Raw genomic sequence first — 51,147 nt, forward strand, 5'->3', positions numbered from 1 at the left:
CAAGGCGCGCTGGGCCGCCGCCAGCGCCTGCTCGGCTTGCGCCGCGCTGGCTTCCGCATCGCGCAGCGCCTGGCGCGCGGCGGGCGCATCGGCGTCACCTGCAGCCGCCGCCGGCGGCAGCAGCGCCAGCCTGTCGGCCAGCTGCGTGCGCCGTGCCTGAGCCTCATTGCGCTGGGCGCGCAATGCGTCCACGCCCTTGGGCGCGTGGATCGCCAGTGTCTTGCGCATGGCTTCCAGCTCGCGCTGCAAGGCGATGCCGCGCGCATGGCGTTCCTCGGCCTCGGCCGCGTGGGCCACGCCCAGGCGCGACAGCAAGGCGGCGCTGGCCGCCTGCATCTCGGCCAGCTCGCGCTTGAGCGCCGGCAGGTCCTGGCCACCCGGCTCGATGCGCAGGCGGCCCAGTCCGGGCAGTTCCAGTTCGGCCGCGGCGGTCAGCAGCAACTCGCCGCTGCCGGCCAGCGCGGCGCCGTCCAGCCGCGCCTCGCGGCCCGCCTCCAGCGCGTATGACAGGCGCGTGGCGATGGCCTGCTGGCGCAATTGCAAGTCGCCCAATGCGCGTTCGCTCTTGCGCAAGGCCTGGATGTCGGCGTCGGCGATCTCGATGCGCACGGATTCGGCCTTCAAGGTCGAGCCCTGCTCGATCAGGCGGGTGGCTTCCTCGAGCGCGCCATCCAGGCGTTCGATGTCGCGCGCCAACTGCTCGAGCTGGTGTTCGAGGTCGCGGCGGTCGGCCACGGCCTGTACGGCCGCGACCCGCTGGCGCGCCGCTTCGGCGGCGGCGGCGTGCGTGTCGCGCAGCTTGCGGGCACGGGCCAACGGCGCCTGCGCCTCATGGACCGCCGCGCGCGCAGCCCGGGCCTGCGCCGCCAGGGCCTGGAATTCGGCTTCATCCTGCTGGTCGCGGCGCACCTGTTCCTGCAGCACCGCGAGCGTCTGCGCCGCCTGGCGTTGTTCGCGTTGCAGCCCTTCGAACGCCTCGCGTTCCTTGGCCACGGCGGCCAGCCGGGCGCGCGCCTCGGCGGCGCGGGCCTCGAAGTCCTTCCACGGTTGGCCGGCCTCGGCGCGCGCATGCTCGGCGCGCAGCGCCGCCAGCCGGTCGACGTCGGCATCGAGCTGGGCCTTGGCCTGGGCGCAACTGTCACGCTCGGCCTGGGCGGCGGCGAGCGCGTCCTCCGCGTCTTTGTAGATGCCCTTGGGACGGCCATTGCGCGCGTCCAGCAAGGTGGCGCGTTCTGCGGCCACGCGCTCGTACAGCCGGTCGCCGTCGCCGGAGGCCAACTCGCCCGACAATTGCGTCAGGGCTTCGCGCAGATGGCTGCCGGCATGGCCGGCGGCGGTTTGCAGGTTCTGGCCCTCGCCCTGCTGGATCCACAGCAGGCCCGGCACGCCGGCCAGGTCGGGCTTGCTCTGGCCACGCGTGGCCAGTTCGAAACCGAGCAGCGCGGCCAGCGTGTTCTCGGCTTCCTCGCCTTCAAGGCGCTGCGCGCCGCCGTCGACCAGCAGCTCGCAGCGGGCCCGCGACAGGAAGTATTTCTTCAGCTGGTAATCATGGCCGTCATGGCTGAACGCCAGCTCGACGCCGGGCCGCGCGCCGCTCTCGCCCCGTGGGGCCAGGTCGGACACGGTGCGGGTGCTGTAGCGCTCCAGGAACGCGGCGCGGATGGCCGCGGCCACGGTGCTCTTGCCGGCTTCGTTGGGGCCGACGAACAGGTTCAGGCCATCCTGCAGGCCATCCAGCACCAGCGGTTGGCGGAACTTGCGGAACTCTTCCAGGGCGATGCGCGTGAGCTTCATTGCGCGCCTCCCGCGGCCGTGCCTTCGCGCTGGAACCGCAGCAGCAGCCGCAACGCTTCGCCAGCCACCGCCGCCTGATCGGGATCGGCCTGCATGGCCCGCAACTGCGCGGCCACTTCGCCGACATAACCGCTGGCGGCCCCCAGTTGCGCCAGATCGGCCTCGTCGGGTTCGAGCAACAGGCCGGAAAAATCGGCCAGCACGGCCCTGGCCTGCGCGGCAGCCTGAGCGACGGCGCGTTGCAGCGCCTCCCAGGTCGGCACGTTGACGTGGCCCTGCAATTCCAGCCGCAGCACGTCATCGGCCCGCAGCGCCGCCAGGCGTTCGGCCAGCGCCTGGGCGTCGGTCGGCAGGCTCAGGGTTTCGGTCCAGGCCGACCAGCGGTACCTGCCGGTGGCCACGCGTTCGACCTGCGGCGCGGCGCCGGGCGCGGCGATGCGCACGTCCAGCGCATAGCCGGGTTCGTTGCCACGGAAGCGGTCCTGCTCGGGCGTGCCGGCGTACCAGGTGCGTTCGTCGATGGACAGGCAACCGTGCCAGTCGCCCAGCGCCAGGTAGTCGAGCCGCGCGCGGGCGGCGCGGTCGGGCGCGATCGGGTTGGTGGCGTCGATCGTGTCGGGCAGGCGTCCGGCCACGCTGCCGTGGGCCAGGCCGACGCGGACACGGCCGGCCTGGGATTCCATGGCGTCGAAGGCCTGGGTGACGTCGTCGTAGGTATGGCGCTGCGTGAGCGGCGCGGCCAGCACCGCGAGGTTCTGCGGCGCCAGGTCGACCACGCCCGCGCGCAACGGCACTTGCACATTGGGCGGAATGCAGCCCAGTTGCGCGGCGCGGCTCCAGACGCTGTCGGCCAGCGCCGCGTCGTGGTTGCCGGCGATCATGACCCAGGGGCCGGTGTAGCCGGCCAGCGCGGCGAACAGGCGGCGGATGGTGCGGTCGGACACGGCCTGGGTGTCGAACACGTCGCCAGCCACCAGTACCGCGTCGACCTGGCGCTCGGCGGCCAGCGCGGCGATGCGCGTGACGACATCGATGCGGGCCTCGGCCAGCAAGGCGGCGTCATCGGTGTCGAACTGGCCGTACTGACGGCCGATCTGCCAATCGGCGGTATGCAGGAAATGGGTCATGCCGGGATTGTAGAGGCCCAGGCCGGCCGCCAGGGACATCCGCACGCGTGGCGCTGTCGCAGAAACATCCGCCCGGATTCGCACGGAACAACGGCCCGGCGGGCATTGTGTGCCGGCCGGGCCGTCGGGACGCCGGCTTATGGCCGGCGCCGGGGGAAAAATGGATGGGAGGGATCGACCGCGGATCAGGCGCCCTTGCCGCCCAGCACCAACGGCCGTTCAGCCGACGCGTGGCGGTCGTAGCGCGACAGCGCCAGGCCGTCGGTGCGGATCTGCGGACGCTGGCCCAGCACCTGGTCGGCCACCAGCTTGCCCGAGCCGCAGGCCATGGTCCAACCCAGCGTGCCGTGCCCCGTATTCAGGAACAGGTTGCCATAGCGGGTCGGGCCGACCACGGGCGTGCTGTCCGGCGTCATGGGGCGCAGGCCGGTCCAGAACTCGGCGCGGGCCACGTCGCCGCTGCCCGGGAACAGGTCGTCGACCACCAGTTCCAGGGTTTTGCGGCGGGCGTCCTTCAGGCGCAGGTCGAAGCCCGACAACTCGGCCATGCCGCCGACGCGGATACGGTCGTCGAAGCGGGTGACGGCGATCTTGTAGGTCTCGTCCAGGATGGTCGAGACCGGCGCGGCGGCGTCGTCCTTCATGGGGATGGTCAGCGAGTAGCCCTTGACCGGATACACCGGCAGTTCCAGGCCGAGCGGCGCCAGAAAGTCGCGGGTGTAGCTGCCGAAGGCGGCGACGTAGCGGTCGGCCGTCAGGACGTCGTTGCCGACGCGCACGCCAGTGACCTGGCCGCCGGCGGTGTTCAGGCCGCTCACCGACTGGTTGTAGCGGAACTCCACGCCCAGCGCCGCGGCCATTTCGGCCAGGCGGGTGGTGAACAGGCGGCAGTCGCCGGTCTCGTCGTTGGGCAGGCGCAGGCCGCCGGCCAGCTTGTGCAGCGAACGCGCCAAGGCCGGTTCGGCGGTCACCAGGCGGTTGCGGTCCAGCAGTTCGTAGGGCACGCCCACTTCTTCCAGCACCGCGATATCGCGGCGCGCGGCTTCCATCTGCGCCTCGGTGCGGAACAGTTGCAGCGTGCCGCGGGCGCGCTCTTCATAATGGATACCGGTGTCGGCGCGCAGTTCGCGCAGGCAGTCGCGGCTATATTCAGCCAGGCGCAGCATGCGTTCCTTGTTGACCGCGTAGCGCTCGGCCGAACAGTTGGCCAGCATCGCCGCCATCCATTTCAGCTGATACAGGCTGCCATCCAGGCGGATCGCCAACGGCGCGTGCTTCTTGAACAGCCACTTGATGGCCTTGAGCGGAATGCCAGGCGCGGCCCATGGCGTGGAATAGCCCGGCGAGACCTGGCCGGCATTGGCATAGCTGGTCTCCAGGGCGGAGCCGGGCTGGCGCTCCAGCACCGTCACTTTGGCGCCCTGACGGGCCAGGTAATAGGCGGTGGTGGTGCCGATGACGCCGCTGCCGAGGACGATGACGTGCATGATTCTTTCCGAAGTTTGGATTTGGTCGGGAATTTCGGTAGTCTAAGAGCCTGATCGCAGTGAAAAACACTGATTATTTTCATTCGGCAGTGCTTTTTCCCGGACAGACCTCCTTTTTCGACCGCCAAAAGTGAAATGCGCGACCTCGACCGTATCGACCTCAAAATCCTGGATATCCTGCAGCGCGAAGGCCGTATTTCCGTGACGGAACTGGCCGAGCGGGTGAGCCTGTCGGCCACCCCCTGCTCGGACCGCATCAAGCGCATGGAGCGCGAGGGTGTGATCTCCGGTTACCATGCGCGCGTCAATCCGGCGGCGCTCGGCAAGAACCTGCTGGTGTTCCTGGAGATCAAGCTCTCTGCCAAGTCGGGCGACGTGTTCGACAAGGTCAAGAAAGAGCTGCTGTATGTGCCCGAAGTCATGGAATGCCACCTGGTGTCGGGCGATTTCGATTACCTGGTCAAGGCCCGCCTGACCGAGATGAACGAGTACCGCCGTCTTCTGGGCGAGATCCTCAAGCGCCTGCCCGCGTCGGCCGAATCACGCAGCTATGTGGTGATGGAGGAAATCAAGGAGACCCTGTACCTGCCCGTCGACCGGTAGCAATTCCCGCGTCTTGTTACCGGACCTTGCGCCGCCTGCTGCTATGCTGGCGGCCCTTCCGGTTCGCGCGACGCGCCGAGCCCGACCCCGATTTCCTGGCTTTACGACTATGACCCGTCTCTACAAGTACTTTTTCCGTGGACTGATCACCGTCCTGCCGCTGGCGCTGACGATCTACCTGCTGTACATCTTCCTGGCCTGGACCGAGGCAGTGGCGCTGACCTTCCTGCGCCCCTTCATCGGCGGCTTCTACTTCCCGGGCCTGGGATTGCTGCTGGGCATCCTGGGCATCCTGGCGATCGGCTACCTGGTGTCCAAGGAGCGCGTCAAGCGCGTCATGACGCTGCTGGAAATGCCCTTCACCAACCTGCCGGTGGTCAAGAGCATCTATTCGTCGCTCAAGAGCTTCGCCGACTACTTCTCGCCCAGCTCCAAGGCCACCGCCCAGCAGGTGGTGATCCTGCGCATCCCGGGCCAGCAGTTGGAGCTGGTCGGCCTGGTGACGCGCCGCAGCCTGGAAGGCCTGCCGGAAGGTTTCTCCCAGGGCGACCGGGTCGCCGTCTATCTGCCGATGGGCTATATGATCGGGGGGTACACCGTGTTCGTGCCGCAGGAATGGGTGCAGCCGATCCAGATGTCGGTCGAGGAAGCCATGCGCTCGTCGCTGATTGCCTGGATGGCGCGCGCCGAAGCCCCCAATGGCCGTCCGGTGGCGCCGGCCGACGCGCCGCCCGGCCCGCCCGTGCCCCCCCGCCGGCGGCAATGTGCCGGATGGCCAGGGCTGAGCGCCGCCCGCCTTTCTTTCAACAGCCGTTCTTTCCATGCCCATCATCGAATTCACGCTTGCCGAAGGCAGCCCTTTTATTGAAGTCAACCAGCTGCTCAAGGCCACCGGCGTCTGCGACAGCGGCGGCGCCGGCAAGATGCTGGTGGCCGCCGGCCACGTGAGCGTGGGCGGCGTGGTTGAACATCGCAAGACCGCCAAGATCCGGCCCGGCCAGATCGTCACCTGCGGCGACACGCGTATCGTGGTGCGCGCATCATGAAGTTCAAGATGTCGCAGAATTCCATCTTCGCGGTGCTGCTGCGCTCGCCCTGGTGGATGAGCGCCGGCGTGGCGCTGCTGCTGTCGGCGGGCGGTTTCGCCGTCCTGCCGCTGGAGTACGCGGCCATGGGCGTGTTCGCGGCGGTGCCGTTCGCGGTGATCGCCATCATGGCGGCTTACAAGCAACTGCGCGCGCCCTCGGGCGCCCGCGTCGAGGCCGTGGCGCAAGCCGCCGCGGCCATGTCTTGGCAGCAATTCGCCGCCACGGTCGAAGCCGGCTTTCGCCGCGACGGCTGCGAGGTCGAACGGCTGCAAGGACCCGGCGCCGATTTCGCCCTGACCAAGGACGGCCACGTCGCGATGGTCGGCGCCAAGCGCTGGAAGGCCGCGCGCGTCGGCGTCGAGCCCCTGCGCGAACTGCAGACCGCGCGCGAAAAGCGCGGCGCACGCGAAGCCATTTATATCGCCCTGGGCGAGGTATCCGACAACGCACTGCAGTACGCCCGCGCCCAGGGCGTGTCGCTGATGACGGCGCCGGAACTGGCCAAGCTGCTGCGCGACCTGAAACCCTGACCGCCGGCGCCGGGCCGGACGCCCGCGCCGATCCCAGCCGCCGCGAATGCCGCGCCCGCGCGCTTGGCGCCTGAACCCTGGAAACGACATCCCATGAGCTTCCTGAAGAAACAGCCTGGCAAGCAAGCCGCCCCCGCCGCTGACGGCGCCTCGCCCGCGACGGACGCCGCGCCGGTTGCCGGACCGGACGAACAGGCCGGCATGATCCGCGCCTACGACGCCTACGGCCGCGAGATCTTCGTGCCGCGCGACCAATGGCGCGACAACGTGCTGGCCGGCGCCATCGAGCGCCACTGGGATGACGCCGATTCCCTGGCCGGCCTGATCATCCAGTCGCTTGGCGACGGCTTCATCGATGAAATGCTCAAGCCCGCCGACCGTCTGGTCGAACTGCAGCCCGGCGTCGAGCGCGGCGTGGTGCTGCAGGCCATCGTCCACATGAAAACCGGCCGCCTGGACCAGGCCGAGCGTGCCCTGCGCGACTTCATCGGCCAACATGGCGCAACCGGTGTCGTCCTGACCAACCTGGCCAAGATCCAGGACGAGCGCGGCGACGAGGCTGCCGCCCTGGAAACGCTGTGGCGCGCGCTGGAACTGGACCCGAACCAGGACAACGGCCTGGGCTGGTACGAGGCCATCCACCGCGAGCACGGCGGCGATGCGGCCGGCGTGGCCGCCATGCGCAAGGTCGCCGCGCTGCCCGGCAGCTGGCGCGCCCAGCTGTGGCTGGCGCACGGCGAACTGGGCGCGCACAACCTGTCCGGCGCGCTCGCCATGTACCAACAAGCGCTGACGCGCGCCGGCACGCCCGCGCCCGCCGACCTGCTGGCGCAGATGAGCGGCGATCTGGGCAACGCCGGCGCGATCGAGCCGATCGTGCAGCTCGCCGGGCCGCGCTTCGATGCCGCCGTGCACGGCATCCAGGTCGGCAACAACCTGATCCGCGCCTACGTCGAACTGGGCCGGCCCGACCAGGCCCGCGCCATCCTCGACCAGCTCTACGCGCAGCAGCGCCCCGACTGGAAGGACAACCTGGCCTATTGGGACACCGAACTGGCGCGCGCCGCGCTGGGCGACGGCGCGGCCGAACCGGCGCAGATGCGGCTGGCGATGCTGCTGGGTCGCGGCCCGGTGTGGCTGACGCCCGAGTCGCCCGCGGCGGCGCTGTTCACACCGGTGACGCCCGACCGTCCACTGGTGTCGTTCCTGGGCGGCTCGGCCGAGATCGGCGCGGCGCCCGAGCGCGCCGAGCGGCAACTGGCCGACGCCACCGGCCGCCTGAGCCGCGCGCTGCCGCTGTACTTCAACGAGCAGTTGGCGCTGCGCTGCGGCCTGCGCACGCAGACGCTGGTGCCGTGGCTGACCGAACCCCATCCCGGCTTCCTGTTGAGCGGCGCGGCCTGGGACGACACCGATGCCGTCGGCTACGCGCAGCAATGCGAGGCGCAAAGCGATTTCGTAGTGATCTCGCACCTGGTCACCACCGCCGAGCCGTGGCGCGCCGAGGTGCGCATGGTGCGCACCGAAGACGCCGAGTGCGTCGGCGCCCTGTCGGCCGAATTCCCGATGGCCGACCCGACCGCCGCGATTCAGCGCCTGACCGAGGAGCTGGTGGCGCTGGCAGGCCGCGTCACCGCGCGGCCGCCGTTGACGGCCCCGGCCCACTATACGGTCCCGGACGGCGCGGCCTTCCCGTATTACCTGCTGCGCCTGGAGCAGTTGCTGGCGGTGCGCTGCAACGGCGCCAACCCGGACCAGCCCGGGCAGCTCAATGGCGAACGCGAGATCCTGGACGGCAACCTGCGCCAGTGCCTGGATTTTCCGCACAGCGTCAACGCGCGCCTGCTGCTGGCGCAGACGGTGCGCGCCATGAAGACGGTACGGCCCGACGTAGCCGGCGAGTTCGAGGAAAAGATCGCGCGGCTGCAACGCGAGCAGCCACTGGCGGCGCCGGCGCAGGCCGCGGTGCAGGCCCTGCTGGACTGAGACCCGGCGGGCGCGGCGTTCTGCCCTGCCCGCCACGTCCAGCGCGCCGCCGGCGCGGGCGGCCGCCAAACGGCGCCTCCGCTTACAGCGCGCGCGCGATCACCAACCGCTGGATATCGCTGGTGCCTTCGTAGATCTGGCACACGCGCACATCGCGATAGATGCGTTCGACCGGGAAGTCGGCCAGGTAGCCATAGCCGCCCAGCGTCTGGATGGCGGCCGAGCAGACCTTCTCGGCCATTTCTGAAGCGAACAGCTTGGCCATCGAGGCCTCGGTCAGCGCCGGCCGGCCGGCCTCGCGCAACGCGGCCGCGTGCAGCACCATCTGGCGCGCCGCGTGGATCTGCGTGGCCATGTCCGCCAGCCGGAACGACACCGCCTGGTGCTCCATGATCGGTTTGCCGAAAGCCTGGCGGTCGCGCGCATAGTCGCGCGCGCACTCGAACGCCGCGCGCGCCATGCCGACCGATTGGGCGGCGATGCCGATGCGCCCGCCCTCCAGGTTCGACAGCGCGATCCTGTAACCCTCGCCCTCCTCGCCCAGCCGCCACGCGGCGGGAATACGCATGTCCTCGAAGGCGATCTGGCAGGTATCCGACAGATGCTGGCCGAGCTTGTCTTCGACCCGCACCACCTGATAGCCCGGCGTGTCGGTCGGCACGATGAAGGCCGAGATGCCGCGCTTGCCGGCCTGCGGGTCGGTCACCGCGAACACGATCACCAACTGCCCGGTGCGGCCCGAGGTGATGAACTGCTTGGCGCCGTTGAGCACGTAGTGGTCGCCATCGCGCACCGCGCGGGTGCGCAGGCTGCTGGCGTCGGAACCAGCCTGCGGTTCGGTCAGCGCGAAGCCGCCGATGGACGCACCGCTGGCGAGCGGCCGCAGGAACTGGTCTTTCTGCGCGTCGGTGCCGTACTTCAGGATCGGCATGCAGGCGACCGAGTTGTGCACGCTCATGATGGTCGAGCAGGCGCCGTTGCCGGCCGCGATCTCTTCGAGCGCCACGGCGTACGACAGGTAGCCGCTGGCGTTGCCGTCCCATTCCTCCGGCACCAGCATGCCGAAAAAGCCCAGCTCGGCCATTTCGCGGATGGCATCGGCCGGATAGTGGTGTTCGCGGTCCCAGCGCTCCGAATTCGGCGCCAGGCGTTCCTGCGCAAAACGGTGCGCCATGTCCTGGACGCTGAGTTGTTCTTCGGTCAAAAGCATGTCGATGTCTCCTGGTCGGGCAGTGCCGGACTGGCGCGGGTGAGCGCCGTCCATGTTCTCTTGCGCGGGCCGGCGGCCCGGGATGCGGGCGCGGCACGCTTGCGAGGATACACCGGCGGCGGGCGCCCTAGCGTTCGCCGCAGTGCGGATGCCGCTTGAGCCGTCGATGGAAGTCCTGCGCCAGCTGGTCCATGCGGATCGTCGCGAAGCGTTCCAGCAGCAGGCGGCGAGATTCGGCCATCGCGCCCTCGAGCCCGGCGTTGACGGCCTGCTCCACCAGGCATTTCGGTTCGCTCTGGTCCAGCCCGAGCGCGAAGATCGGCGGCTCGCCCAGCGCCTGGTAGACATCCAGCAAGGTCAGCCCGGACAACGGGCGCGTCAGCACCCAGCCGCCCCCGTGGCCCTTCTCCGATTGCACGTAACCGCGGTCGCGCAGGCCGGACATCATGCGCCGCACCACCACGGGATTGGTGTTGAGCATCTTGCCGATGGTCTCGGAGGTCAGCGGCGCATCCTGCTCCGCCATGTGCAGCAGCACATGCAGCATGCGGGACAGACGGTTATCGCTGCGCATGGAAAGACTCCTGATTCATGGTTTGAAACATTATAAGTTGCATGACTGTCGCCGCCCGCCGTATCATGCAACTTTTAAAGTATCGAGAAAGTCATGTCGCCCGCAAAACCGCCCCTCTGCTACGACGCCATCATCATCGGCGGCAGCTTCGCCGGCCTGTCGGCCGCCATGCAACTGGCCCGTGCCCGACGCCGCATCGCACTGGTTGACGCCGGCCAGCCGCGCAACCGATTCGCGGCCCATTCGCATGGTTTCCTGGGCCAGGACGGCAATACGCCGGCCGGGATCGTGGCCGTGGGCCGCGCCCAGTTGGCCGCCTACCGCACGGTGGATTGCATCGACGGCACCGCCGCCAGCGCCAGCGGCGAATCGGGACGCTTCCGCATCACCCTGGAAGACGGCCGCGAACTGCGCGGCGCCCGCCTGATCCTGGCCATCGGCGTGCGCGACGAACTGCCCGCCCTGCCCGGCCTCGCCGAACGCTGGGGCCGTTCGGTGCTGCATTGCCCCTATTGCCACGGCTATGAAGTGGCCGACCAGCCGCTCGGCGTGCTGGCCGCCCATCCCATGTCTTCGCACCAGGCGGCGTTGCTGCCCGATTGGGGGCCGACCACCTATTTCACGCAGGGGCAGTTCGAGCCGGATGCCGAACAGGCCGCGCTACTGGCCGCCCGCGGCGTGCGCATCGAGCGCACCCCGGTGACACAGTTGCTGGGCCCGGCGCCACGCATCGACGCGGTGCAACTGGCCGATGGCCGCCGCCTGCTGGTCAATGCGCTGTTCGTCGCCAGCCGCGTGCACATGGCCAGCCCGCTGGCCATGCAACTGGGCTGCGCCTTCGACGAGGGACCGCTGGGGCCCTACCTGCGGGTGGATGATTTCAAGCAGACCACGGTGCCCGGCGTCCATGCGGCGGGCGATGCGAGCATGGCGATGGGCAATGCCACGCTGGCCAGCGCCTCGGGGGTGATGGCCGGCTTCGGCGTGCATCAATCGCTGGTGCGCGAAGGCCCGGTCAAGTGCTGGCCTGCACCGCCCAGCCGGCCGGCATGAGAAAACGCGCGTCCGGCTAGCGCGGGTCTGTCATGGCAGCGCCTTGCGGCCCGCGCTGGCGAATTTCTTCCAATCCTCGTTCTCGACCAGGGTCGAACGGAACACACGCAGCTTTTCGCAGCCCTTGATCGACTTGAGCACCTTCTTGACCTGATCGCACACCGTGGCCGGCAGCCACGGGCTGAGCGTGACGCGCTTGATGGTCGCCGGCGCCACCGGGATGCGCAGCACCGGGGTATCGCGGGTCCTGCGGCAGACGAACAGGCGGAACTCCTTTTCGTCGCGGAAGGCATGACGCTTGAGGAACGGCAGGTCGGCCTCAGCCGGCGGCTGCTCGCGCAGCGACTTGATGGTGCGGTACTGCACCGTCTCGGCCCGCAGGTCGGGCACGCCGCGCACCTGCGCCACCAGCTTTTCCTTGTCGAACTCGACGCAGACCCCGCCGCTGCCGTGCGAGAACACGCGCCAGTGGTGATAGGTCTCGGAGGCCTCGGCCATGCACAGCGCATAAATGCCCTGCAGGCGCTTGGCGCGCGCGTATTCCTCGATGTAGAACGAGTCGTTGCGGTCGTCCCACGCCTTCGGGTTGAGCAGCGCCAGTTCGCCCGTCTGCAGGTAGTCGATCAGGTAGGGAAGCTCGGTGTATCTGCGCAACGAGGCGGCCAAGGCGGTGCTCCGGTGTCTATCCAGTTGCCAGTCTACCCGCAACGCCGCCGCCACGACGTTACACTGGCCGCTTGCCACAAGGAGACCCCATGCAGCAGCACAATGGTGAAGAAAGACCGGCGCCACGGCGCCACGCGCCCACCAGCCGGCGGTTCTGGTTCATCGTCCTGGCAGGCACGCTGGCCGCCCTCGGTTATGACCTCTTGCCGCTCCTGCAGGGCGACCTGTCGGCCTTGAAGAAACTGCTGATCCCCGGGGCGCTGCTGGCCTGGCTCTATCGCGGCAGCAGCAGCGCCCGCTGGTTGCTGATGGCCTTGTTGCTGGGCTTTGGCGCGTGGAATATGTACATGGCGTCCTCGCTGATCGGCTACTCCGCCAGTCTCTGGGCGCACGTCTATGTGTTCAGCGGCTTCATGGTCGCCACGGGGCTGTATCTGGCCCTGGCGGGAAAAGACTTCGAGCACTACTGCAACTACGTTCACCTGCGCGATGCGCCCAAAGCGGCCGCCAGGCGGCGGGCCGCCGGACAGGTGGGTCGCTAGCGCCGCGCACGCCGGCAGGCGCGGCGGCCTGCCTTGAAGGCCGCGCCCCAGGCGGTCGGTCAGCGCAACGCCGTCTTGAAAAACGCGGCCACCGCCGCGTTGAAATCACGGTGCCATGCCGCCCGGTCGAAACCGGGCGCATCCTGGCAGATCGCCGGCACGGCCTCGGCCTGCGCGGCGGAACACGGCGCCAGGAAGGCGAAATGCCCGGCGCCGGCGACCCGATGGAACTCGGCGGATGCCAGGCCCTGGCGCAGCGCGTCGACACGGGCCGGCGTCACGCCATCGCCGCCTTGCGCCGAGGCCCACAACTGCACCGGCATCGACACCGCCTTGAGCGCGTCCGCGCTGAACACGTTGAGCGGGTCGGCGATGACCAGCGCCTTGATACGCGCATCCTTCACATAGGGTTGCGCCGGCACCTTGCCGTCGCGGATGTCACGGCACATCGGCAGCGTGGGCTGATCGGCGCAGATGTCCAGTCCCAGCCTGAAGTCCGGCGCCGCGCCCGCCAGCACCAGCCCCGTATAACCGCCGCGCGAGAAGCCGAACAAACCCACCGCGCCATCCAGTTGCGCCCGTTGCGGCCACACACCGGTCAGGTAGTCGATCAGCCGCCGGATCTCGCGCGGCCGGGTCGAGAAGATCGACAGATAGCCCTGCCGCGAACGGTCCAGCGCGTTGTCGCCGACGTGATTGATCGCCGCCACCACGAAGCCCGCATCCGCCAGCGCCGCAGCGGTGTCATGGTGGCTCAGGTACGACCCGGCCGAGCCATGCGAAATGACGATGAGCGCCTTGGGGCCTGCGGTCATCGGGCAGTCCGGCGTCGCCGCCAGGGTGACGCGGCCGATGGCCACCTCGCGCGCCGGCGCGGCGCACGGATACCAGACGCCGCCCTGCAACGCCGGGCCGTTCATGTCCATGGGCAGGCTCAAGCGCTGGAACCCGGCCGCGTGCGCAGCGCCGGCGATGAGGCATGACAGGGCGAAGCAGGAACGCAAGAAGGGCTTGAACATGGCATCGAAGAAAAGTTGGGCCAGCCCCGGCGGCCGATGCTGGAAAAAGCGCCAGCATACCGTACGGTCTGGAGCGTCCCCGCACGATTGTGCTATCATCGAAGCCCGCAGCCCGCCCACGAATCGCCATGACGCCGCGCGGCTCTGGGCACGCACCAGGATATCCATGACTAACCACTTCGAAAGCCCCTTCAAGGGCAAGCTGCTGTCCGAGGACGTCACCAACAAGAACATCAAGGTGGGCCGCTACAGCTACTACTCCGGCTATTACCATGGCCATTGCTTCGACGACTGCGCCCGCTACCTGATGCCGGACCGCGACGACGTCGACCAGCTGATCATCGGCAGCTTCTGCTCCATCGGCTCCGGCGCCGCCTTCATCATGGCGGGCAACCAGGGCCATCGGTACGACTGGGTATCGTCGTTCCCGTTCTTCTACATGAGCGAAGCGCCGGCCTTCGCGCAAGCGCGCGATGCCTACCAGAAGGCCGGCGACACCGTCGTCGGCAACGACGTCTGGATCGGCTCCGAAGCCATGATCATGCCGGGCGTCACCATCGGACACGGCGCCGTGATCGGCAGCCGCGCGCTCATCACCAAGGACGTGGAGCCCTATACGATCATGGGCGGCAATCCCGCCAAGCCGATCAGGAAGCGCTTTGCCGATGACGACATCGCGCTGCTGCTGGAGATGCAGTGGTGGGACTGGCCGGACGACAGGCTGGCCGGCGCCATGCCCTTGCTGTGCTCGGGCGATATCAAGCAACTGTACCGATATTGGCGCGACAGCCAGGCCGCGGCGCCGCGCCCCGCCTGAGGCCATCCCGCGACGGTCCCGTCCAACCTTGCGAGGCGCCCGCATCGCGGCGCCCAGAAAAAAAGCGCCACGGCAACCGTGGCGCTTCGAGGCCCTAGCGCGATCGCGCGGCTTACCTCACCTTCCCTTCCTTCCAGGCTTCCAGCAGCTTCTCATAAGCCACCGTCTGGCCCTTGGGCTTTTCATTGGCCAGCTTCTTCCACGGCGCGTGCTGATCCGACAGCCACTTGTTCGGATCGCTCTTGGCGTTCAGCTTGGGCGCGCATTGCGCCATGCCGGCGCGTTGCAGCCGCGCCATGACCTGGTCCATTTCATTGGCCAGGTTGTCCATCGCGGCCTGCGGCGTCTTTTCGCCAGTGACGGCGGTGGCGACGTTCTTCCACCACAACTGCGCCAGCTTGGGGTAGTCCGGCACGTTGTTGCCGGTCGGCGTCCAGGCCACGCGCGCCGGGCTGCGGTAGAACTCGATCAGGCCGCCGTAGTTGGCCGCGTTCTTGCTGAAGTAGTCACTGTGGATGTCGCTGTCGCGGATGAAGGTCAGGCCGGTGATCGACTTCTTCAACGACACCGTCTTGGCCGTGACGAACTGGGCGTAGAGCCAGGCGGCCGCCATCTTGTCGGGGTTGGTGGACTTGAAGAAGGTCCACGAGCCCACGTCCTGGTAGCCGTTCTGCATGCCGTCCTTCCAGTACGGGCCGTAGGGCGACGGCGCCATGCGCCACTTCGGCGTGCCGTCCTCGTTGACCACCGGCAGGCCCTTCTTGGTCATGTCGGCGGTGAAGGCCGTGTACCAGAAGATCTGCTGGGCGATCTGGCCCTGCGCCGGCACCGGGCCGGATTCCGAGAAGGTCATGCCCATGGCCTGCTGCGGCGCGTACTTCTTCATCCAGTCGATGTACTTGGTCAGGGCGTAGACCGCGGCCGGGCTGTTGGTGGCGCCGCCGCGCGCCACCGAGGCGCCCACCGGCGTGCACTTGTCGTCGGCCACGCGGATGCCCCACTCGTCCACCGGCATGCCGTTGGGCAGGCCCTTGTCGGCGGCGCCGGCCATCGACAGCCACGCGTCGGTGAAGCGCCAGCCCAGCGACGGGTCCTTCTTGCCATAGTCCATGTGGCCATAGACCTTCTTGCCATCGATTTCCTTGACGTCGTTGGTGAAGAAGTCGGCGATGTCCTCGTAGGCCGACCAGTTGGTCGGCACGCCCAGCTCGTAGCCATACTTGGCCTTGAACTTGTCCTTCAGGTCCTGGCGCGCGAACCAGTCGGCGCGGAACCAGTAGACGTTGGCGAATTGCTGGTCGGGCAGCTGGTAGAGCTTGCCGTCCGGCGCGGTGGTGAACTTGGTGCCGATGAAGTCCTTCAGGTCCAGGCCGGGGTTGGTCCATTCCTTGCCGGCGCCGGCCATGTAGTCGGACAACGGCAGGATGGCGCCGTAACGGTAATGGGTGCCGATCAAGTCGGAATCGGAGATCCAGCCGTCGTAGATCGACTTGCCCGACTGCATCGAGGTCTGCAGCTTCTCGACCACGTCGCCTTCCTGGATCAGATCGTGGTTGACCTTGATGCCGGTGATCTCGGTGAAGGCCTTGGCCAGCACCTTGGATTCGTACTCGTGGGTCGTAATGGTTTCCGACACCACGTTGATTTCATCGACGCCCTTGGCCTTGAGCTTGGCGGCGGTCTCGATGAACCACTTCATCTCGGCCATCTGCTGGTCCTTGGACAGCGTCGACGGCTGGAACTCCGAATCGACCCACTTCTTCGCTTCCGGCTCGCCGGCCCAGGCGCCCGACGTACCGATCAGGGCGATGGCGGCCGCCATGGCGTGCATGCGCAATTTCATGACCTGTCTCCTCGATAAGTCCTCCCCATGGGTGCTGCGGACTTCTGGCCGGGGAAGACACTGGCCGATCGTCCTTCCATACCGCTGATATCGCGCGGGGTCTGCGCCCCTTCAGCCTTTTCTCATGATGAAGGCCAGCAACAGCATGGACAGCACGAAGCTGATCCACACCGATGGCGGCTCGTCCAGCGAAAACCATTCCATCGCCTTCTGCCCCAACCCCAGGAACGCCAGGTTGAGCCAGGCCGCGGCCATCAGGCCGATGAAAAGGCGGTCGCCCCGGGTGGTGCGCAGCGGCAGCAAGCCCTTGCGCTCGACCGTGGGCGATTTCAGTTCCCAGATCGTCATGCCCACCAGCATCAGCACGATGCAGGAGAAGAACACGGCGACGGGCGTGGTCCATACCATCCAGCTGAACATGCGCAGCCCCCCTCAGACCCGGCCCATCGCGAAGCCCTTCGCGATGTAGTGCCGCACGAACCAGATGACAATGCCGCCGGGCACGATGGTCAGCACCCCGGCAGCGGCCAAGACGCCCCAGTCCATGCCCGAGGCCGACACCGTGCGCGTCATGGTGGCGACGATGGGCTTGGCGTTGACCGAAGTCAGCGTGCGCGCCAGCAGCAGCTCGACCCAACTGAACATGAAGCAGAAGAACGCCGCCACGCCCACGCCCGATTTGATCAGCGGCAGGAAGATCGTCAGGAAGAAACGCGGGAACGAATAGCCGTCCACATACGCGGTCTCGTCGATCTCGCGCGGCACGCCGGACATGAAGCCTTCCAGGATCCACACCGCCAACGGCACGTTGAACACCAGGTGGGCCAGCGCCACCGCCAGGTGCGTGTCCATCAGCCCGAACGAGCTGTACAACTGGAAGAACGGCAGCAGGAACACCGCCGGCGGCGTCATGCGGTTGGTCAGCAGCCAGAAGAACACGTGCTTGTCGCCGATGAAGCGGTAGCGCGAGAACGCGTAGGCCGCCGGCAGCGCCACCGCCAGCGAGATGACCGTGTTGATGATCACGTAGATCAGCGAGTTGATGTAGCCCGAATACCAGGCCGGATCGGTGAAGATGGTGCGGTAGTGCTCCAGCGTGAAATCGCGCGGCCACAGCGTCAAGGTGCTGACGATCTCGGTATTGGTCTTGAACGACATATTCAGCATCCAGTACAGCGGCAGGATGGCGAACACCAGGTACAGCGCCAGAAAGGCGCCGCGCCACCAGGTCGATTGCTCACGCATTGGCGCGCTCCTCGTCGAAACCGCCGGTAGTGCCGGCGCGCTGCATCCAGTTGTACAGAATGAAGCAGAGCAGCAGGATGATCAGGAAATAAATGATCGAGAACGCCGCCGCCGGTCCCAGGTCGAACTGCCCCACCGCCTTCTGCGTCAGGTACTGCGACAGGAAGGTGGTGGCGTTGCCGGGACCGCCGCCGGTCAGCACGAACGGTTCGGTGTAGATCATGAAGCTGTCCATGAAGCGCAGCAGCACCGCGATCATCAGCACGCCGCGCATCTTGGGCAGCTGGATGTAGCGGAACACCGCCAGGCGCGAGGCGCCGTCGATGCGCGCGGCCTGGTAGTAGGCGTCGGGAATGGCGCGCAGGCCGGCATAGCACAGCAGCGCCACCAGCGGCGTCCAGTGCCAGACGTCCATCACCAGCACCGTGACCCAGGCGTCGAGGTCGTTGCCGGTATAGTTGTAGTCCACCCCCAGCCACGACAGCGCCGCGCCCAGCAGGCCGATGTCGGTGCGGCCGAACACCTGCCAGATGGTGCCCACCACGTTCCACGGGATCAGCAGCGACAGCGCGATGACGACCAGCACCGCCGAGGCGCGCCAGCCGCTGGCCGGCATCGACAGCGCCAGCAGGATGCCCAGCGGGATCTCGATGGCCAGCACCGCCAGCGAGAAGCCGATCTGGCGCAGCAGCGCGCCGTGCAGTTCCTCGTCCTGCAGCACGGCGGCGAACCATTCGGTGCCGACGAATACGCGGCGATCGGGCGCGATGATGTCCTGCACCGAATAATTGACGATGGTCATCAGCGGCAGGATGGCCGAGAACGCCACGCACAGCACCACGGGCAGGACCAGGAACCAGGCCCGGTGATCTATCGGTTTCATCGGATCAGTTCCTCGTCGCGGTAAAAGCAGGTGTGCGGATTGAGCACCGACAGCCACACCGTGGCGCCGGGCGCGATGGCCGCGGCATCGGTGCCGAGCCGCGCGCGCAGCGGCGTGCCCTCGAAGTCGGCCAGCAACAGGGTGTAGGTGCCCACGTCCTGCACCCGTTGGACGACGGCCGGGACGGCGCCGGGCGTCCCGGCATCGGCCAGGCGCAGGTACTCCGGCCGCACCCCCAGCTTGACGGGACCGGCGTCGGCCAGCCTGGCGGCCATCGCAGCGGGTGCGCCGTCGACGCGCCGCTGCCCCACCATCAGGCCGCCGTCGCGCCATTGCGCCGGCAGGAAGTTCATGCCGGGCGAGCCGATGAAGTGGCCCACGAAGGTGTGCGCCGGCCGCTCGAACAAGTCGTCGGCGCCGCCCACCTGCACCGCGCGGCCGCGCGCCATCACCATCACCTGATCGGCAAACGTCAGCGCCTCGGTCTGGTCGTGGGTGACGTAGATCAGCGTCAGCTTGAATTCGTGGTGGATTTCCTTGAGCTTGCGGCGCAATTCCCACTTGAGCTGCGGGTCGATCACGGTCAGCGGCTCATCGAACAGCACCGCCGACACATCGCTGCGCACCAGGCCGCGCCCCAGCGAGATCTTCTGCTTGGCGTCGGCAGTCAGGCCGCTGGCGCGCCGGTCCAGCACCTGCGACATCTCCAGCATCTCGGCGATGCGGCCGACCCGGTCGCGGATCTGCCGGGCGGGTACGCCGCGGTTGCGCAGCGGGAACGCCAGGTTCTCGGCCACCGTCATGGTGTCGTACACCACCGGGAACTGGAACACCTGGGCGATGTTGCGGGCCTGCGGCGACTTGCCGGTGACGTCCTGGCCGTCGAACAGGATGCGGCCATGCGACGGCCGCAGCAGGCCCGAGACGCAATTGAGCAAGGTGGTCTTGCCGCAGCCCGACGGCCCCAGCAAGGCATAGGCGCCGCCGTCTTGGAAGGTGAATTTGAGCGGCAGCAACGCGTAGTCCTCGTCGGCCTGGGGATGGGCGACGTAAGAATGGGACAGGTCCAGCTCGATCTGTGCCATCAGGCCATCCCCCCGGCGGTCGTGGAACGCACAGGCGCGGCCAGCAAGGCGCCGTCGGCGGCGAAAGCATAGGTCTGGGCCGGATCGAAGTACAGCGTCAGGCGCTGCTCCAACGTGTAGCGGTGCACGCCCGGCAATTGCGCCACCACGTCGCCGGCGGCCGTTGCCGCGTGCACGAAGGTGTCGGACCCGGAAATCTCGGCCAGCTTGACCACGCCGTCCAGGCCGATGTGGCCGGGGCGCGGCGCCACATCCAGCGCGCCGGCGCGCAGACCGGCGGTGAGCGCGGCGCCGCCGTCCGGAGGCAGTTGCCGCGCCACCTCGATGCCGCCCTGCAGCGTGAAGCCGCGGGCGCCGCGCTGCGCCGCGAACAGATTCATGGGCGGATCGCTGAAAGCGCGCGCCACGCGGATCGAATTGGGGTGGTGGAAGACCTTGGCGGTCGGGCCGTATTGCAGCAGTTCGCCGGCATCCAGCACCGCGGTGTGGCCGCCCAGCAACAGCGCCTCGCCCGGCTCGGTGGTGGCATAGACCACGGTCGAACGCCCCTCGGCGAACAAGGCCGACAGCTCGTCGCGCAGTTCCTCGCGCAGCTTGTAGTCCAGGTTGACCAGCGGCTCGTCCAGCAGGATCAGCGGCGCCTCCTTGACCAGCGCGCGCGCCAGCGCCACCCGCTGCTGCTGGCCGCCCGACAGTTCCGACGGATGGCGGCCCAGCAGGTGGTCGATGTGCAGGCGCGCGGCCATGGCCGCCACCTTGTCGGCGATGCCTGGCACCCCGCGCAGCTTGAGCGGCGAGGCGATATTGTCGAACACCGTCATCGACGGATAGTTGATGAATTGCTGGTACACCATGGCGACGTTGCGCTGGCGCACCGGCACCCCGGTCACATCGGCGCCGTCTACCCGCACCTGGCCTTCGGTGGGCCGGTCAAGGCCGGCCATGATGCGCATCAGCGAAGTCTTGCCCGCCAGGGTCGCCCCCAGCAACACGGTCATGGCGCCCGGCACCGGGGCCAGGCTCATCGGATACAGGTGCGTCTGCGAGCCGGCTCGCAAACCTATCCTGTCCAGGGTCAGCTGCATCTGGTCTCCTCTACCTCTAATACGTCCCCAGTTCTTTGACCGGGCGTCGGTACATCGGTACAGCGGCCCTTGCCACGCGCGGGAACGCGCCGGTTCGGGTTCTTCTTTCAGATAGCTTTCGTTTTTTGTGCGTTTTACCGAAGAAGCGAACAAAAAACAATCTTGCACTGCGTCATTATTTTTCGCTTTTGTTGTTTTATGATGCGAACGTGACACTCACTTTGCCAACATGACACTCAATCCCAGACAAAGCGCCTTGATCGAAATGGTCCGAGCCCAGGGCTCGGCCACGATCGAAGAGCTGGCCAAGCGTTTCGACGTCACGCTGCAGACCGTGCGGCGCGACGTCAATATTCTTTCCGAAGCCGGGCTGCTGTCGCGCTTCCATGGCGGCGTGCGCATCGAAGCCTCCACCATCGAGAACATCGCCTACCGCAAGCGCCAGGGGCTGCACGCGGCCGGCAAGCAACGCATTGCCGAGGCCGTGGCCCGCGCCGTGCCCGACGGCTGCTCGCTGATCCTGAACATCGGCACCACCACCGAGGCCATCGCCCGCGCCCTGCTGCGCCACCGCGGCCTGCGCGTCATCACCAACAACCTGCATGTGGCCGACATCCTCTCCGACAACCCGGATTGCGAGGTCATCGTCGCCGGCGGCGTGGTGCGCTCGCGCGACCGCGGCATCGTCGGCGAAGCCACCATGGACTTCATCCGCCAGTTCAAGGTCGACATCGGCCTGATCGGCATTTCCGGCATCGAGGCCGACGGCACGCTGCGCGACTACGACTTCCGCGAAGTGCGCGTGGCCCGCACCATCATCGAACAATCGCGTGAAGTGTGGCTGGCCGCCGACAGCAGCAAATTCAAGCGCCAGGCCATGGTGGAACTGGCGCACATCTCGCAGATCGACCGCTTCTTCACCGACGCGCATCCGCAGGAACCGCTGGCGCAAGTGCTGCTGGACGCCGGCGTGCGCTGCGAAGTGGCCGCCGCGCCGAACGCGGCCAAGGCTCCCGCTTGACCCGGCCGCGGGCACGGCGCTTGCGTCCCGCCCGGCCGGCACGAAACGAAACGAACCACCGCACCGAACCCTAGCGGCCCCGCCGCCCCATGCATATGAACCAACCGCTCGCCACCGTCACCCCGCCCGACCGCAACCGCCTGCTGGCGCAACTGGACAACACGCCCGCCTGGGACGTGATCGTCATCGGCGGCGGCGCGACCGGCCTGGGCACCGCCGTCGACGCCGCCAGCCGCGGCTACCGCACCTTGTTGATCGAAGCCGCCGACTTCGCCAAGGGCACCTCCAGCAAGGCGACCAAACTGGTGCACGGCGGCGTGCGCTACCTGGCGCAGGGCAACATCAGCCTGGTGCGCGAGGCGCTGCACGAACGCGGCCTGCTCAACCGCAACGCGCCGCACCTGGTGTGGCCGCTGGGCTTCGTGGTGCCGGCCTACAACCTGCTGGACCAGCCCTTCTACGGCATCGGCCTGAAGATGTACGACATGCTGGCCGGCAAGCTCAACCTGTCGCCCAGCCGCTGGCTGTCGCGCCGCGAGACGTTGGCCAACGCGCCCACGCTGGCCGAAAGCGTCAACGGCCGCGGCCTGAAGGGCGGCGTGCTGTACTACGACGGCCAGTTCGACGACGCGCGCCTGGCGCTGAGCCTGATGCGCACCCTGTTCGACCTGGGCGGCACGGCGGTCAACTACGTGCGCGCCACCGGCCTGACCATGACCGGCGGCAAGGTCGACGGCGTCACCGCGCAGGACGCGCTGGGCGGCGCCAGTTTCACGCTGCGGGCGCGCTGCGTCGTCAACGCCACCGGCGTCTGGGTCGACAGCGTGCGCCGCATGGAAGACAAGAACGCGCCGACCATGGTCGCGCCCAGCCAGGGCGTGCACCTGACGCTGCCGCACGACTTCCTGCCCGGCAAGCGCGCCATCCTGATTCCCAAGACCGACGACGGCCGCGTGCTGTTCGTGGTGCCATGGAACGGCCACACCATCGTCGGCACCACCGACTCGCCCCGCAACGATCTGCCGCTGGACCCGGAAGCCGGCGCCCAGGACGTCGACTTCATCCTCGGCACGGCCGCGCGCTACCTCAGCCGCAAGCCCACGCGCGACGACGTCACCAGTGTCTGGGCCGGCCTGCGGCCGCTGGTCAAGGCCACCGGCGATGCCTCCACCAAATCGTTGTCGCGCGAGCACACCATCCTGGTGTCGCAGGCTGGCCTGGTGACGGTCACGGGCGGCAAGTGGACCACCTATCGGCGCATGGCGCAGGACGTGGTCGACACCGCCATCCAGCACCAGTTGCTGACGCAGGCCAGTTGCCGCACCGAGTCGCTGGCGCTGCACGGCGCCAACGGCCTGGCGCCGTCGCAGGAACATGCCGGCACGCCGGACAGCTACTACGGCAGCGATCTGCCCACGCTCAAGGCCCTGCCCGGCGCCGACCGCATGCTGGTCAAGAGCAGCGGCCTGTCGGAGGCGCACGTGCGCTTCGCCGCGCGCTTCGAACTGGCGCGCAGCGCCGAGGACGTGCTGGCGCGCCGTAACCGCGCGCTGTTCCTGGATGCCGAGGCGGCCATGCTGGCCGCGCCCGAAGTGGCGCGCATCCTGGCCGAGGAACTGGGCCACGACGCCGCCTGGCAGCAGCGCACCCTGCAGGAACTGGCCACGGTGGCGGCGCATTACCGCCTGAAGTGATTCGCTGAAGCGGCGCGCTACGGCACACGCAGCGCGCTGGCCTGGATCATCGTCTCGAATACGCGCAGCAGGTCGGGATCGCACTTGGACCCCGCCTCCAGGTTGAGGATGCGCATGATCTCGGCGTGTGTGCGCGCCGGATGGTAGGGCCGCGCATCGCCCAGCGCGTCATAGGAATCGGCCAGCGAAATGATGCGCGCAGGCAGCGGGATGTCATGCGCCGCCAGTCCGTCGGGGTAACCCGAGCCATCGAAATGCTCATGGTGGTGGCGCACCGCCAGCGCGATCCGCTCGCGCTGGGGGATGTCGCTTTGCAGAATGATGTCGGCGCCCACGGTGGCGTGCGACTTCATGATTTCCCAGTCGTCTTTTTCAAGCCGCTTGGGCGAGAACAGCACGCGGTCCGGCGTGCCGACCTTGCCTACATCGTGCAGCCGGGCGGCCACCGCCACGGCCTGTTGTTCGTCTTCGTTCAGGCCGCAGGCCCGCGCCAGCGCCACGCTCAGGGCGACGACGCGGTGGCAATGGCGGCCGGTGGCGGCGTCGCGGGCCTGCATGGCGGCGAACAGCGCCGCTTCGCAGGAGCCGGGTGCGGGCGCGCTGGACGCGCTGGGGGGAACATCTGGAGGCATGGTCTTGGCGCGCGCGGTTGCAACGGAACCGCGCGCTTGTGTCAGAAAGTGTCAATTCTGACACAAGCGCGTAGCGTTTCGACGCGCCGCCGGCCGGTCCAACGGCCCGCGCAGCCTCGCGCTCAGGCCTTCAGGCGCGCGAGCAACGCTTCTGCCACGCCGACCGACGACGCCGGATTCTGGCCCGTAATCAGCAGGCCGTCGGCGACCACGTGCGGTTGCCAGTCGGCGCCCTTGCTGTAAAGGCCGCCCGCCGCCACCAGTTCGTCTTCGACCAGGAACGGCACCACCGCGCTCAATTGCACCGCCGCCTCTTCGGCGTTGGAAAAACCGGTGACCTGGCGGCCCTGCACCAACGGCTTGCCGTCGGCGGTCTTGGCGTGGCGCAGCACGCCCGGCGCGTGGCACACGGCGGCCACCGGCTTGCCGGCGGCCAGCATGGTCTCGATCAGCGCGACGGACTTGGGGTCCTCGGCCAGATCCCACAGCGGGCCATGGCCGCCGGGATAGAACACCGCGTCGTAATCGGTGGCCTGCACCTCGGCCAGCCGGCGCGTGTGCGCCAGGCGCCGCTGCGCCTCGGCGTCCTGGCGGAAACGGCGCGTGGCGTCGGTCTGCGCGTCGGGATCGTCGCTCTTGGGATCGAGCGGCGGTTGCCCGCCCTGCGGCGAGGCCAGCGTCAGCGTGGCGCCCGCGTCCAGGAAAGCGTAGTACGGCGCGGCAAACTCCTCCAGCCAGAAGCCGGTCTTGCGGCCCGTGTCGCCAAGTGTGTCGTGGGAAGTCAGCACGATCAGGATATTCATGTTGCGCTCCTATGCATCCGGGCCGACGCGCACGATGCGCTTGCCCGCGTTCTCGCCCTTGAGCAGGCCCATCAGGCCGCGCGGCGCGTTTTCCAGGCCCTCGACCACATCTTCGCGGTATTTGATGCGGCCGCCGCGCAACAGCTCCTGCATGGCGGCGCGGAACTCACCGAAGCGCGGCGCGTATTCGTTGAAGATGATGAAGCCCTGCATCTTGATGCGCTTGGTCAGGATGGTGCGCATCAATAGCGGCAGGCGGTCCGGGCCGTCCGGCAGGCTGGTGGCGTTGTAGGCCGAGATCAGGCCGCAGACCGGCACCCGCGCGCGTGCGTTGAGCAGCGGCAGCACCGCGTCGAACACCGCGCCGCCGACGTTCTCGAAGTACACGTCGATGCCCTGCGGCACGGCCTTCGCGAGCAGGTCGGCCATGGCCGGATCGCGGTGGTCGATGCAGGCGTCAAAGCCCAGTTCCTCGACCACATAGCGGCACTTGTCGGGGCCGCCGGCGATGCCGACCGCCCTGCAGCCATGGATCTTGGCCAGTTGGCCCACCACCGCGCCCACCGCGCCGCTGGCGGCGGCCACCACCACGGTTTCGCCGGCCTGGGGCTGGCCGATGTCCAGCAAGCCCATGTAGCCGGTGAAACCGGGCATGCCCAGCACGCCCAGCGAATACGAAGGGTGTTCGGGCGCCGGCCCCAGCTTGAGCAGGCCGCTGCCATCGGAAACGGCATAGTCCTGCCAGCCGGACTGCGCCAGCACCCACTCGCCCACCGGGTAGTCGGGGTGGCGCGAGGCCGCCACCCGCGCCACGGTGCCGCCCACCATGGGCTGGCCGACCTGCACCGGCTCGGCATACGAAGGCGCGTCGCTCATGCGGCCGCGCATGTAGGGGTCGAGGGAAAGGTAGACCGTGCGCAGCAGAAGCTGGCCGGGGCCGGGTTCGGGCACCGCGCCGGTTTCCAGGCGGAAATCGCTGTCGGCGGGCTCGCCCCGCGGCCGGGCCGCCAGGACGATACGGCGATTGAGGGAGGACGATTGCGGCATGGCGTGCTGACTCCTTCTATTCCGGTTCTGGCATTACACCACTGATGGCTGGGCGGCCGCCGGCAGACCCTTGTGGTGGCGCCACTTTTAATTAATTAAATATTTAATTAGAATCTGCGCCATGCCTGCCAAGACTTCCCCCGCACGCCGCCCGGGCCGCCCGGCGCGGCCCGACAGCGCCGCCGTCCGCGACCAACTGCTGGACATCGCCACTGACCTGTTCGCCACCCAGGGGGTGGCCGCTACCCGCATCGCCCATATCGCCGCGCGCGCCGGGGTGACGCCGGCGATGCTGCACTACTACTTCAAAAGCCGCGACCAGTTGCTCGATGCCGTCGTGCACGAGCGCGTGGTGCCGGTCATTGCCTTCGTCTGGAGCCCGGTGCCGCAGACAGCCCGGCGGCTCGACGGATCGGTCGACCATGCGCGCGCGGTCATTGGCGAGATCGTGGCGCGACTGGTGCGTTGCGCCACCGACCGGCCCTGGCTGCCGGCGCTGTGGATGCACGAGGTCGTCAACGAGGGCGGCCAGTTGCGCGAGCGAGTATTGCGCCATCTGCCAACGCAGCGGCTGCAGGTGTTCGCCGGCCTGATCGCCGACAGCCAGCGGGCCGGCGCCATCACGCCGGGCGTAGAGCCGCGGCTGGTGTTCCTGTCGATCCTCGGCCTGACACTGCTGCCGCTGGCCACCTCGAGCCTGTGGCGCCGCATCTGGCAGGCCGACCCGCGGGTCGGCGCCATCGACCACGAAGCCATCGCCGCCCATGCCACCGCCATGTTGACCGGCGGCTTGTTTTCACCCCAGGCTGGGGTGCCGCCGGCTCCGCCTCCAGCCCGCCCACGCCGCCGCGCCGGCGCGGGCGTCGCCTCCGCGAAAACCGATCCGCCCGCCACAGGACGCTGACCATGCGCACCGATTCCCTTACGCGTTTCGCGCGCCCCGCCGCCGCCCTCGGCCTGCTGCTACTGGCCGCCTGCGGCCGGCAGGACGACGCTGTCTACCAGGGCTACGTCGAAGGCGAGTATCTCTACATCGCCTCGCCCGAGGCCGGGCGGCTCGATACGCTGACGGTGCGGCGCGGCCAGCAGGTCGCGGCCGCCGCGCCCCTGTTCGCGCTGGAGTCGGCGCGCGAGAACGCCGCGCGCGAGCAGGCCGCGGCGCAACTGGCCGCGGCCACCGCCCAGCTGGAGGACAGCGCCACCGGCAAGCGCGCGCCCGAGGTCGATGTCAGCCGCGCCCAATTGGCCCAGGCCGAAGCCGCCAGCCGGCGCTCGGCGGCGCAACTGGCGCGCGATACCGCGCAGTTCCGCGCCGGCGGCGTGGCCCGCGCGCAGCTGGACGACAGCCGCGAACAGGCCCGGTCGGACGCCGCCCGCGTACGCGAGTTGCGCGCCCAGGTGGAAGTGGCCAACCTGCCCGGCCGCCAGGAACAGCGCCGCGCCCAGGCCGCCCAGGTCGAGGCGGCGCGCGCCGCGCTGGCGCAGGCCGACTGGACCCTGGCGCAGAAACGCCTGGCCGCGCCCACCGCCGCCCTGGTGTTCGACACGCTGTACCGCGTAGGCGAATGGGTGCCGGCCGGCAGTCCGGTGGTCAGCCTGCTGCCGCCCGGCAACATCAAGGTGCGCTTCTTCGTGCCGGAAACCGTGGCCGGCGCGCTCAAGCCCGGACAGCAGGCCACGGTGCGCTGCGACGGCTGTGGCGAGCCGGTGCCGGTGCGCATCGACTACATCTCGCCGCAGGCCGAGTACACGCCGCCGGTGATCTACAGCCGCGAGACCCGTGGCAAGCTGGTCTATATGGTCGAGGCGCGGCCGGCGCCGGATGCGGCCACGCGGCTGCATCCCGGCCAGCCGGTCGAGGCGGCGCTGCAATGAATGGCGCCGTCTCCCGCCCCAACGCCGAGGCCGGTTACGTCATCGACGTACACGGCCTGAACAAGCATTTCGGCGACAAGCACGTGGTCAACGACGTCTCGCTGCAGGTGCGCGAAGGCGAGATCTTCGGCTTTCTCGGCCCCAACGGCAGCGGCAAGACCACCAGCATCCGCCTGATGTGCGGGCTGCTCACGCCCGACTCGGGCAGCGGCACCTGCCTGGGCTACGACATCCTCAAGGACAGCGCCCAGATCAAGCGCCACGTCGGCTACATGACGCAGAAATTCTCGTACTGGGACGACCTGACCATCCGCGAGAACCTGGACTTCGTGGCCCGCATGTACGGCATGCCGGACCGCCGCGAGACCGTCGACCGCGCGCTCGAGGACCTGGGGCTGCAGACCCGCGCCAAGCAGCTCACCGGCGCCCTGTCGGGCGGCTGGAAGCAACGCCTGGCGCTGGCCGCCTGCCTGCTGCACCAGCCGCGCCTGCTGTTGCTGGACGAACCCACCGCCGGCGTCGACCCGACCGCCCGGCGCGACTTCTGGGAGCAACTGCACGAACTGGCGGCGCGCGGCATCTCGGTGCTGGTCAGCACCCACTACATGGACGAGGCCGAACGCTGCCACAAGCTGGCCTACATCTCTTATGGCAAGCTGCTGGTCCAGGGCACCGCCGACGAAGTCATCGCGCAGCAACGCCTGAGCACCTGGGCCATTCACGGCCATAACCTGGTACCGCTGGCGCAGCGGCTGCGCGGCGCGCCAGGGGTGGACCAGACCGTGGCCTTCGGCACCGCGCTGCACATCAGCGGCCGCGACGCCGCCGTGCTCGAACACACGCTGCGCCAGGTGGTGGCCGGCCAGGACCTGCGCCTGGAACGCATCGACACCAGCCTGGAAGACGTCTTCATCTACCTGATGAATCGCTCCGACGACAACTACGCGAGTCCGGCATGAGGCGCTACCTGGAGGGTTTCTCGTGGTCGCGCTGGTGGAGCATGGTGCTCAAGGAGTTCCTGCAACTGCGCCGCGACCGCATCACCTTCGGCATGATCGTCGGCATTCCGATCATGCAGCTGGCATTGTTCGGCTACGCCATCAACACCAACCCCAAGCAGTTGCCGACCGCCGTGATCGTGGCCGACCACAGCCCGTTCACGCGCAGTTTCCTGGCGGCGATGACCGCGTCCGACTACTTCGACATCGTCGAGACCCTGCCCGACGAAGAGGCGGGCCGCGCCGCGCTGGCGCAGGGCCGGGTGCTGTTCGTGCTGACGATACCGCCGGATTTCTCGCGCCGGCTGCTGCGCGGCGAACGCCCGGCCCTGCTGATCGAGGCCGACGCCACCGACCCGATGGCGACCGGCCTGGCGATCGGCTCGGCCACGCAGTTGGCGCAGGCGGTGGCACGCAAGGATCTGACCGGTCCGCTGGCGCACCTGGCCGGCGGCCAGCCGCCCTTCGATGTGCGCGTGCACCAGCTCTACAACGAAGAACAGATCTCGCAATACAACACCGTGCCGGGGCTGATGGGCGTGATCCTGACCATGACGCTGGTGATGATGACCGGCCTGGCGATGACGCGCGAACGCGAACGCGGCACCATGGAGAACCTGCTGGCCATGCCGGTGCGGCCGCTGGAGGTGATGACCGGCAAGATCGTGCCCTACATCGCCATCGGCCTGATCCAGTCCACCATCATCCTGCTGGCGGCGTATTTCGTATTCCATGTGCCGTTCCTGGGCAGCCTGGTGACGGTGTACCTGGGCGCGCTGATCTTCGTGGCCGCCAACCTGACCGTCGGCATCACGCTGTCATCGCTGGCGCAGAACCAGTTGCAGGCGATGCAGCTGACGATGTTCTATTTCCTGCCCAACATGCTGCTGTCCGGCTTCATGTTCCCGTTCCTGGGCATGCCCAAGTGGGCCCAGTACCTGGGCAACCTGTTGCCGCTGACCCATTTCAACCGTCTGATCCGCGGCATCCTGCTCAAGGGCAACGGCTGGTGGGACCTGTGGCCCACCATCTGGCCCATGCTGCTGTTCACCGTGGTTGTGATGGCCGCCGCCGTGAAGTTCTACCGCCGTACCCTGGATTGAAGGCCCACCCATGCCCCTTCCGCCCGTTCGCCCTCGCCTAGTCCGCCGCAGCGCCTGGCTGGCCGCCTGCGCCCTGTTGCCGGGTTGCGCCGTCGGCCCTGACTTCAGCCGGCCGGCCGCGCCGCCCGTCGCCGCCTACGCCACGCCGCAGGCGGCCAACGCCAGCCCCTCACAGCCGCGCCTGACCGCCGCCGACATTCCGGCGCAATGGTGGCATCTGTTCCGCTCCGATGCGCTGGACGCGTTGGTGCGCCAGGCGCTGGAGGCCAGCCCGACGCTGGAACAGGCCCGCGCGCGCCTGCGCCAGGCCAGCGAAGACCTGAACGCGGAGACCGGCGGCCGCCTGCTGCCGGCAGTCGACGCCCAGTTGTCGGCCGCGCGCCAGAAAGTCGACCCGTCCGCCTTTGGCGTGCCGGTGGCCGAGCAGCCGCCGCCGTTCACGCTCTACAACGCCTCGATCGACGTGTCCTACACACTGGATGTGTTCGGCGGCGAACGCCGCGCGCTGGAAGGGTTGGCGGCCCAGGTGGACTACCAGTCGCACGAGTTGCAGGCCGCGCGCATGACGCTGGCCGCCAACGTGGTCACCACCGCCATCCGCCAGGCCGACCTGGCCGCCCGCCTGGCCGACACCCGCGAGCTGTTGCGCGCGCAACGACGCCAGCGCGACATCATGGCGCAACGCCTGCAGGCCGGCGGCATCGCCGAGGCCGATCTGCGCAACCAGGAACTGCTGCTGGCGCAGACCGAGGCCGGCGTGCCGCCGCTGCAATACCAACTGGCTCAGGCCAGCCACCAGTTGGCCACCTACCTGGGCCTGCCGCCGGCCGCCTGGCAGACGCCGCCGCTGCGCCTGGCAGACCTGACGCTGCCGGCCGAAATTCCCACCGGCGTGCCCTCGGCGCTGACGCGCCAGCGGCCCGACATCCTGGCCGCCGAAGCCCTGCTGCACCAGGCCTCCGCCCAGGTCGGGGTAGCCACCGCCAATCAGTACCCGCGGTTCACCCTGACCGCCAGCTTCGGGTCGCAACGCACCCGGGCCGGCGATATCACCGATGGCGTGAATGTCTGGAACCTCGGGCTGGGGCTGGTGCAACCGCTGTTCCGTGGCGGCGAGCTGCGCGCCCGCACGCGCTCGGCCCAAGCCGCCTACGAGGCCGCCGCCGCAGCCTACCGCCAGACCGTGCTCGACGGTTTCCGTCAGGTTGCCGACGCCCTGCGCGCGCTGCAGACCGATGCCCAGGCCTACGATGCGTATGACACCGCCTGGCGCCGCGCCGACGACGCCGCGCGCATCGCCAGCGCCCGCTACCAGGCCGGCGGCATCAGCCACCTGGAGATGCTGGACAGCCAGCGCCAGTTGCTGCAGACGCGCATTGCCCGCGGCGCGGCCGATGCCGCCCGTTATGCCGACACCGCCGCCCTGCTGCAGGCGCTCGGAGGCGGGTGGTGGAACACCCCGGCGCCAGACCCGACACGCGGCGCGCCATAGCCCGCGAGGCCGCGCCAGGGCAAGCGATCCCGCATCATGTCCGAGAATTCGGGTCAGAAAATGGTGTTGTGCGACGTTTAGGAATCCGTTGTATCCGATGCATCATGCATGCGCTCAAGCTGCACTGATCTCGACAACGATTCATGAATGACCTACTAGACCTGATCGTCTTCTCACCCGACTCCCGCCAACGCGCGCTGCGCAGCGACGCGCTGGCGGGCATGGGGTTCTCGCCGCGCGCTTGCGAGGACTCCAATGGCCTGTTCCGCCTGTTCCAGGCTCGCCGCACACCGCTACTGGTAATGGAAGCCGAACTGACCGACCTGTGCATGGCCGTCGCCGGCCTGCGCGCCATGGACACCACCGCCGGCATCGTCGCGGTGTCCACCTTCGACTCCCCCGAAAACCGCATCCTCGGCCTGCATTGCGGCGCCGACGCCTGCTTTCCGCCCGACGTGGCCAGCGCCGAGATCGCCGCGGCATTGCAGGCGCTGGTGCGGCGCGTGCCGCTGAGCGGCCGGCGGCCGGCCGAGGCCGACTCCCGCGCCAGCGTCGCCCCGCCTGCCGAACCCAACGGCAAATGGCAGTTCCAGGACGCCGCCTGGACCCTGGTCAGCCCGCGCGGCAAGCGCCTGGCCCTGACCCAGGCCGAACGCGATTTCCTGCTCAAGCTGACCGCCAGTCCCGACAAGCGCATGCCGCGCGGCGACGTGCTGGCCGGCGATCCGCAAACCGGCCGCGAATCGCTGCGGCGCACCGATGTGGTGGTCAGCCGCTTGCGGCGCAAGGCCCAGGAAACCAATATGGAATTGCCGATCCGCACCGTCTGGGGATGGGGCTACGCCTTCACCGGCGACATTTGACCAACGCATCGCGCGCACGCAATGGCGGGCGCCCCCCGCCGCGCCATCGCGGATGGCTGCCGGCCGACGTATCATGCGGCATGGCCGGCGTGCCTGCCGGCCCCCCGCCACGACCCTTTGCCCTCATCATGCACGTCTACGACCGCCTGCAAGCCCTGTTGAACGAGCACCGGGCCCGCTACCGCCTCATTTCCCATCCCGCCGCCGGCCGCTCGGTGGAAGTCGCCGCCGTGCGCGGCACCGCCGTCAGCCAGGGCGCCAAGGCGCTGGTCTGCCGCGTCAAGATCTCATCCAACCAGCGCAGAAACGTGCTGGCGGTGTTTCCCGCCGACCAACAGGCCGACCTGGACGCCATCGCCCGCGCCGCCGGTGGCAAGAAAGCATCGCTGGCCTCGCAGGATCTGGCCCGCGAACTCACCGGCTGCGAGATCGGCGCGATTCCGCCCTTCAGCTTCAATCCCGATCTGCATTTGCTGGTGGATCCGAGCCTGCGCCTGCGGCACGATGAAATCGTGTTCAACGCCGGCCGGCTGGACGCCTCCATCCTGATGGCCACCGCCGATTACTTCCGCCTGGCCGCGCCACAGGAAGCACCATTGATCAAGCGCCAGGACGGCGCGCGTGCGAGCCAGCCGGCACAGGAAGGCGCCTCGCATGAGCTCCCCAATGAACGCCCCAGTGAGTGACCAAGGCGCCCGGTAGTATCAACAGGCTCCCGCTTTCCGTCAGCGAGGTTCCCTTGCCCGATCTCCCCGCCGCCCGCCGCGCCCGCAGCACCAATATGCGCTGGCTGATGAGCCTGGCGCACATGGAGCCGTCGCCGGTCAGCCGCTGGGTGGCCCTGCGCGCCGCGCTGGCGCTCGGCCTGCCGACCGCCGCCGGCCTGCTGCTGGACCAGAGCGCGGCGGCGGCACTGGTGGCGCTGGGCGCCCTGCCGGCCATCACGGGCGACAACGGCGGCCCTTACCGCAACCGCGCGCTGTCGATCGGCAGCACGGTGTTCGGCGGCGCGTTCGGCTACTTCCTGGGCACGCTCCTGGCCGGCCACGGCCTGCTCGGCAGTGTCGGCATGACCGTGTTGGTGCTGATCGCCAGCCTGCTCGGCACTTTCAACAACATCGCCGCCGTGGCCACCCTGCAATTCGCCACCTACGTGATCGTGGGCGCCAGCCTGAGCTCGCCGCTGCCCGCCTGGGTGCCACCCGCCCTGGTGGGCGCGGGCGGCCTGTTCGGACTGGCGCTGACGCTGCTGGGATGGCTGGTCAATCCCACCGCGCCGGAGCGGGCCGCGGTGGCGCTGGCCTACCGCAAGCTGGCGGCCATGTACGCGGCCATCGGCACCTCGCGCATCATGACGGCGCGGCGCGACATGGAAGCGGCCATGGCCACGGCCTACGGCACGCTGCTGGCGGCCCGCCGCCGCGCCGCCGGCTCCTCGCCCCGGCTGGCGCGATTGGCCTCGCAATTGCAGGCCTGCACCCCGCTGTCGGACGCCGCATTGGCGCTGGCGCGCGCCGGCCGGGTGCTGCCGCGGGACTGCGCGCGGGTCATCAACCGGCTGGCCGATCACGTCGAGAACGACATCCCGCAAACGCCCGCCCGGGACATCGAGGCGCTGCGCCAGGCCGGCGCCACGACCCTGGCCGACGCGCTGGCCCAGGCCCGCCCCCTGCTCGAAGGCAGCGGCCCGGTCCGGCCCGACACGGTTCCCGCCCTGGCGCCGGCGCGCCCCCGCACGCCATGGCGCGTGCTGGCGCGCACCTACCGGCCCGGCCCCGCCGCCGTGCGCTACCTGCTGCGGCTGGGCCTGTGCCTGATCGTCGCCGAGACCGTCGCGCACGCCGTGGCGTTGCCGCGTTCGTACTGGGTGCCGCTGATCGTGGTGGTGGTGTTCAAGCCCAATTTCGGTTCGGTCTTTGCCCGCGCGCTGCAAAGCTGCGCCGGCAGCGTGGTGGGCGTGGCGATCAGCGCCACGGTGCTGGCGCTGGACCGCAACGGCATCGCCAGCGTGCTGACGGTGACCACGCTGGCGGCCCTGCTGCCGTGGTCGATCCGGCGCAACTACGGTTTGTTCTCCGCCATCCTGCTGCCGATCCTGATGTTGCTGATCGGCGCGCTGCAGCCGGGCAGTTGGCCGATCGCGCTGGCGCGGCTGGAAGACGTGGCGGTGGCCGCCGCCATCGTGCTGGCGGTGGGCTACCTGCCCTGGATGCGGATCGAGCGCCACAACCTGGACCAAGCCGTCGCCACCGCCATCGACACCCTGGCCGCCTACCTGAACGCCGTGTTCCAGGCCGACGCCGCCACGCGGCACGACTTGCGCACGCAAGCCTACGCCCGCCTGTCCGACTTGCGCATCGCCTTGCAGCGCGGCCTCTCCGAACCCCGGCTGGTAAGCCGCCGCGCGCTGGCCTGGTGGCCGGTCGAGGTGGCCCTGGAACGCATCGCCAACGCCATCTCCGACAGCGCCTGGGCGCTGCCTGCCGGCCAGCCGCCCCCCGAACCGGTCGCGGTGGCGCGGCTGTCCGACACCCTGCACGCCATGGCCCAGGCAGTGGTCCAGGGCCTGGACGTCGGCGCCGCCCCGGTGACCACAGGCAACGCCGCGCTGCGCGATGCCGCCGATGCCATCGAAGCCCTGCGCGCCACCCTGGCCGGCCCCGGCTTCGCCACCGCGCCCGGGCGCGCCCGGCCTCAATCCCCACCCCTCTCTCCGGACTGAACCATGTGCCTTGCCGTTCTCGCCCTGCATACCGTGCCGGGCATTCCCGTCCTGATCGCCGCCAACCGCGATGAATTCCACGCGCGCCCCACGCTGCCGGCGGCGCAATGGCCCGACGCCGCCCAGGTATACGGCGGACGCGACGCGCTGGCCGGCGGCACCTGGATGGGCGCGACCCGCGGTGGCCGCTATGCGCTGGTCACCAATTTCCGCGAACCCGGTCGCGTGATCGCCGACGCCCCCTCGCGCGGCGCGCTGGTCGAGGACTTCCTGCGCGGCAACGCCCGCCCGGCCGACTACATCGCCGCCGCCCATGCCGCCGGCCAGGCATACAACGGCTTCAATCTGATCGTCGGCGATGCCGCTGGCGCCTGGTACGCCAGCAACCGCGACGGCGCGCCCCGGCCGTTGGCGGCCGGCGTCTATGCCCTGTCCAACCATCTGCTGGACACGCCCTGGCCCAAGCTGGCGCGCACCAAGGCCGCCTTCGAACGGGTGCTGGCACACGCTCCGCAACCCGACCTGCCCGCGCTGTTCGAGGCCCTGGCCGACCGCAGCCCGGCCGACGACGCCGACCTGCCCGCCACCGGCCTGGCGCCGGATCGTGAAAAGCTATTGAGCAGCCCCTTCATCGTCAGTCCGAGCTATGGCACCCGCAGCTCCACTGTGCTGGCGCTGCGCGGCGACGGTACCGGCCTGTTGAGCGAAAAGCGTTTCGCCCCTGATGGCGAAGCCAATGGCGAAAGCGTCCTGGCATTCGACTGGCACGCACGGGAGGCGAGCGATCCACCCGGATCGTCCGCGCCCTGAGAAAACCCTCGACCGGTGGCGAACTCGCCGCCGCCATGCCGGTCGAAGTTCTTGCGTGATCATCGCTTCAAGGAGAATTGCATGAACAAGCGCATCGAACGTTGCACCATGGCCGCCGCCATGGCCCTGGGCACCCTGGCTTTCGCGGGTTGCCTGACCACCGCCCAGGCCGCCATGCCGGCCGTGCAGCACCAGGGCAGCGTGCAATATGTCAGTGGCGGCATCGGCCTGGACGAATCCGAGTCCATGAAGGCCGCCGCCAAGGACTACCCGCTGGCGCTGACCTTCGCCGCCCAGCGCGACGGCAAGGCCGACTACGTCGCCGACGTCGCCGTGACCATCACGGATAGCCACGGCAAGCAGGTGCTGCGGGCCGAGTCGCAAGGCCCCTATCTGCTGGTCAAGCTGCCCCCCGGCAGCTACAAGGTTTCCGCCACCTACAACGGCAAGGCGCAGGAACGCGCGGTCAACGTGCAGAACAGCGGCACGGCGCGCGCCGTGTTCGAGTGGAAGTGAACCAGGAATAACGGCCATGCGGCCTGGTCAGGCGCGCGGGGCGCCCCAGGCCAGGCACGGACCGTGGCCGCGGCCTACACGCCCGCGAACAGGATGGCAATGACAAAGCCCACGCTGATCGCCCAGACCAGCGAGCGCAGCGCGCCCCAGCCCGCCAGATACATCGCCAGATAACCCAGGCGCACGCCCAGCCAGCACGCCATCAGCGTGGCCACGTGCAGGGGCGCCGCCTGGTTGTACAGCGCGAACAGCACCGCCGCGTAGAAGAACGGCAGCGCCTCGAAGGTGTTGGCCTGGGCGGCATTGGCACGCGCGCGCCAGCCTTCCTGGCGCGCCAGCCAGGCGCGCGGGTCGTTGTTGTCGAACTTCTTGCCGCCGGCCTTGGCGACGATCGTGCACACAAACGGCAGGATCGCCGCCGCCAACATCAACCATGCGATCAGTTTCATTGCTGCTCCTTGCGCGGCCTCTGCCTTTCCCGCCACCAGGCGGGAAGCGCCGCTGCGGCATGGTCGCCCGAAAGCGCGGAAATGAAAAGCGGCCGGTGACCAACGGCGCGCGCAAACGCCGCCATGGGCACAGGCAGCGCGCGCAGCCTCCCGGCGCTTACACTTGCGGGTCCGGACGCCGCGCGCCCCCGTGAACGCCCTGCCGGCGACGCGCCGCCCGCCCTTTCGCAGGAAGAACCATGCCCCTCGCATCCCCGGGATCCCTGATGTTCCTGGCCGCCGCCATGCTGTGGCCGCCAGCCACGCGCCGCTGGGCGCTGCTGCCCCTGGCGCTGGCCTATGGCTGGTCCTGGACGCAGGGCGGCATCGAACCCTTGGCGCTGGCCTGGCCCGCGCTGCTGGCACTGGCCGCGCTGCTGGCGCGCCCATCGCGGGCGCCGGCCGCCGGCCACGCGCTGTTCCTGGTCCTGGCGGCGCTGCTGTTCCTGCATTGGCTGCCCGGATTCCATAACCCGCAGGTCATCGCGCGCGCGGCGCTGACGCCCGATGCCGTGCCCTTCGGCATGTACCTGAACCTGGACAAGCCGCTGGTGGCCTTCTGGGTGGTGCTGGCCGCCACGCCCGCCATGGCCGGCGCGGGCCCGCGCGCCACGCTCATGGCGGCGCTGGCCGCCTGCACGGGCGCCATCGTGCTCTGCCTGGGATTGGCGCTGGCGCTGGGCGTGGTGGGTTGGGCGCCCAAATGGCCGGCATCGGGCTGGCTCTGGCTGCTCAACAACGCTTTGCTGGTGACCCTGGCCGAGGAAGCCCTGTTCCGCGGCTACGTGCAGGAACGGCTGGCGCGCTGCTGGCGCGACCGCGCCTGGGGCGCCACCGCCGCCCTGCTGGTCGCGGCGCTGCTGTTCGGGCTGGCGCATTACGCCGGCGGCTGGCAATGGATGCTGCTGGCCGGCATCGCCGGCGCGGCCTACGGCCTGGCCTACCGCCATGGCGGCCTGGCGGCGGCGGTGCTGGCGCACCTGGGGCTGAACGCGGCGCACTACGGCTTGTTCACCTACCCGATGCGCGCCGCGCTGCACTGATACACCAACACCGTTGCCGCCCCGTCGCGGCGGGCAACGGCGCCGCGCCTCAGACCGTCGCCAGCGCCGGATAGTCGGTGTAGCCGGACGCGCCCGAGGCGTAGAAGGTGGACGTATCCGGCGTATTCAACGGCGCGTTCAGGGCGAAACGCCGCACCAGGTCCGGATTGGCGATGTACGGCACGCCGAAAGCCACCGCGTCGGCGCGGCCCGCGGCAATCGCCGCCTCGGCCGATTCGCGCGTGAAACCTTCGTTGGCGATATACACGCCGCCATACGATTCCTTGAGCTGCGGCCCCAGGCTGTCGGCGCCCTCGTGCTCACGCGCGCAGATGAAAGCCAGCCCACGCCGGCGCGCCGCCCGCGCCACATAGTTGAAGGTCGTGGCCGGATCCGAATCGCCCATCGTGTGCGCGTCGCCGCGCGGCGACAAGTGCAGGCCGACGCGGCCGCCGCCCCAGATCCCGACGCAGGCGTCCACCACCTCCAGCATCAGGCGCGCCCGCGCTTCGAGCGAGCCGCCGTAGCCATCGGTGCGATGGTTGGTGCTGTCCTGCAGGAACTGGTCCAGCAGATAACCGTTGGCGCCGTGCACTTCGACGCCGTCGAAGCCGGCCTCCTGCGCCAACTGCGCGCCACGGCGATAGGCCTCGACGATGCCCGGGATCTCATCGGTCTCGAGCGCGCGCGGCACCACATAGGCGCGCTTGGGCCGCACATGGCTGACATGGCCGCCCGCCGCGATCGCGCTCGGCGCCACCGGCAGCTCGCCATTCAGGAAGATCGGATCGGAAATCCGGCCCACATGCCACAACTGCGCGAAGATACGGCCGCCGGCCTCATGCACCGCCGACGTCACCTTGCGCCAGCCCTTGACCTGTTCCTGCGACCACAGCCCCGGCGTATTCGCATAACCCACGCCCTGCGGCGTCACCGAGGTAGCCTCGGTCAGGATCAGCCCGGCGGTTGCGCGCTGCACGTAATACTCGACCATCAGGTCGCTCGGCACACGGCCTTCGGCGGCGCGTTGGCGCGTCAACGGGGCCATGATGATACGGTTGGGCAGGGTCAACTCCCCTACTTGCAAGGGTTCGAACAGCAGGCTCATAACAATCCTCTTGCCCGGCGGGCGGGCTTGGGTAGCGGCGGCAGGCTACATGTCTTGGTTCAATTGCCGCAGGAACGCGGCAATCACGGTTTCATTGCGACGAAAGAACACCCACTGCCCCACCTTGGTGGCCGAAATCAGCCCCGCGCGCTGCAGCACCGCAAGATGCGAAGACACGGTGGACTGCGACAGCCCGCAACGCCCGTCGATATGGCCCGCGCATACCCCGTGTTCAAAGGTATGGCCCGGACGTTCCTGGAAGTGCGCCTGCGGCTCCTTCAACCACCCCAGGATCTCGCGGCGCACGGGATTGGCCAACGCCTTGAGAATGGCGTCGACATCGATCTGCGTGGAGGCCTCGGCGGCGGTGGAAGCAGTGGTCGTCATATTGAAATATCGCAATTTATCGAATCTTATATCGAGATATCCCGATATAACGTCATACCCCTGCCGGCCGAGGGGCTTTCCCGGCGCCCTGGCGAACCCTCACTCGCCCTGCACCCTTCCCCGCAGCCGCTTGACTTCGCCATGCAGCACCTTGCGCTGCACCCGCCGCCGCTGCGACGCCCGCGTCGGCTTGGTCGCCCGGCGCGGCTTGTCCACCTTCGCCGCCGCCCGCACCATATTCACCAGCCGCTCGATCGCCTCGGCCCGGTTTTTGTCCTGGCTGCGGAACGACTGCGACTTGATGACGATCACCCCCTCCTTGGAAATGCGATGGTCGCTCATCGCGCACAACGCCTCCTTGATCTCGGGCGGCAACGACGATGCCCGCACATCGAACCGCAGATGCACCGCGCTCGACACCTTATTGACGTTCTGCCCGCCCGCGCCCTGCGCCCGGATCATCGAGAACTCAATCTCGCGCTCGTCGATATAGAGAGAATCTTGAACATGAAACATAGCGCGAGAGTATATAAGCCCCACGCCCAGGGCGACCTGCGAAGCGCCCTGCCCTCGGCCTGCGGATTCCCCAAAAAGCGAAAAAGCCCACGACATCAAGGACATCCCAGACCCGCGCCCCCAAGAACGACTAAAATAATGCGCTTTTGCCCCCCTCCTGGGCGCTCGCCCCGAGCGCCATCCCCCATGACCTACACCGCCAAAGAAATCTTCAAAACCCTGCAAGGCGAAGGCGCCCACGCAGGCCGCGCGGCGGTCTTCTGCCGGTTCGCGGGCTGTAATCTCTGGACCGGCCGCGAAAGCGACCGCGCCAGCGCCGCCTGCACCTTCTGCGACACCGACTTCATCGGCACCGACGGCGAAGGCGGCGGTAAATTCGCCACCCCCGACCTGCTCGCCGACGCCATCGAAGCCGCCTGGGGCCCCGACACCGCCAACCGCTACATCGTCTTCACCGGCGGCGAACCCCTGCTGCAACTGGACGCCCCCCTGCTGGCCGCCGTCCACGCCCGCGGCTTCACCGTCGCCATCGAAACCAACGGCACCGTCCAGCCGCCGCCCGGCATCGACTGGATCTGCGTCAGCCCCAAAGGCACCGCCCCCGTCGTCATCGAGCGCGGCAACGAACTCAAGCTGGTCTACCCCCAGCCCAACGCCCTGCCTCCGCGTTTCGAACACCTGGACTTCGAGCACTTCTTCCTGCAACCCATGGACGGCCCCGCCCGCCAGGCCAACACCGAACAAGCCGTCCAGTACTGCATGCAGCACCCGCAATGGCGCCTGAGCCTGCAGACCCATAAATACATAGGCATTCCATGATTTCCGTGACCCGCAGGCTTGAATTCGACGCCGGCCACCGCATCCCCGACCATCGCAGCCAGTGCCGCAACCTGCACGGCCACCGCTACGTGCTCGAAATCACCCTGACCGGCGACGTCGTCCAGGCTCCTGGCGAATCCGACAACGGCATGCTGATGGACTTCGCCGACATCAAGCGCATCGCCAAGACGCACATCGTCGACGTCTGGGACCACGCCTTCCTGGTCTTCGAGGGCGACACCGCCGTGCGCGGCTTCCTGGATTCGATGCCCGACCACAAGACCGTGGTGCTGGACCGCATCCCCACCGCCGAAAACCTGGCCGCCATCATCTTCGAGATCCTGGCGCCGCACTATCATGGCCACTACGGCGCCGACCTGCGCCTGACCCGTGTGCGCCTGTACGAAACGCCCAACTGCTGGGCCGACTGCAACGCCTGATGCCCCCGCGCGCGGCGGCAAAACCGCCCGCCCGCGCTGCCGCGACATCTCCGCCCCCGGGCGTCCCGCCCCGCCACACCAGGATCGCCGGGCGCCGCGGCCTGGCTTGGCCCGCCCGGCTTTCCATCCACGGAACACCCGCCCCTGATTTTTCCGATTGAAAGAATCAATGGAGATCTTCACTATTTTCAATTAATAGTAAGCTAATAGATAGGATACAATCGATTTCCATGAAGACCCCCACCGACTCCCAGCTCATGGCCACCACCGCCAACCTGATGGTGCTGTCGCGCGCCTATCGCGGCGCCGCCGACAAGGCCCTGGCCGACTACGGCCTGTCGCAAGCCACCGCCTGGCCCGTGATCCTGGCCGGCCGGCTCGGCGACGGCGTGCGCCAGGGCGCGCTGGCCGAGGCCCTGGGAGTCGAAGGTCCGTCCCTGGTGCGCGTGCTCGACCAACTGGTCGCCGCCGGCCTGATGGAACGGCGCGAAGACCCGCACGACCGCCGCGCCAAGACCCTGCACCTGACCGAGGCCGGCCATGCGCTGCGCAAGCAGGTCGAGGACGTGCTGGTGGAACTGCGCCGGCGCCTGTTCGGCGGCATCAGCGAAGCCGACCTGCAGGCCTGCCTGCGCGTGTTCGAGACGCTCAAGACCGCCCTGGGGCGCAGTGCCGCCGGCGCCCAGGAGGACCCGCGGCCATGAAACTGCCCAACGTCCGCGAGACTATCTTCTCCCTCAAGAGTTACCTGAGCGCCATCATGGCGCTCTATCTTTCGTACAGCATCGGCCTGCCGCGCCCGTTCTGGGCCATGACCACGGCTTACATCGTGGCCCAGCCCTGGTCCGGCGCGGTGCGCTCCAAGGCGCTGTACCGCCTGGTCGGCACCTTCTGCGGCTCGGCCATGACCGTCTACATGGTGCCGCGCCTGTCCAATTCGCCGGTGGTCATGACCGCCGCCATGGTGGCCTGGGTCGGCTTCTGCCTGTACCTGTCGGTGCTGGACCGTACCCCGCGCTCGTACCTGTTCATGCTGGCCGGCTACACCGCCGCCATGATCGGCTTTCCCAGCGTCACCGACCCGTCGCTGGTGTTCGACACGGCGCTGGCGCGGGTCGAGGAAATCAGCCTGGGCATCGTCTGCGCCACGCTGATTCACAGCATCGTGCTGCCGCGCGGCCTGGCGCCGGCCCTGACGCTGCAGCTGGACAAGGCGGTGCGCGACGCCAAGCTCTGGATCCACGACACCCTGAGCGGCCAGACCGCCGAACAGAAAGACCGCGACCGCCGCGTACTGGCCAACGACATCACCCAACTGCGCCTGCTGTCGACCCACGTGCCGTTCGACACCGGCAACCTGCGCTGGACCGCCGGCGCGGTGCGCGCCATGCAGGACCAGATCGCCGCGCTCACCCCCGCCGTCTCGGCCGTCGAAGACCGCATGCGCGCCCTGCAGGCCGACGGCCAGGCCCTGCCCGAGCCCGTCTCGCAGGTGCTGGCCGACATCTCCGAATGGATCAACGCCGGCGCTCAGGCAAGCCACGAAACCGCGGTGCAATTGCGCGCCGCCGTCTCGCGCCTGACGCCCGCCATCGACAGCCGCTCGGGCTGGCGCGATGCGCTGCTGGCCAGCCTGATGACGCGGCTGCGCGAACTGATCGACACCTATGACGAATGCCTGGCGCTGCGCCGTGAGATCCGCGCCGGACTGGCCGGCGCCCCGCTGCGCGCGCCGCGCGCCGCCGGCGGCGCCAGCGCCACCAACCGCACGCTGCACCGCGACCGCGGCATGGCCTTGCTGTCGGCCGCCGCCGCCGGCGTGGCCATTTCGGTCGTCTGCCTGTTCTGGATCGGCACGGCCTGGAGCAACGGCGCCACCGCTGCCTTGATGGCCGCCATCTTCAGCAGCTTCTTCGCCTCGCAGGACAATCCGGTGCCGGGCATCATGCAATTCCTGACCTACACGGTGTATTCGATCCCGTTGTCGGCGCTGTACCTGCTGGGCATCATGCCCGCCATCCACTCGTTCGAAATGCTGGCGCTGGCGATGCTGCCCACCGCTTTCGTGCTGGGCATCTTCATCGCGCGGCCGGCCTCCACCGGCAAGGCCATGGCGATGCTGTTCGGCTTCCTGGGCACCATGGCGTTGCAGGACACCCACACGGCCGACCTGGTGTCGTTCATCGACGCGCAACTGGCCCAGTGCCTGGGCGTGGCCACCGCCGCGATCATCGCCGCCATCTTCCGCACCGTCAGCGCCGACTGGAGCGCGCGCCGCATCCAGGCCGCCAACTGGAACGAACTGGCCGCGCTGGCCAGCTCGCCACGCGCGCCGGCCCGCCACACCTACGCCGCCCGCATGCTCGACCGCATCGGCCTGCTGCAACCGCGCCTGGCACTGGCCAAGCGCGCCGACGACCTGATCGCGGCCGACGCGCTCAAAGACCTGCGCGTAGGCCGCGACATCGCCGAACTGCAACGCGCCCGCCGCCACCTGCCCATGGCGGACGCCAGCATCGCGCCGGTGCTCGACAGCCTGGCCCGCTTCTTCCGCGAACGCTCGACCCGGCGCGGTGGCGGCAAGACCGCCGAGATGCTGGCGCAGATCGACCGGGCCCTGGCCAGCGTCAGCGCCACGCCCGGCACCATCGCCGCCCGCGACCGCGCGATGGTGGCCCTGGTGGGCCTGCGCCGCGCCTTCTTCCCGGAGGCGGCCGACTATCAACCCGCCCATCCCACGCTGGAAACATCATGATCGGCGAATTCAACCTCTATGGCATCTACTTCCCCTGGCTGCTGGTGCTGGGCGTGATCACCCTGGGCGTGGCCTGGGCGGTGCGCCGCGTGCTGGCGCGCGCCGGGCTGTATCGCCTGGTGTGGCACCCGGCGCTGTTCGATCTGGCGCTGTTCATCGTGCTGCTGTATGGCGTCTCCCTCATTTCCCCTTATTTTGTGCAGAGATAGGTATGAAACTCCCCAACGCCCTGCGCCCCGCCGCCCTCGGCAAGTTCGCGCTGACCGCCGCCGTGGTCGCGGCCGCCGTCTACGCCGGCTGGCAACTGTGGGTGCACTATGAAGTCGAACCCTGGACCCGCGATGGCCGCGTCAAGGCCTACGTGGTGCAGGTGGCCCCGGACGTGTCCGGCCTGGTGACCGCCGTGCCGGTGCACGACAACCAGGACGTCAAGGCCGGCGACGTGCTGTTCGAGATCGACCGCGCGCGCTTCCAGCTGGCCTATGACCAGGCCGAAGCCTCGGTGCGCTCGCAACAGGTGGCGCGCGACCAGGCGCTGCGCGACGCCAGGCGCAACCGTGCGCTGGGCCAGTTGGTGGCCGCCGAAACGCGGGAACAGAGCCAGGCCAAGCTGCAACAGACCGAAGCCGCGCTGGCCCAGGCCAAGGTGCAGCTGGACACCGCGCGCCTGAACCTGGAACGCAGCCGCGTGCTAGCCGCAACCGACGGCCGCGTCACCAACCTGGACCTGCGCGCCGGCTCGTACGCCAGCGCCGGCCATGGCGTGATGGCGCTGGTCGACGCCAGCTCGTTCTACGTCGAAGGCTATTTCGAAGAAACCAAGCTGCCCGGCATCCACACGGGCGACCCCGTCACCGTCACGCTGATGGGCGACAACCGCCAGATACGCGGCCACGTCGAAAGCATCGCGCTGGGCATCGCCGACCGCGACCGCAGCACCGGCGCCAACCTGCTGCCGAACGTGAACCCGACCTTCAACTGGGTGCGCCTGGCGCAACGCATCCCGGTGCGCGTGAAGATCGACGACGTGCCCGCGGGCGTGCGCCTGGTCGCCGGCCAGACCGCCACCGTCGTGGTCAACGCCGCCCCGTCCGCGCAAACCGGCGCGCGCCAGCCCTCGTGAGCGCCGCGCTCGCGCAACCCCGCAACCTTTCAGACAACGCCAAGCCGTAACCGCCATGAACACCCGATTCCTCCTGCCGCTGATGCTGTCCGCCGCGCTGGCCGGATGCGCCGCCGTGGGCCCTGACTACCAGGTGCCCGCCGACGCGGCCGCCACCCGGCCCGACGCGCAGGCACCGTTCGCCGAGGCGCGGGAAGGCGTGTTCCTGCGCGACCCGGTGCCCGGACGCTGGTGGCGCCTGTACAACGACCGGGTGCTCGACGGCCTGGTGGAAAAGGCCCTGGCCGCCAACACCGACCTGCGCGTGGCCAGCGCCAACCTCGAACGCGCCCAGGCCGCCGTGCGCGAAACCCAGGCCCAACAACACCCCAGCCTGGGCATGAACGCCTCGCCCAGCTTCGGCCATGTGTCCGGCATCCAGGAACTGGCGCCGGGCATCGACCCGCCCAACCGCTGGTCATACTCGGCCGGCGCCAGCATGTCGTACCAGGTGGACCTGGTCGGCCAGATCCGGCGCGCGGTGGAAGCGGCCGGCGCCGATGCGCAGGCGGCGCAGGCCGCCTACGACGCCACCCGCGTCACGGTCGCGGCCGAAACCGCGCGCGCCTACGCCAACCTGTGTTCGGCCGGCATGCAACTGGCCTCGGCCGAACACTCGGTCAAGGTGCAGCAGGAATCGCTGGACGCCGTCAGCCGTCTGCAACGCGCCGGCCGTGGCACCGCGCTGGACGTCACCCGCGCGCGCAGCCAACTGGAGCAATTGCGCGCCAGCCTGCCGCCGTTCCAGGCGCAGCAGCGCACCGCGCTGTACCGGCTGGCGGCGCTCACCGGCCAGACGCCGGCCGAGATTCCGACCGCGTTGCTGCAATGCGCCGCCGCGCCGCAGTTGCGCGAAACCATTCCGGTGGGTGACGGCGCCGCGCTGCTGCGCCGCCGTCCCGACATCCGCCAGGCCGAGCGCGCGCTGGCCGCCGCCACCGCGCGCATCGGCGTGGCCACGGCCGACCTCTACCCCAAGATCACGCTGGGCCTGTCGGGCGCCTCGGGCGGCCCGGCCGCCATGTTCGGCGACCGCGGCACCTTCAGCTGGAGCGTGGGTCCGCTGATCTCCTGGACGCTGCCGAATACCGGCGCGGTGCAGGCGCGCATCGCCGAGGCCGAGGCCAACACCAAGGCCGCCGTGGCGCGCTTTGACGCCTCGGTGCTGAACGCGCTGCGCGAAACCGAGAGCGCGCTGGTGGTGTATGCGCGCCAACTCGACCGCCAGGCCGCGCTGCGCGCCGCGCGCGACCAGGCGGCGCAGGCCGCCGCGCAGGCGCGTCAGTTGTTCCAGTATGGCAAGACCGACTACCTGACGGTGCTGGACGCCGAACGCACCCTGGCCAGCAATGAAAGCGCGCTGGCCGCCGGCCAGGCCGAACTCAGCAACGACCAGATCGCCGTGTTCCTGGCGCTGGGCGGCGGCTGGGAGCAGTAACCGGCAAGCCCCAGCGCACGCTCCGCGCCGATCATGGCGCCCGCCGGGCCCGGCCCTGGCGGCATCCCCTTGGCCCGTCCGCTCGGGCCACGCTCCCTCTCCTTTCTCTCCACCGGCCATTGCGCCCGAGCCGTGGCTGACGCGCGGCGGCGGATTTGGCGAGGCTCACCGGCGCGCCGTCAATGCACCGTGGTGCCGTCGGGCGGCGACTGGTTCAGGCCCAGCGCCGCTTCCCAACTGCGCAGCGGCACGCAGGTCTGCAGGCGCACGATGGCGCGCTGGATCAGAGCCGGATGCAGTTCGTGGCCGACGTGCGTGGCCACGTCGATGGTGGAATCGCCATGCAGCTCGTCCAGCCGCGCCTGCGCCGCCTGAATCAGGGCCACCGGCATGACCGGATCGTTGGCGCCATGCAGCAAGTGCAGCGTGGTGTACTGCGGCGCGGCCTTGGGCAGTTGCGCATAACGGCCCGAAAACGCGATCACGCGGCCGGCCATGCCATCGTGCGCCTGCACCAGTTCCAGCGCCATGATGGCGCCTTGCGAGAAGCCGGCCAGCGCGGTGTCGGACTGCAACAGGCCAAAGCGGGCCTGGGCCGCTTTCACGTAGGCTTCCAGCGGCGGCAGGGCCTGGGCCACGCGCTCGGGCCGGTTGTCGTCGGACACGCCGCGCACCGAGAACCACTGGCGGCCGGCGGCGCCGCCGTCGAAGGGTTCGAAGCCCTCGGGAATCAGCACCGCCGCGCTGGGAAAGGCGGCGCGCACGGCCTCGGCCAGCGGCACCAGGTTGTCCGGCGTGCCGCCGACCCCGTGCAACAGGATGAACAGTTGGCGCACGTCGGTGCCGGGGTTGGGCAGGAACGCGATTTCGCGGGGGGATGGAGAGGAAGAAGTGGCCATGCTACGGCTCCGGACAGGCACTGGGTGGCCCCATTGTAAAATGCCGGTCACACGCAATCCTAGGCAAGGCGCCCACCGGGCCGGCTACTGCCCCCGGTGCCCACCAGGCGCTGACGGGCGATCGTGGCCGGCGCAGCGTTTTGCATCAACCAGTGCATTCCATGAAAACACCGACGACAGACTCGGGAACCCCGCCGGCCGGCAAGAACCAGTTGCACCGCGTGCTCAAGGCGCGCCACCTGACCATGATCGCCCTGGGCGGCGCCATCGGCACCGGCCTGTTCATCGCCTCGGGCGCGGCCATCGCCCAGGCTGGCCCGGGCGGCGCGCTCACGGTCTACCTGCTGATCGGCCTGATGGTCTATTTCATCATGACCAGCCTGGGCGAACTGGCCACCTTCATGCCCGTGTCGGGCTCCTTCTGCACCTATGCCTCGCGCTATGTGGATGGCGGCTTCGGCTTCGCGCTGGGCTGGAATTTCTGGCTCAGCTGGGCCACGGTGGTGGCGGTGGACGTGGTGGCCGCACAGTTGGTGATGGCGTACTGGTTCCCCGATACCCCGGGGTGGATCTGGAGCGTGACCTTTCTGGCGCTGACCTTCGGCCTGAACGCCTTCTCGGCGCGCAGTTTCGGCGAAGCCGAATACTGGTTCGCCATCATCAAGGTGGTGGCGGTGCTGTGCTTCATCGTACTGGGCCTGGCCATGCTGGTCGGCATCATCCACAGCGACGCGCCGGTCGGCCTGCGCAACTGGAGCGTGGGCGAGGCGCCGTTCGTGGGCAACGCCGCCACCTGGGTCGGGGTGGCCATGGTGGTGGCCTATTCGTTCCAGGGCACCGAGCTGGTCGGCGTGGCCGCGGGCGAATCCGAGAACCCGCGCCGCAACGTGCCGCGCGCCATCAACCACGTGTTCTGGCGCATCCTGCTGTTCTACGTGCTGGCGATCCTGATCATCGGCCTGCTGATTCCCTATACCGACCCGCAGCTGCTGCGCAACGAGGTCGAGGACATCGCTGTCAGCCCGTTCACGCTGGTGTTCCAGCACGCCGGGCTGCTGTCGGCGGCCACCATCATGAACGCGGTGATCCTGACCTCGGTGCTGTCCGCTGGCAACTCGGGCATGTACGCCGCCACCCGGATGCTGTTCAATATGGCGGCCGAGGGCCAGGCGCCGAAGCTGTTCCAGCGCGTGACGGGCAACGGCGTGCCGCTGTACGCGCTGCTGGCCACCACCGCGCTGGCCTGCCTGTGCATGTTCAGCGTGGTCTACAGCCCCAAGGCGGTCTACATCTGGCTGCTGAATTTCGCCGGCATGACCGAGTTCATCGTGTGGCTGAGCATCGCGGTCAGCCACTACCGCTTCCGCCAGGGCTACGTGAAGCACGGCTACGACACCGCCGACCTGCCCTACAAGGCCGGCCTGTTCCCTTTCGGCCCGCTGCTGGCCTTCGTGCTGTGCCTGTTGGTCACGCTGGGCCAGAACTACCAGGCCTTCCTGGACGAGCGCATCGACTGGATCGGGGTGGTCTCGACCTACCTGGCGATCCCGCTGTTCCTGGCGTTCTGGATCGGCCACCGGCTGGTGAAGAAGTCGCGCTGGATCCGCTACGAAGACATGCGGTTCTACGGTTTCGAGGCCGACCGCGCCGCCGGCGTCGGCCAGGACGCGCCGGTGGCCGCCGGCCAGCCGGCGCGGTCCTGAACCCGCGCCAGCGCTATTCGAAAGCGTTGCGCGGGCGCTGCGCGATGACGCCGTACCAGCCCAGGCCGGCATAGGTTTCATAACCCGGCGTCAACGCGAACCCCACCAGGCCGCGGTCGGCGTTTTCGTAGTAGCCGCGGGGCTGCTCGTCGTGGCGCAGCACGTAGCGCTCTTGCAGCGATGCCGCGCCATCCGAGGCGGCGATGACGCGCTGGCGGCTGTCGACCAGCAGGCAGCGGGTGCGTCCCCATTCCTCTTCCGACAGGCCCACCGACTTGACGATGCTGTCGGCCTGCTGGGTCCAGTCGAAGAACACCCCCAGCACGCCCAGCGGCTCGCCCTGCTTGTCGGCATCACGTCGGATCGCGGTGGCGTAGGTGGCGACGTGGGCGCCGTCCAGCAGCCGCGCGCGGTCGATGTCCATGGCCACGTATTCGCCGCCGTCAGCCGTGGCCATCCCGCGCCGGAACCATTCGCTCTGGCTGACGTTGGCGCCGCGCGCCTGCGGATAGCGGTCCGGACGGCCATTGGCCACCACCCGCCCCTGCGCGTCGGCCACCCACAAGTCCAGGTAGACCGTGTAGCTGTCCAGGATCACGCCCAGCCGGCCGCTGGCGTGGCGCGCGCTGTCGGCGCCGGGTTCCTGCAAGGCCCGCACCACCGCGGAATCCGTGGCCCACCAGCGCACGTCGCAGGACCGCTCGTACAGGTTGCGGTCCATGGTCTCGATCATGTTCAGCGCCAGGTCGCTCAGGCGGCGGCCCTCGTAGCCACGGATCTCGTGCAGGGTGTGCTCGCCGATGCGGATCAGGTCGGCGATGGAGCCAGCCAACTCTTCCTTGAGCGCGTCGGCAATGCCGGTGATCTGCTCGGACACGTACTGCACCTGATTGGCCACCACCGCGAATCCGCGCCCCGCCTCGCCCGAGCGCGCGGCCTCGATACGCGCATTCAGCGACAGGTACTTGGCCTGCTGGTTGATGTCGACGATGCTCTCGATCTTCTCGTTCGAAATCCGCTCGACGCGGCGCGACAGTTCGACGATGCGTTCGGGTTGATGGGCCATGTTCAGCACTCCTTTTGTTGGACGTTGTTGCGAGAGGAGACGGTGACATGGGGACACAAGCAGGAAGCGTGCCAAGCCGTGCACGGGTTAATGAGTCGCCCCATCCAAGGGCACGGCGGGCATGGCTGCGGGTCGGCGCGCCTCGAAGCGGGTCGCGCGGCGCGCACCAATACGGTGCAACCGGCGGATACATCCCTAGCCTTCCGGGTCGGGTAAAATACTGTATATTCATACAGCAAAAGCAGCTTCAGCCCGGGGCTTACCCCCGGCTGCCGCGCCGTCCACCGCGTCTTCACCCAGAGAAACCGGGTCGCCCGCCCGCCATGCCGTCGCCAGAACAGATCCATCCCGCGTTGTGGCGCGCCACTCAGTTGGCGCGCGGCGCCGCCCGCAGCCTGCCCACCGGCCACGCCGCCCTGTCGGCCGAGCTGCCGGACGGCGGCTGGCCGCTGGGATCGCTGATCGAACTGCTGGCGCCGCAACCCGGCATCGGCGAAATCCGCCTGTTGCGCCCGGCCCTGGCGCAACTGGAAACGCGCCGCGCCATCGCCCTGGTGCAGCCGCCGCACGCGCCGCACATCGCCAGTTGGATGAGCTGGCGGCTCGACCCGCGCCAATTGCTCTGGGTCGCCCCCGAAAAACCGCTGGACGCCCTGTGGGCCGCCGAGCAGATCCTGAAAAACGGCAGTTGCGGCGCGCTGCTCTGCTGGCTGCCGCACGTGCGTCCCGAAGCGCTGCGCCGGCTGCACCTGGCGGCGCAGGCCAGCGACCTGCTGTTCGTTGCCCTGCGCCCGGCCAGCGCGGCCCAGCATGCCACCCCCGCCCCCTTGCGCCTGGCGCTCGCGCCCGCGCCGGGCGGGCTGTCCGTCCACATCCTCAAGCGCCGCGGACCGGTCTGCGAGGCCCCGCTGTACGTGGGCCTGGAGCCCGGCGTCGCGGCGCCCACCCGCCCTCATGCGCCTCTGGATCGCCGCCTGCCTGCGCTGCCTGCCGCTGGACGCCCTGCGCCCGCACTGGCCGCATGAGGCCCAGGCCTACGCGGTCCTGGACCAGGAACGCGTCGCCGCCCTCACGCCCGCCGCGCGCCAGGCCGGCGTGCGCCCCGGCATG

At 69.0% G+C, this 51,147-nt stretch carries 51 protein-coding genes and 1 pseudogene; 30 read left to right on the forward strand and 22 right to left on the reverse strand.

The annotated features are described in order from the left end of the window. The 3 genes from HV701_RS22595 to HV701_RS22605 all read right to left on the reverse strand — a co-directional run. Positions 1-1,794: AAA family ATPase (locus HV701_RS22595; RefSeq protein WP_175135242.1), on the reverse strand; the 1,794-nt coding region annotated here is incomplete at its 3' end. After that, complete coding sequence (locus HV701_RS22600) at positions 1,791-2,921, reverse strand: metallophosphoesterase family protein (protein WP_175135286.1); 1,131 nt, start codon at positions 2,919-2,921, stop codon at positions 1,791-1,793. The genes HV701_RS22600 and HV701_RS22595, both read right to left, overlap by 4 nt. A gap of 185 nt (positions 2,922-3,106) precedes the next feature. Next, a complete protein-coding gene (locus HV701_RS22605) occupies positions 3,107-4,408 on the reverse strand; it encodes a D-amino acid dehydrogenase (protein WP_175135243.1) in 1,302 nt (433 codons plus the stop codon). Positions 4,409-4,543: 135 nt separating this feature from the next. Between HV701_RS22605 and HV701_RS22610 the strand changes: the two genes are divergently transcribed. The 5 genes from HV701_RS22610 to HV701_RS22630 all read left to right on the forward strand — a co-directional run bounded on the left by HV701_RS22610 (position 4,544) and on the right by HV701_RS22630 (position 8,615). Then, a complete protein-coding gene (locus HV701_RS22610; RefSeq protein WP_026383576.1) occupies positions 4,544-5,011 on the forward strand; it encodes a winged helix-turn-helix transcriptional regulator in 468 nt (155 codons plus the stop codon). A gap of 109 nt (positions 5,012-5,120) precedes the next feature. Next, positions 5,121-5,879 (forward strand): DUF502 domain-containing protein, encoded by a 759-nt coding sequence (locus HV701_RS22615; protein WP_254595231.1) that lies wholly within the window; start codon positions 5,121-5,123, stop codon positions 5,877-5,879. Beyond that, positions 5,833-6,057: an RNA-binding S4 domain-containing protein gene (locus tag HV701_RS22620; RefSeq protein WP_175135244.1), complete on the forward strand. Its 225-nt coding sequence runs from the start codon at positions 5,833-5,835 to the stop codon at positions 6,055-6,057. Before HV701_RS22615 ends, HV701_RS22620 begins: the two co-directional genes overlap by 47 nt. Then, a complete protein-coding gene (locus HV701_RS22625; RefSeq protein ID WP_175135245.1) occupies positions 6,054-6,629 on the forward strand; it encodes a restriction endonuclease in 576 nt (191 codons plus the stop codon). Before HV701_RS22620 ends, HV701_RS22625 begins: the two co-directional genes overlap by 4 nt. Before the next feature lie 93 nt (positions 6,630-6,722). Beyond that, positions 6,723-8,615: a tetratricopeptide repeat protein gene (locus HV701_RS22630; protein WP_175135246.1), complete on the forward strand. Its 1,893-nt coding sequence runs from the start codon at positions 6,723-6,725 to the stop codon at positions 8,613-8,615. An 82-nt stretch (positions 8,616-8,697) separates the two neighbouring features. Here HV701_RS22630 and HV701_RS22635 read toward each other — a convergent pair whose 3' ends face one another. Together HV701_RS22635 and HV701_RS22640 are read right to left on the reverse strand one after the other, a co-directional pair. After that, the gene (locus HV701_RS22635; protein ID WP_175135247.1) at positions 8,698-9,825 is read right to left on the reverse strand and encodes an acyl-CoA dehydrogenase family protein; all 1,128 of its coding nucleotides are present in this window, start codon (positions 9,823-9,825) and stop codon (positions 8,698-8,700) included. 127 nt (positions 9,826-9,952) lie between these two features. Further along, positions 9,953-10,399 (reverse strand): Rrf2 family transcriptional regulator, encoded by a 447-nt coding sequence (locus tag HV701_RS22640; RefSeq protein ID WP_175135248.1) that lies wholly within the window; start codon positions 10,397-10,399, stop codon positions 9,953-9,955. A gap of 93 nt (positions 10,400-10,492) precedes the next feature. Between HV701_RS22640 and HV701_RS22645 the strand changes: the two genes are divergently transcribed. Next, positions 10,493-11,452 (forward strand): NAD(P)/FAD-dependent oxidoreductase, encoded by a 960-nt coding sequence (locus HV701_RS22645; RefSeq protein ID WP_175135249.1) that lies wholly within the window; start codon positions 10,493-10,495, stop codon positions 11,450-11,452. 30 nt (positions 11,453-11,482) lie between these two features. On the opposite strand, the gene HV701_RS22650 is transcribed toward HV701_RS22645, so the two are convergent. Next, positions 11,483-12,118 (reverse strand): DUF2971 domain-containing protein, encoded by a 636-nt coding sequence (locus tag HV701_RS22650; protein ID WP_254595232.1) that lies wholly within the window; start codon positions 12,116-12,118, stop codon positions 11,483-11,485. An 89-nt stretch (positions 12,119-12,207) separates the two neighbouring features. On the opposite strand from HV701_RS22650, the gene HV701_RS22655 reads away from it, so the two are divergent. Continuing rightward, the gene (locus HV701_RS22655) at positions 12,208-12,660 is read left to right on the forward strand and encodes a hypothetical protein (protein WP_175135250.1); all 453 of its coding nucleotides are present in this window, start codon (positions 12,208-12,210) and stop codon (positions 12,658-12,660) included. 59 nt (positions 12,661-12,719) lie between these two features. On the opposite strand, the gene HV701_RS22660 is transcribed toward HV701_RS22655, so the two are convergent. Then, entirely contained in the window at positions 12,720-13,679 is a 960-nt protein-coding gene (locus HV701_RS22660) for an alpha/beta hydrolase family protein (protein ID WP_175135251.1), read from the reverse strand. Between the two features lie 166 nt (positions 13,680-13,845). Between HV701_RS22660 and catB the strand changes: the two genes are divergently transcribed. After that, the gene (gene catB, locus HV701_RS22665; RefSeq protein ID WP_175135252.1) at positions 13,846-14,496 is read left to right on the forward strand and encodes a type B chloramphenicol O-acetyltransferase; all 651 of its coding nucleotides are present in this window, start codon (positions 13,846-13,848) and stop codon (positions 14,494-14,496) included. Positions 14,497-14,608: 112 nt separating this feature from the next. On the opposite strand, the gene HV701_RS22670 is transcribed toward catB, so the two are convergent. The 6 genes from HV701_RS22670 to HV701_RS22695 all read right to left on the reverse strand — a co-directional run bounded on the left by HV701_RS22670 (position 14,609) and on the right by HV701_RS22695 (position 20,637). Beyond that, positions 14,609-16,339: an ABC transporter substrate-binding protein gene (locus tag HV701_RS22670; RefSeq protein WP_175135253.1), complete on the reverse strand. Its 1,731-nt coding sequence runs from the start codon at positions 16,337-16,339 to the stop codon at positions 14,609-14,611. 111 nt (positions 16,340-16,450) lie between these two features. After that, positions 16,451-16,759, reverse strand: coding sequence for a DUF2160 domain-containing protein (locus HV701_RS22675; protein ID WP_175135254.1), 309 nt, complete (start codon positions 16,757-16,759; stop codon positions 16,451-16,453). A 12-nt stretch (positions 16,760-16,771) separates the two neighbouring features. Beyond that, entirely contained in the window at positions 16,772-17,584 is an 813-nt protein-coding gene (locus HV701_RS22680; RefSeq protein WP_175135255.1) for a carbohydrate ABC transporter permease, read from the reverse strand. Then, a complete protein-coding gene (locus tag HV701_RS22685) occupies positions 17,577-18,467 on the reverse strand; it encodes a carbohydrate ABC transporter permease (protein ID WP_175135256.1) in 891 nt (296 codons plus the stop codon). The genes HV701_RS22680 and HV701_RS22685 overlap by 8 nt, the downstream gene beginning before the upstream one ends. Continuing rightward, positions 18,464-19,552: an ABC transporter ATP-binding protein gene (locus HV701_RS22690; protein WP_175135257.1), complete on the reverse strand. Its 1,089-nt coding sequence runs from the start codon at positions 19,550-19,552 to the stop codon at positions 18,464-18,466. The genes HV701_RS22685 and HV701_RS22690 overlap by 4 nt, the downstream gene beginning before the upstream one ends. Further along, complete coding sequence (locus HV701_RS22695) at positions 19,552-20,637, reverse strand: ABC transporter ATP-binding protein (RefSeq protein ID WP_175135258.1); 1,086 nt, start codon at positions 20,635-20,637, stop codon at positions 19,552-19,554. Before HV701_RS22695 ends, HV701_RS22690 begins: the two co-directional genes overlap by 1 nt. 229 nt (positions 20,638-20,866) lie before the next feature. On the opposite strand from HV701_RS22695, the gene HV701_RS22700 reads away from it, so the two are divergent. After that, positions 20,867-21,658, forward strand: coding sequence for a DeoR/GlpR family DNA-binding transcription regulator (locus HV701_RS22700; RefSeq protein WP_076409667.1), 792 nt, complete (start codon positions 20,867-20,869; stop codon positions 21,656-21,658). A 95-nt stretch (positions 21,659-21,753) separates the two neighbouring features. Beyond that, positions 21,754-23,352, forward strand: a complete 1,599-nt coding sequence (locus HV701_RS22705) for a glycerol-3-phosphate dehydrogenase/oxidase (RefSeq protein WP_175135259.1) — start codon at positions 21,754-21,756, stop codon at positions 23,350-23,352. Between the two features lie 17 nt (positions 23,353-23,369). Here HV701_RS22705 and HV701_RS22710 read toward each other — a convergent pair whose 3' ends face one another. The 3 genes from HV701_RS22710 to HV701_RS22720 form a co-directional block, all read right to left on the reverse strand. Then, positions 23,370-23,984 carry an HD-GYP domain-containing protein gene (locus HV701_RS22710; protein ID WP_175135260.1) on the reverse strand — a complete coding sequence of 205 codons (615 nt, stop codon included), beginning with the start codon at positions 23,982-23,984 and terminating at the stop codon, positions 23,370-23,372. Between the two features lie 122 nt (positions 23,985-24,106). Next, entirely contained in the window at positions 24,107-24,787 is a 681-nt protein-coding gene (locus HV701_RS22715) for a type 1 glutamine amidotransferase domain-containing protein (RefSeq protein WP_175135261.1), read from the reverse strand. Between the two features lie 9 nt (positions 24,788-24,796). Further along, positions 24,797-25,834, reverse strand: a complete 1,038-nt coding sequence (locus tag HV701_RS22720) for an NADP-dependent oxidoreductase (RefSeq protein WP_175135262.1) — start codon at positions 25,832-25,834, stop codon at positions 24,797-24,799. A gap of 121 nt (positions 25,835-25,955) precedes the next feature. Between HV701_RS22720 and HV701_RS22725 the strand changes: the two genes are divergently transcribed. The 10 genes and pseudogenes from HV701_RS22725 to HV701_RS22770 all read left to right on the forward strand — a co-directional run bounded on the left by HV701_RS22725 (position 25,956) and on the right by HV701_RS22770 (position 36,213). Further along, positions 25,956-26,738, forward strand: coding sequence for a TetR/AcrR family transcriptional regulator (locus tag HV701_RS22725; RefSeq protein WP_175135263.1), 783 nt, complete (start codon positions 25,956-25,958; stop codon positions 26,736-26,738). A gap of 2 nt (positions 26,739-26,740) precedes the next feature. Continuing rightward, positions 26,741-27,709 carry an HlyD family secretion protein gene (locus HV701_RS22730; protein ID WP_175135264.1) on the forward strand — a complete coding sequence of 323 codons (969 nt, stop codon included), beginning with the start codon at positions 26,741-26,743 and terminating at the stop codon, positions 27,707-27,709. Further along, positions 27,706-28,668, forward strand: coding sequence for an ABC transporter ATP-binding protein (locus tag HV701_RS22735; RefSeq protein WP_175135265.1), 963 nt, complete (start codon positions 27,706-27,708; stop codon positions 28,666-28,668). Before HV701_RS22730 ends, HV701_RS22735 begins: the two co-directional genes overlap by 4 nt. After that, the gene (locus HV701_RS22740) at positions 28,665-29,810 is read left to right on the forward strand and encodes an ABC transporter permease (RefSeq protein ID WP_175135266.1); all 1,146 of its coding nucleotides are present in this window, start codon (positions 28,665-28,667) and stop codon (positions 29,808-29,810) included. The genes HV701_RS22735 and HV701_RS22740 overlap by 4 nt, the downstream gene beginning before the upstream one ends. 10 nt (positions 29,811-29,820) lie before the next feature. After that, entirely contained in the window at positions 29,821-31,302 is a 1,482-nt protein-coding gene (locus HV701_RS22745; protein WP_175135267.1) for an efflux transporter outer membrane subunit, read from the forward strand. A 143-nt stretch (positions 31,303-31,445) separates the two neighbouring features. Continuing rightward, a complete protein-coding gene (locus tag HV701_RS22750) occupies positions 31,446-32,165 on the forward strand; it encodes a response regulator transcription factor (protein WP_175135268.1) in 720 nt (239 codons plus the stop codon). Positions 32,166-32,293: 128 nt separating this feature from the next. After that, positions 32,294-32,770, forward strand: a pseudogene (locus tag HV701_RS22755) (YbaK/prolyl-tRNA synthetase associated domain-containing protein); the annotation flags it as partial. Positions 32,771-32,904: 134 nt separating this feature from the next. Beyond that, positions 32,905-34,887, forward strand: coding sequence for an FUSC family protein (locus HV701_RS22760; protein ID WP_236756522.1), 1,983 nt, complete (start codon positions 32,905-32,907; stop codon positions 34,885-34,887). A 3-nt stretch (positions 34,888-34,890) separates the two neighbouring features. Then, the gene (locus HV701_RS22765; RefSeq protein WP_175135269.1) at positions 34,891-35,697 is read left to right on the forward strand and encodes an NRDE family protein; all 807 of its coding nucleotides are present in this window, start codon (positions 34,891-34,893) and stop codon (positions 35,695-35,697) included. 81 nt (positions 35,698-35,778) lie between these two features. Continuing rightward, positions 35,779-36,213, forward strand: coding sequence for a carboxypeptidase-like regulatory domain-containing protein (locus tag HV701_RS22770; protein WP_175135270.1), 435 nt, complete (start codon positions 35,779-35,781; stop codon positions 36,211-36,213). Positions 36,214-36,287: 74 nt separating this feature from the next. Here HV701_RS22770 and HV701_RS22775 read toward each other — a convergent pair whose 3' ends face one another. Next, complete coding sequence (locus HV701_RS22775) at positions 36,288-36,662, reverse strand: MAPEG family protein (RefSeq protein WP_175135271.1); 375 nt, start codon at positions 36,660-36,662, stop codon at positions 36,288-36,290. 239 nt (positions 36,663-36,901) lie between these two features. Here HV701_RS22775 and HV701_RS22780 point away from each other — a divergent pair, with 239 nt between their 5' ends. Continuing rightward, entirely contained in the window at positions 36,902-37,744 is an 843-nt protein-coding gene (locus HV701_RS22780; RefSeq protein WP_175135272.1) for a CPBP family intramembrane glutamic endopeptidase, read from the forward strand. A gap of 49 nt (positions 37,745-37,793) precedes the next feature. Here the strand turns inward: HV701_RS22780 and HV701_RS22785 are convergent, their stop codons facing one another. The 3 genes from HV701_RS22785 to arfB all read right to left on the reverse strand — a co-directional run bounded on the left by HV701_RS22785 (position 37,794) and on the right by arfB (position 39,755). After that, complete coding sequence (locus HV701_RS22785; protein ID WP_175135273.1) at positions 37,794-38,852, reverse strand: alkene reductase; 1,059 nt, start codon at positions 38,850-38,852, stop codon at positions 37,794-37,796. Positions 38,853-38,897: 45 nt separating this feature from the next. After that, positions 38,898-39,239 carry an ArsR/SmtB family transcription factor gene (locus HV701_RS22790; protein WP_175135274.1) on the reverse strand — a complete coding sequence of 114 codons (342 nt, stop codon included), beginning with the start codon at positions 39,237-39,239 and terminating at the stop codon, positions 38,898-38,900. 99 nt (positions 39,240-39,338) lie between these two features. Next, positions 39,339-39,755, reverse strand: a complete 417-nt coding sequence (gene arfB / locus HV701_RS22795; protein WP_175135275.1) for an alternative ribosome rescue aminoacyl-tRNA hydrolase ArfB — start codon at positions 39,753-39,755, stop codon at positions 39,339-39,341. A 186-nt stretch (positions 39,756-39,941) separates the two neighbouring features. Between arfB and queE the strand changes: the two genes are divergently transcribed. The 7 genes from queE to HV701_RS22830 all read left to right on the forward strand — a co-directional run bounded on the left by queE (position 39,942) and on the right by HV701_RS22830 (position 46,369). Next, positions 39,942-40,574 (forward strand): 7-carboxy-7-deazaguanine synthase, encoded by a 633-nt coding sequence (gene queE, locus HV701_RS22800; RefSeq protein ID WP_175135276.1) that lies wholly within the window; start codon positions 39,942-39,944, stop codon positions 40,572-40,574. Continuing rightward, positions 40,571-41,014, forward strand: coding sequence for a 6-carboxytetrahydropterin synthase QueD (gene queD / locus HV701_RS22805; RefSeq protein WP_175135277.1), 444 nt, complete (start codon positions 40,571-40,573; stop codon positions 41,012-41,014). Before queE ends, queD begins: the two co-directional genes overlap by 4 nt. Positions 41,015-41,244: 230 nt before the next feature. After that, positions 41,245-41,718: a MarR family winged helix-turn-helix transcriptional regulator gene (locus HV701_RS22810; protein WP_175135278.1), complete on the forward strand. Its 474-nt coding sequence runs from the start codon at positions 41,245-41,247 to the stop codon at positions 41,716-41,718. After that, entirely contained in the window at positions 41,715-43,769 is a 2,055-nt protein-coding gene (locus HV701_RS22815; RefSeq protein WP_175135279.1) for an FUSC family protein, read from the forward strand. Before HV701_RS22810 ends, HV701_RS22815 begins: the two co-directional genes overlap by 4 nt. Beyond that, complete coding sequence (locus HV701_RS22820; protein WP_175135280.1) at positions 43,766-43,978, forward strand: DUF1656 domain-containing protein; 213 nt, start codon at positions 43,766-43,768, stop codon at positions 43,976-43,978. Before HV701_RS22815 ends, HV701_RS22820 begins: the two co-directional genes overlap by 4 nt. 2 nt (positions 43,979-43,980) lie before the next feature. Continuing rightward, entirely contained in the window at positions 43,981-44,892 is a 912-nt protein-coding gene (locus HV701_RS22825; protein ID WP_175135281.1) for an efflux RND transporter periplasmic adaptor subunit, read from the forward strand. 55 nt (positions 44,893-44,947) lie between these two features. Next, complete coding sequence (locus HV701_RS22830) at positions 44,948-46,369, forward strand: efflux transporter outer membrane subunit (RefSeq protein WP_175135282.1); 1,422 nt, start codon at positions 44,948-44,950, stop codon at positions 46,367-46,369. 179 nt (positions 46,370-46,548) lie between these two features. Here HV701_RS22830 and ypfH read toward each other — a convergent pair whose 3' ends face one another. Then, positions 46,549-47,268: an esterase gene (ypfH, locus tag HV701_RS22835; RefSeq protein ID WP_175135283.1), complete on the reverse strand. Its 720-nt coding sequence runs from the start codon at positions 47,266-47,268 to the stop codon at positions 46,549-46,551. Positions 47,269-47,429: 161 nt separating this feature from the next. Here ypfH and HV701_RS22840 point away from each other — a divergent pair, with 161 nt between their 5' ends. Further along, positions 47,430-48,971, forward strand: a complete 1,542-nt coding sequence (locus tag HV701_RS22840; protein WP_236756520.1) for an amino acid permease — start codon at positions 47,430-47,432, stop codon at positions 48,969-48,971. A 13-nt stretch (positions 48,972-48,984) separates the two neighbouring features. Here the strand turns inward: HV701_RS22840 and HV701_RS22845 are convergent, their stop codons facing one another. Beyond that, entirely contained in the window at positions 48,985-50,046 is a 1,062-nt protein-coding gene (locus tag HV701_RS22845) for a methyl-accepting chemotaxis protein (protein ID WP_336885400.1), read from the reverse strand. Positions 50,047-50,360: 314 nt separating this feature from the next. On the opposite strand from HV701_RS22845, the gene imuA reads away from it, so the two are divergent. Continuing rightward, positions 50,361-51,062 carry a translesion DNA synthesis-associated protein ImuA gene (gene imuA / locus HV701_RS22850; RefSeq protein WP_175135285.1) on the forward strand — a complete coding sequence of 234 codons (702 nt, stop codon included), beginning with the start codon at positions 50,361-50,363 and terminating at the stop codon, positions 51,060-51,062. Positions 51,063-51,147: the final 85 nt, after the last annotated feature.

Source organism: Achromobacter pulmonis (assembly GCF_902859765.1).
Lineage (GTDB): Bacteria > Pseudomonadota > Gammaproteobacteria > Burkholderiales > Burkholderiaceae_B > Achromobacter > Achromobacter pulmonis.

What these genes read in the sequence shown, in the direction of transcription:
- HV701_RS22730 (WP_175135264.1), top strand. Translation starts at nt 26,741, where the DNA reads ATGCGCACCGATTCCCTTACGCGTTTCGCGCGCCCCGCCGCCGCCCTC.
- HV701_RS22675 (WP_175135254.1), bottom strand. Translation starts at nt 16,759, where the DNA reads ATGTTCAGCTGGATGGTATGGACCACGCCCGTCGCCGTGTTCTTCTCC.
- HV701_RS22775 (WP_175135271.1), bottom strand. Translation starts at nt 36,662, where the DNA reads ATGAAACTGATCGCATGGTTGATGTTGGCGGCGGCGATCCTGCCGTTT.
- HV701_RS22725 (WP_175135263.1), top strand. Translation starts at nt 25,956, where the DNA reads ATGCCTGCCAAGACTTCCCCCGCACGCCGCCCGGGCCGCCCGGCGCGG.
- queD (WP_175135277.1), top strand. Translation starts at nt 40,571, where the DNA reads ATGATTTCCGTGACCCGCAGGCTTGAATTCGACGCCGGCCACCGCATC.
- HV701_RS22670 (WP_175135253.1), bottom strand. Translation starts at nt 16,339, where the DNA reads ATGAAATTGCGCATGCACGCCATGGCGGCCGCCATCGCCCTGATCGGT.
- HV701_RS22610 (WP_026383576.1), top strand. Translation starts at nt 4,544, where the DNA reads ATGCGCGACCTCGACCGTATCGACCTCAAAATCCTGGATATCCTGCAG.
- HV701_RS22790 (WP_175135274.1), bottom strand. Translation starts at nt 39,239, where the DNA reads ATGACGACCACTGCTTCCACCGCCGCCGAGGCCTCCACGCAGATCGAT.
- HV701_RS22740 (WP_175135266.1), top strand. Translation starts at nt 28,665, where the DNA reads ATGAGGCGCTACCTGGAGGGTTTCTCGTGGTCGCGCTGGTGGAGCATG.
- imuA (WP_175135285.1), top strand. Translation starts at nt 50,361, where the DNA reads ATGCCGTCGCCAGAACAGATCCATCCCGCGTTGTGGCGCGCCACTCAG.
- HV701_RS22815 (WP_175135279.1), top strand. Translation starts at nt 41,715, where the DNA reads ATGAAACTGCCCAACGTCCGCGAGACTATCTTCTCCCTCAAGAGTTAC.
- queE (WP_175135276.1), top strand. Translation starts at nt 39,942, where the DNA reads ATGACCTACACCGCCAAAGAAATCTTCAAAACCCTGCAAGGCGAAGGC.
- HV701_RS22745 (WP_175135267.1), top strand. Translation starts at nt 29,821, where the DNA reads ATGCCCCTTCCGCCCGTTCGCCCTCGCCTAGTCCGCCGCAGCGCCTGG.
- HV701_RS22750 (WP_175135268.1), top strand. Translation starts at nt 31,446, where the DNA reads ATGAATGACCTACTAGACCTGATCGTCTTCTCACCCGACTCCCGCCAA.
- HV701_RS22820 (WP_175135280.1), top strand. Translation starts at nt 43,766, where the DNA reads ATGATCGGCGAATTCAACCTCTATGGCATCTACTTCCCCTGGCTGCTG.
- arfB (WP_175135275.1), bottom strand. Translation starts at nt 39,755, where the DNA reads ATGTTTCATGTTCAAGATTCTCTCTATATCGACGAGCGCGAGATTGAG.
- HV701_RS22825 (WP_175135281.1), top strand. Translation starts at nt 43,981, where the DNA reads ATGAAACTCCCCAACGCCCTGCGCCCCGCCGCCCTCGGCAAGTTCGCG.
- HV701_RS22710 (WP_175135260.1), bottom strand. Translation starts at nt 23,984, where the DNA reads ATGCCTCCAGATGTTCCCCCCAGCGCGTCCAGCGCGCCCGCACCCGGC.
- HV701_RS22625 (WP_175135245.1), top strand. Translation starts at nt 6,054, where the DNA reads ATGAAGTTCAAGATGTCGCAGAATTCCATCTTCGCGGTGCTGCTGCGC.
- HV701_RS22615 (WP_254595231.1), top strand. Translation starts at nt 5,121, where the DNA reads ATGACCCGTCTCTACAAGTACTTTTTCCGTGGACTGATCACCGTCCTG.
- HV701_RS22655 (WP_175135250.1), top strand. Translation starts at nt 12,208, where the DNA reads ATGCAGCAGCACAATGGTGAAGAAAGACCGGCGCCACGGCGCCACGCG.
- HV701_RS22695 (WP_175135258.1), bottom strand. Translation starts at nt 20,637, where the DNA reads ATGCAGCTGACCCTGGACAGGATAGGTTTGCGAGCCGGCTCGCAGACG.
- HV701_RS22840 (WP_236756520.1), top strand. Translation starts at nt 47,430, where the DNA reads ATGAAAACACCGACGACAGACTCGGGAACCCCGCCGGCCGGCAAGAAC.
- HV701_RS22765 (WP_175135269.1), top strand. Translation starts at nt 34,891, where the DNA reads ATGTGCCTTGCCGTTCTCGCCCTGCATACCGTGCCGGGCATTCCCGTC.
- catB (WP_175135252.1), top strand. Translation starts at nt 13,846, where the DNA reads ATGACTAACCACTTCGAAAGCCCCTTCAAGGGCAAGCTGCTGTCCGAG.
- HV701_RS22785 (WP_175135273.1), bottom strand. Translation starts at nt 38,852, where the DNA reads ATGAGCCTGCTGTTCGAACCCTTGCAAGTAGGGGAGTTGACCCTGCCC.
- HV701_RS22690 (WP_175135257.1), bottom strand. Translation starts at nt 19,552, where the DNA reads ATGGCACAGATCGAGCTGGACCTGTCCCATTCTTACGTCGCCCATCCC.
- HV701_RS22715 (WP_175135261.1), bottom strand. Translation starts at nt 24,787, where the DNA reads ATGAATATCCTGATCGTGCTGACTTCCCACGACACACTTGGCGACACG.
- HV701_RS22620 (WP_175135244.1), top strand. Translation starts at nt 5,833, where the DNA reads ATGCCCATCATCGAATTCACGCTTGCCGAAGGCAGCCCTTTTATTGAA.
- HV701_RS22830 (WP_175135282.1), top strand. Translation starts at nt 44,948, where the DNA reads ATGAACACCCGATTCCTCCTGCCGCTGATGCTGTCCGCCGCGCTGGCC.
- ypfH (WP_175135283.1), bottom strand. Translation starts at nt 47,268, where the DNA reads ATGGCCACTTCTTCCTCTCCATCCCCCCGCGAAATCGCGTTCCTGCCC.
- HV701_RS22810 (WP_175135278.1), top strand. Translation starts at nt 41,245, where the DNA reads ATGAAGACCCCCACCGACTCCCAGCTCATGGCCACCACCGCCAACCTG.
- HV701_RS22680 (WP_175135255.1), bottom strand. Translation starts at nt 17,584, where the DNA reads ATGCGTGAGCAATCGACCTGGTGGCGCGGCGCCTTTCTGGCGCTGTAC.
- HV701_RS22645 (WP_175135249.1), top strand. Translation starts at nt 10,493, where the DNA reads ATGTCGCCCGCAAAACCGCCCCTCTGCTACGACGCCATCATCATCGGC.
- HV701_RS22635 (WP_175135247.1), bottom strand. Translation starts at nt 9,825, where the DNA reads ATGCTTTTGACCGAAGAACAACTCAGCGTCCAGGACATGGCGCACCGT.
- HV701_RS22600 (WP_175135286.1), bottom strand. Translation starts at nt 2,921, where the DNA reads ATGACCCATTTCCTGCATACCGCCGATTGGCAGATCGGCCGTCAGTAC.
- HV701_RS22700 (WP_076409667.1), top strand. Translation starts at nt 20,867, where the DNA reads ATGACACTCAATCCCAGACAAAGCGCCTTGATCGAAATGGTCCGAGCC.
- HV701_RS22630 (WP_175135246.1), top strand. Translation starts at nt 6,723, where the DNA reads ATGAGCTTCCTGAAGAAACAGCCTGGCAAGCAAGCCGCCCCCGCCGCT.
- HV701_RS22685 (WP_175135256.1), bottom strand. Translation starts at nt 18,467, where the DNA reads ATGAAACCGATAGATCACCGGGCCTGGTTCCTGGTCCTGCCCGTGGTG.
- HV701_RS22780 (WP_175135272.1), top strand. Translation starts at nt 36,902, where the DNA reads ATGCCCCTCGCATCCCCGGGATCCCTGATGTTCCTGGCCGCCGCCATG.
- HV701_RS22705 (WP_175135259.1), top strand. Translation starts at nt 21,754, where the DNA reads ATGAACCAACCGCTCGCCACCGTCACCCCGCCCGACCGCAACCGCCTG.
- HV701_RS22605 (WP_175135243.1), bottom strand. Translation starts at nt 4,408, where the DNA reads ATGCACGTCATCGTCCTCGGCAGCGGCGTCATCGGCACCACCACCGCC.
- HV701_RS22660 (WP_175135251.1), bottom strand. Translation starts at nt 13,679, where the DNA reads ATGTTCAAGCCCTTCTTGCGTTCCTGCTTCGCCCTGTCATGCCTCATC.
- HV701_RS22640 (WP_175135248.1), bottom strand. Translation starts at nt 10,399, where the DNA reads ATGCGCAGCGATAACCGTCTGTCCCGCATGCTGCATGTGCTGCTGCAC.
- HV701_RS22720 (WP_175135262.1), bottom strand. Translation starts at nt 25,834, where the DNA reads ATGCCGCAATCGTCCTCCCTCAATCGCCGTATCGTCCTGGCGGCCCGG.
- HV701_RS22735 (WP_175135265.1), top strand. Translation starts at nt 27,706, where the DNA reads ATGAATGGCGCCGTCTCCCGCCCCAACGCCGAGGCCGGTTACGTCATC.
- HV701_RS22770 (WP_175135270.1), top strand. Translation starts at nt 35,779, where the DNA reads ATGAACAAGCGCATCGAACGTTGCACCATGGCCGCCGCCATGGCCCTG.